This window comes from Ottowia sp., from assembly GCF_047975795.1.
Lineage (GTDB): Bacteria > Pseudomonadota > Gammaproteobacteria > Burkholderiales > Burkholderiaceae_C > Ottowia.
The window spans coordinates 1-56614 of record NZ_JBKEEE010000071.1; the positions used below are offsets into that span (position 1 = coordinate 1).

The 56614-nt window shown below is 61.6% G+C and carries 54 protein-coding genes, 2 rRNA genes and 1 riboswitch; of the genes, 41 read left to right on the forward strand and 15 right to left on the reverse strand.

What is annotated here, in order from left to right:
* From ACK5NW_RS10695 to ACK5NW_RS10710, 4 genes are all read left to right on the forward strand, one after another.
* Positions 1 to 758: ribosomal RNA gene (locus tag ACK5NW_RS10695) — 23S ribosomal RNA — on the forward strand; the annotation flags it as partial.
* 121 nt (positions 759 to 879) lie between these two features.
* A 5S ribosomal RNA gene (gene rrf, locus ACK5NW_RS10700) occupies positions 880 to 992 on the forward strand.
* Between the two features lie 150 nt (positions 993 to 1142).
* Positions 1143 to 1274: a hypothetical protein gene (locus ACK5NW_RS10705; protein ID WP_416927850.1), complete on the forward strand. Its 132-nt coding sequence runs from the start codon at positions 1143 to 1145 to the stop codon at positions 1272 to 1274.
* A 259-nt stretch (positions 1275 to 1533) separates the two neighbouring features.
* Complete coding sequence (locus ACK5NW_RS10710) at positions 1534 to 1791, forward strand: VOC family protein (protein ID WP_416927852.1); 258 nt, start codon at positions 1534 to 1536, stop codon at positions 1789 to 1791.
* On the opposite strand, the gene ACK5NW_RS10715 is transcribed toward ACK5NW_RS10710, so the two are convergent.
* Both ACK5NW_RS10715 and ACK5NW_RS10720 read right to left on the reverse strand, forming a co-directional pair.
* The gene (locus ACK5NW_RS10715; RefSeq protein WP_416927854.1) at positions 1743 to 2405 is read right to left on the reverse strand and encodes a helix-turn-helix domain-containing protein; all 663 of its coding nucleotides are present in this window, start codon (positions 2403 to 2405) and stop codon (positions 1743 to 1745) included. The genes ACK5NW_RS10710 and ACK5NW_RS10715 overlap by 49 nt on opposite strands.
* A gap of 40 nt (positions 2406 to 2445) precedes the next feature.
* Entirely contained in the window at positions 2446 to 3888 is a 1443-nt protein-coding gene (locus ACK5NW_RS10720) for a DUF294 nucleotidyltransferase-like domain-containing protein (RefSeq protein WP_416927856.1), read from the reverse strand.
* A 117-nt stretch (positions 3889 to 4005) separates the two neighbouring features.
* Here ACK5NW_RS10720 and ACK5NW_RS10725 point away from each other — a divergent pair, with 117 nt between their 5' ends.
* The 3 genes from ACK5NW_RS10725 to ACK5NW_RS10735 all read left to right on the forward strand — a co-directional run bounded on the left by ACK5NW_RS10725 (position 4006) and on the right by ACK5NW_RS10735 (position 12645).
* Positions 4006 to 10002 carry an excinuclease ABC subunit UvrA gene (locus ACK5NW_RS10725; RefSeq protein WP_416927858.1) on the forward strand — a complete coding sequence of 1999 codons (5997 nt, stop codon included), beginning with the start codon at positions 4006 to 4008 and terminating at the stop codon, positions 10000 to 10002.
* A complete protein-coding gene (locus tag ACK5NW_RS10730; protein WP_416927860.1) occupies positions 9999 to 11531 on the forward strand; it encodes a YdgA family protein in 1533 nt (510 codons plus the stop codon). The genes ACK5NW_RS10725 and ACK5NW_RS10730 overlap by 4 nt, the downstream gene beginning before the upstream one ends.
* Positions 11532 to 11673: 142 nt before the next feature.
* Positions 11674 to 12645: a tripartite tricarboxylate transporter substrate binding protein gene (locus ACK5NW_RS10735; RefSeq protein ID WP_416927862.1), complete on the forward strand. Its 972-nt coding sequence runs from the start codon at positions 11674 to 11676 to the stop codon at positions 12643 to 12645.
* 31 nt (positions 12646 to 12676) lie between these two features.
* Here the strand turns inward: ACK5NW_RS10735 and ACK5NW_RS10740 are convergent, their stop codons facing one another.
* From ACK5NW_RS10740 to ACK5NW_RS10770, 7 genes are read right to left on the reverse strand one after another with little or no spacing between them, the layout of a single operon-like run.
* A complete protein-coding gene (locus ACK5NW_RS10740; RefSeq protein ID WP_416927864.1) occupies positions 12677 to 13540 on the reverse strand; it encodes an HAD family hydrolase in 864 nt (287 codons plus the stop codon).
* Positions 13524 to 14975: a hypothetical protein gene (locus ACK5NW_RS10745; protein WP_416927866.1), complete on the reverse strand. Its 1452-nt coding sequence runs from the start codon at positions 14973 to 14975 to the stop codon at positions 13524 to 13526. The genes ACK5NW_RS10740 and ACK5NW_RS10745 overlap by 17 nt, the downstream gene beginning before the upstream one ends.
* A complete protein-coding gene (locus tag ACK5NW_RS10750) occupies positions 14972 to 15373 on the reverse strand; it encodes a GtrA family protein (RefSeq protein WP_416927869.1) in 402 nt (133 codons plus the stop codon). The genes ACK5NW_RS10745 and ACK5NW_RS10750 overlap by 4 nt, the downstream gene beginning before the upstream one ends.
* Before the next feature lie 4 nt (positions 15374 to 15377).
* Complete coding sequence (locus tag ACK5NW_RS10755) at positions 15378 to 16127, reverse strand: SDR family NAD(P)-dependent oxidoreductase (protein WP_416927871.1); 750 nt, start codon at positions 16125 to 16127, stop codon at positions 15378 to 15380.
* A 19-nt stretch (positions 16128 to 16146) separates the two neighbouring features.
* Positions 16147 to 17472: an FAD-binding oxidoreductase gene (locus tag ACK5NW_RS10760; protein WP_416927873.1), complete on the reverse strand. Its 1326-nt coding sequence runs from the start codon at positions 17470 to 17472 to the stop codon at positions 16147 to 16149.
* Complete coding sequence (locus ACK5NW_RS10765; RefSeq protein WP_416927875.1) at positions 17466 to 18908, reverse strand: UbiA family prenyltransferase; 1443 nt, start codon at positions 18906 to 18908, stop codon at positions 17466 to 17468. The genes ACK5NW_RS10760 and ACK5NW_RS10765 overlap by 7 nt, the downstream gene beginning before the upstream one ends.
* 8 nt (positions 18909 to 18916) lie before the next feature.
* Entirely contained in the window at positions 18917 to 20548 is a 1632-nt protein-coding gene (locus ACK5NW_RS10770; protein ID WP_416927877.1) for a peptide chain release factor 3, read from the reverse strand.
* A gap of 212 nt (positions 20549 to 20760) precedes the next feature.
* Between ACK5NW_RS10770 and ACK5NW_RS10775 the strand changes: the two genes are divergently transcribed.
* From ACK5NW_RS10775 to ACK5NW_RS10805, 7 genes are all read left to right on the forward strand, one after another.
* Entirely contained in the window at positions 20761 to 22044 is a 1284-nt protein-coding gene (locus ACK5NW_RS10775; RefSeq protein WP_416927878.1) for a serine hydrolase domain-containing protein, read from the forward strand.
* A 101-nt stretch (positions 22045 to 22145) separates the two neighbouring features.
* Positions 22146 to 22233, forward strand: a riboswitch (S-adenosyl-L-homocysteine riboswitch).
* A gap of 105 nt (positions 22234 to 22338) precedes the next feature.
* On the forward strand, positions 22339 to 23754 hold the full coding sequence (gene ahcY / locus ACK5NW_RS10780; protein WP_416927952.1) for an adenosylhomocysteinase: 1416 nt from the start codon (positions 22339 to 22341) through the stop codon (positions 23752 to 23754).
* Entirely contained in the window at positions 23754 to 24437 is a 684-nt protein-coding gene (locus ACK5NW_RS10785) for a GNAT family N-acetyltransferase (protein ID WP_416927880.1), read from the forward strand. The genes ahcY and ACK5NW_RS10785 overlap by 1 nt, the downstream gene beginning before the upstream one ends.
* Entirely contained in the window at positions 24434 to 25309 is an 876-nt protein-coding gene (locus ACK5NW_RS10790) for a carbon-nitrogen hydrolase family protein (protein ID WP_416927882.1), read from the forward strand. Before ACK5NW_RS10785 ends, ACK5NW_RS10790 begins: the two co-directional genes overlap by 4 nt.
* Before the next feature lie 32 nt (positions 25310 to 25341).
* Entirely contained in the window at positions 25342 to 26169 is an 828-nt protein-coding gene (locus tag ACK5NW_RS10795) for a TlyA family RNA methyltransferase (protein ID WP_416927884.1), read from the forward strand.
* 4 nt (positions 26170 to 26173) lie between these two features.
* Positions 26174 to 27028 carry a methylenetetrahydrofolate reductase [NAD(P)H] gene (gene metF, locus ACK5NW_RS10800; RefSeq protein WP_416927886.1) on the forward strand — a complete coding sequence of 285 codons (855 nt, stop codon included), beginning with the start codon at positions 26174 to 26176 and terminating at the stop codon, positions 27026 to 27028.
* Between the two features lie 144 nt (positions 27029 to 27172).
* Positions 27173 to 27874 carry a septal ring lytic transglycosylase RlpA family protein gene (locus ACK5NW_RS10805; protein WP_416927888.1) on the forward strand — a complete coding sequence of 234 codons (702 nt, stop codon included), beginning with the start codon at positions 27173 to 27175 and terminating at the stop codon, positions 27872 to 27874.
* A 13-nt stretch (positions 27875 to 27887) separates the two neighbouring features.
* Here ACK5NW_RS10805 and ACK5NW_RS10810 read toward each other — a convergent pair whose 3' ends face one another.
* Positions 27888 to 28856 carry a 23S rRNA (adenine(2030)-N(6))-methyltransferase RlmJ gene (locus ACK5NW_RS10810; RefSeq protein WP_416927890.1) on the reverse strand — a complete coding sequence of 323 codons (969 nt, stop codon included), beginning with the start codon at positions 28854 to 28856 and terminating at the stop codon, positions 27888 to 27890.
* Positions 28857 to 29073: 217 nt separating this feature from the next.
* Here ACK5NW_RS10810 and rplM point away from each other — a divergent pair, with 217 nt between their 5' ends.
* The 4 genes from rplM (at position 29074) to erpA (ending at position 31079) form a co-directional block, all read left to right on the forward strand.
* Entirely contained in the window at positions 29074 to 29502 is a 429-nt protein-coding gene (gene rplM, locus ACK5NW_RS10815; RefSeq protein WP_416927892.1) for a 50S ribosomal protein L13, read from the forward strand.
* A gap of 12 nt (positions 29503 to 29514) precedes the next feature.
* The gene (gene rpsI, locus ACK5NW_RS10820; protein ID WP_416927894.1) at positions 29515 to 29907 is read left to right on the forward strand and encodes a 30S ribosomal protein S9; all 393 of its coding nucleotides are present in this window, start codon (positions 29515 to 29517) and stop codon (positions 29905 to 29907) included.
* A 156-nt stretch (positions 29908 to 30063) separates the two neighbouring features.
* Positions 30064 to 30522 (forward strand): bactofilin family protein, encoded by a 459-nt coding sequence (locus ACK5NW_RS10825; RefSeq protein ID WP_416927896.1) that lies wholly within the window; start codon positions 30064 to 30066, stop codon positions 30520 to 30522.
* Between the two features lie 167 nt (positions 30523 to 30689).
* The gene (gene erpA / locus ACK5NW_RS10830; RefSeq protein WP_416927898.1) at positions 30690 to 31079 is read left to right on the forward strand and encodes an iron-sulfur cluster insertion protein ErpA; all 390 of its coding nucleotides are present in this window, start codon (positions 30690 to 30692) and stop codon (positions 31077 to 31079) included.
* A gap of 50 nt (positions 31080 to 31129) precedes the next feature.
* On the opposite strand, the gene trmL is transcribed toward erpA, so the two are convergent.
* The gene (gene trmL, locus ACK5NW_RS10835; protein WP_416927900.1) at positions 31130 to 31645 is read right to left on the reverse strand and encodes a tRNA (uridine(34)/cytosine(34)/5-carboxymethylaminomethyluridine(34)-2'-O)-methyltransferase TrmL; all 516 of its coding nucleotides are present in this window, start codon (positions 31643 to 31645) and stop codon (positions 31130 to 31132) included.
* Positions 31646 to 31685: 40 nt separating this feature from the next.
* On the reverse strand, positions 31686 to 32381 hold the full coding sequence (locus ACK5NW_RS10840; protein ID WP_416927901.1) for a ComF family protein: 696 nt from the start codon (positions 32379 to 32381) through the stop codon (positions 31686 to 31688).
* A gap of 64 nt (positions 32382 to 32445) precedes the next feature.
* Between ACK5NW_RS10840 and ACK5NW_RS10845 the strand changes: the two genes are divergently transcribed.
* From ACK5NW_RS10845 to ACK5NW_RS10875, 7 genes are all read left to right on the forward strand, one after another.
* A complete protein-coding gene (locus ACK5NW_RS10845) occupies positions 32446 to 33354 on the forward strand; it encodes a biotin synthase (protein WP_416927903.1) in 909 nt (302 codons plus the stop codon).
* A 184-nt stretch (positions 33355 to 33538) separates the two neighbouring features.
* On the forward strand, positions 33539 to 34801 hold the full coding sequence (gene coxB, locus ACK5NW_RS10850) for a cytochrome c oxidase subunit II (RefSeq protein ID WP_416927905.1): 1263 nt from the start codon (positions 33539 to 33541) through the stop codon (positions 34799 to 34801).
* A 64-nt stretch (positions 34802 to 34865) separates the two neighbouring features.
* The gene (ctaD, locus tag ACK5NW_RS10855) at positions 34866 to 36485 is read left to right on the forward strand and encodes a cytochrome c oxidase subunit I (RefSeq protein ID WP_416927907.1); all 1620 of its coding nucleotides are present in this window, start codon (positions 34866 to 34868) and stop codon (positions 36483 to 36485) included.
* 25 nt (positions 36486 to 36510) lie between these two features.
* Positions 36511 to 36630, forward strand: coding sequence for a cytochrome oxidase small assembly protein (locus tag ACK5NW_RS10860; RefSeq protein ID WP_416927909.1), 120 nt, complete (start codon positions 36511 to 36513; stop codon positions 36628 to 36630).
* Between the two features lie 11 nt (positions 36631 to 36641).
* Positions 36642 to 37268 (forward strand): cytochrome c oxidase assembly protein, encoded by a 627-nt coding sequence (locus ACK5NW_RS10865; protein WP_416927911.1) that lies wholly within the window; start codon positions 36642 to 36644, stop codon positions 37266 to 37268.
* The gene (locus ACK5NW_RS10870) at positions 37265 to 37480 is read left to right on the forward strand and encodes a DUF2970 domain-containing protein (protein WP_416927913.1); all 216 of its coding nucleotides are present in this window, start codon (positions 37265 to 37267) and stop codon (positions 37478 to 37480) included. Before ACK5NW_RS10865 ends, ACK5NW_RS10870 begins: the two co-directional genes overlap by 4 nt.
* 48 nt (positions 37481 to 37528) lie before the next feature.
* A complete protein-coding gene (locus ACK5NW_RS10875; protein WP_416927915.1) occupies positions 37529 to 38410 on the forward strand; it encodes a cytochrome c oxidase subunit 3 in 882 nt (293 codons plus the stop codon).
* A 99-nt stretch (positions 38411 to 38509) separates the two neighbouring features.
* Here the strand turns inward: ACK5NW_RS10875 and ACK5NW_RS10880 are convergent, their stop codons facing one another.
* Positions 38510 to 38758: a DUF2909 domain-containing protein gene (locus tag ACK5NW_RS10880; RefSeq protein ID WP_416927917.1), complete on the reverse strand. Its 249-nt coding sequence runs from the start codon at positions 38756 to 38758 to the stop codon at positions 38510 to 38512.
* Positions 38759 to 38833: 75 nt separating this feature from the next.
* Between ACK5NW_RS10880 and ACK5NW_RS10885 the strand changes: the two genes are divergently transcribed.
* From ACK5NW_RS10885 to ACK5NW_RS10925, 9 genes are all read left to right on the forward strand, one after another.
* Complete coding sequence (locus tag ACK5NW_RS10885) at positions 38834 to 39511, forward strand: SURF1 family protein (protein ID WP_416927919.1); 678 nt, start codon at positions 38834 to 38836, stop codon at positions 39509 to 39511.
* The gene (locus ACK5NW_RS10890) at positions 39508 to 40209 is read left to right on the forward strand and encodes an SCO family protein (protein ID WP_416927921.1); all 702 of its coding nucleotides are present in this window, start codon (positions 39508 to 39510) and stop codon (positions 40207 to 40209) included. The genes ACK5NW_RS10885 and ACK5NW_RS10890 overlap by 4 nt, the downstream gene beginning before the upstream one ends.
* Entirely contained in the window at positions 40206 to 41420 is a 1215-nt protein-coding gene (locus ACK5NW_RS10895; protein ID WP_416927923.1) for a COX15/CtaA family protein, read from the forward strand. Before ACK5NW_RS10890 ends, ACK5NW_RS10895 begins: the two co-directional genes overlap by 4 nt.
* Positions 41421 to 41428: 8 nt before the next feature.
* Positions 41429 to 42352, forward strand: a complete 924-nt coding sequence (gene cyoE, locus ACK5NW_RS10900) for a heme o synthase (RefSeq protein WP_416927954.1) — start codon at positions 41429 to 41431, stop codon at positions 42350 to 42352.
* A complete protein-coding gene (locus ACK5NW_RS10905; protein ID WP_416927925.1) occupies positions 42349 to 42972 on the forward strand; it encodes an SCO family protein in 624 nt (207 codons plus the stop codon). Before cyoE ends, ACK5NW_RS10905 begins: the two co-directional genes overlap by 4 nt.
* A 149-nt stretch (positions 42973 to 43121) precedes the next feature.
* On the forward strand, positions 43122 to 43592 hold the full coding sequence (locus tag ACK5NW_RS10910) for a Spy/CpxP family protein refolding chaperone (protein WP_416927927.1): 471 nt from the start codon (positions 43122 to 43124) through the stop codon (positions 43590 to 43592).
* A 51-nt stretch (positions 43593 to 43643) separates the two neighbouring features.
* A complete protein-coding gene (locus ACK5NW_RS10915; protein ID WP_416927929.1) occupies positions 43644 to 44330 on the forward strand; it encodes a response regulator transcription factor in 687 nt (228 codons plus the stop codon).
* A complete protein-coding gene (locus tag ACK5NW_RS10920) occupies positions 44327 to 45703 on the forward strand; it encodes a HAMP domain-containing sensor histidine kinase (RefSeq protein WP_416927931.1) in 1377 nt (458 codons plus the stop codon). Before ACK5NW_RS10915 ends, ACK5NW_RS10920 begins: the two co-directional genes overlap by 4 nt.
* 95 nt (positions 45704 to 45798) lie before the next feature.
* On the forward strand, positions 45799 to 46560 hold the full coding sequence (locus ACK5NW_RS10925) for a tyrosine-protein phosphatase (RefSeq protein ID WP_416927933.1): 762 nt from the start codon (positions 45799 to 45801) through the stop codon (positions 46558 to 46560).
* A gap of 63 nt (positions 46561 to 46623) precedes the next feature.
* Here ACK5NW_RS10925 and mpl read toward each other — a convergent pair whose 3' ends face one another.
* On the reverse strand, positions 46624 to 48120 hold the full coding sequence (gene mpl / locus ACK5NW_RS10930) for a UDP-N-acetylmuramate:L-alanyl-gamma-D-glutamyl-meso-diaminopimelate ligase (protein WP_416927935.1): 1497 nt from the start codon (positions 48118 to 48120) through the stop codon (positions 46624 to 46626).
* Positions 48121 to 48266: 146 nt separating this feature from the next.
* Positions 48267 to 49220 carry a DUF4198 domain-containing protein gene (locus ACK5NW_RS10935; RefSeq protein WP_416927937.1) on the reverse strand — a complete coding sequence of 318 codons (954 nt, stop codon included), beginning with the start codon at positions 49218 to 49220 and terminating at the stop codon, positions 48267 to 48269.
* A gap of 225 nt (positions 49221 to 49445) precedes the next feature.
* Between ACK5NW_RS10935 and ACK5NW_RS10940 the strand changes: the two genes are divergently transcribed.
* The 7 genes from ACK5NW_RS10940 to ACK5NW_RS10970 form a co-directional block, all read left to right on the forward strand.
* Positions 49446 to 50042: a hypothetical protein gene (locus ACK5NW_RS10940; protein ID WP_416927939.1), complete on the forward strand. Its 597-nt coding sequence runs from the start codon at positions 49446 to 49448 to the stop codon at positions 50040 to 50042.
* A complete protein-coding gene (locus ACK5NW_RS10945) occupies positions 50039 to 50611 on the forward strand; it encodes a TlpA family protein disulfide reductase (RefSeq protein ID WP_416927941.1) in 573 nt (190 codons plus the stop codon). Before ACK5NW_RS10940 ends, ACK5NW_RS10945 begins: the two co-directional genes overlap by 4 nt.
* 123 nt (positions 50612 to 50734) lie before the next feature.
* Positions 50735 to 51211: an acetyl-CoA carboxylase biotin carboxyl carrier protein gene (gene accB / locus ACK5NW_RS10950; protein WP_416927943.1), complete on the forward strand. Its 477-nt coding sequence runs from the start codon at positions 50735 to 50737 to the stop codon at positions 51209 to 51211.
* A 141-nt stretch (positions 51212 to 51352) separates the two neighbouring features.
* Positions 51353 to 52702, forward strand: coding sequence for an acetyl-CoA carboxylase biotin carboxylase subunit (gene accC / locus ACK5NW_RS10955; RefSeq protein WP_416927945.1), 1350 nt, complete (start codon positions 51353 to 51355; stop codon positions 52700 to 52702).
* 75 nt (positions 52703 to 52777) lie between these two features.
* A complete protein-coding gene (gene prmA / locus ACK5NW_RS10960; protein ID WP_416927947.1) occupies positions 52778 to 53665 on the forward strand; it encodes a 50S ribosomal protein L11 methyltransferase in 888 nt (295 codons plus the stop codon).
* Between the two features lie 113 nt (positions 53666 to 53778).
* Positions 53779 to 55677 (forward strand): DUF3426 domain-containing protein, encoded by a 1899-nt coding sequence (locus ACK5NW_RS10965; RefSeq protein WP_416927949.1) that lies wholly within the window; start codon positions 53779 to 53781, stop codon positions 55675 to 55677.
* 53 nt (positions 55678 to 55730) lie between these two features.
* A partial coding sequence (locus ACK5NW_RS10970; RefSeq protein ID WP_416927950.1) for a carbohydrate kinase family protein occupies positions 55731 to 56614 on the forward strand: 884 nt, incomplete at its 3' end.

Sequence of the window (56614 nt, forward strand, 5' to 3'; positions counted from 1 at the left end):
AGCGTTAGGTGAGTCATCCTTGGGATACCACCCTTGTTATTTTAGATTCCTCACCTCGGACCATTATCTGGTTCAGGGACAGTGTCTGGTGGGTAGTTTGACTGGGGCGGTCGCCTCCTAAAGAGTAACGGAGGCGCGCGAAGGTAGGCTCAGGTCGGTTGGAAATCGACCCTTTGAGTGTAATGGCAAAAGCCTGCTTGACTGCAAGAGTGACACCTCAAGCAGAGACGAAAGTCGGTCATAGTGATCCGGTGGTTCCATGTGGAAGGGCCATCGCTTAACGAATAAAAGGTACGCCGGGGATAACAGGCTGATACCGCCCAAGAGTTCATATCGACGGCGGTGTTTGGCACCTCGATGTCGGCTCATCTCATCCTGGGGCTGTAGCCGGTCCCAAGGGTATGGCTGTTCGCCATTTAAAGAGGTACGTGAGCTGGGTTCAAAACGTCGTGAGACAGTTTGGTCCCTATCTTCCGTGGGCGCTGCAGATTTGAGAAAGCCTGCTCCTAGTACGAGAGGACCGGAGTGGACGCACCTCTGGTGTACCTGTTGTCACGCCCGTGGCATTGCAGGGTAGCTAAGTGCGGAAGAGATAACCGCTGAAAGCATCTAAGCGGGAAACTCGTTTCAAGATTAGATCTGCCGGGGCCTTGAGCCCCCTAAAGAGTCGTTCAAGACCAGGACGTTGATAGGCTGGGTGTGGAAGTGCAGTAATGCATTAAGCTAACCAGTACTAATTGCTCGTGCGGCTTGACCCTATAACTTTGATTGAAAATTGATCAAAGTTGTTATGCCAAGTGACGCAAACAAATAAAAGCTGATTTGCTCTATGAATTGGTCGTTTTGACTGTATACCAGTCAGGGCGGCAACAAGTTATGCCTGATGACCATAGCGAGGTGGTACCACTCCTTCCCATCCCGAACAGGACAGTGAAACGCCTTAGCGCCGATGATAGTGCGGATTCCCGTGTGAAAGTAGGACATTGTCAGGCTATTACAGCAAGAAACGCCCAGTCAGAAGTGACTGGGCGTTTTCTTTTTTGTTGAAGCTGCTTTGAAATCTCGGACTCCCGAGTTCGATACCCATTGGCTGCTTTGGGCCATTTCGGAGCGCTGGTCCCAATGGAGTCAACAGCTTAGAGATGGAACAGGCGGATGTGAGGTTCGACGGCCAAACCGATGTCGTTGAGGGCATGGTCAAGACGGCAACTTTCTACGACATGGATGGCAACGCGTTGATGTTGGCGCAGGATCTGACGGGCGGGGCTCCATAATTCGGGGATGGGCTGCCTGGGGTATGCTTATCGATGCCTCCGATGCTGTCGTGATGGTTCAAGACACTGTGCGTGTGCATGTGCACAGTGCGGGGTGAACTCAACTTCAAAAGGTTTGCGCCATGATCTTGCGCTACACCATTCTTTATGTGGATGACGTTGCGGCCACGCTTGATATTTACGAGCGTGCCTTTGGCTGACACGCGGGTTTTTACACGAGGCAGGCGATTACGGCGAGTTTTCTACCGGCGAAACCAAGTTGGCGTTTTCGTCGGTCTCGCTGATGACACAACTTGGCAAAACACCCGGCAAACCCAGTCCCAAGACGCCGGTCTTTGAGATTGCGTTTGAAACCGGCGATGTCCCTGCCGCCTTTGACCGCGCTGTGGCCGCTGGTGCAAAGCCGGTGCAGGCGGTGCGCGACGAACCCTGGGGGCAAACCACGTCGTATGTCAGCGATCTGAACGGCTACCTGGTTGAGATTTGCTCACCCGTCCAGTTGCCGAGCGCGGGTTGACGCAGCAGATCAAGCACAGAAGCATTGCGGCGCAACTGGGCTGGACTGCAGCCAAACCAGCGCAACAAATCCCGGCTCATATGGGCTTGGTCGCTGAAACCGCAGGCGCTGGCGATTTCGGCCAGCGGCTCGGACCGGACAAGCATTCCGGCCGCTCGGCGCGCACGTGCCAATAGTCGCCAGAAGTCAGGCGCGGGCAGATGCTGCGCCAGAAACTGCCGTTGCAGGGTGCGGATTGAAACGCCTGCATGGCGGGCTACGGTTTGAACGCTGGCATCTGGCGCGGTCAGTGCCATGATCGTGTCGTCCAAATCGTTCCACGCACCGAATGTGCTGGTGAGAATCGCTTCAGCTTGACAAGGGTTTCTTGTGATGGCTTCAAGCGTCTTCGGGAAAACGACCGCACCTGGCCGAAGGCGGTAGCCCGTCATTTGGACGCCAGAATGCGTCATGACCATGCGTGGGGTGAAGTCGAAGTTTGTCAAAGTAACCTCGATTGGCCCATCTGTCTTTTGTGCGATCAGCACATCCCGGCACCCATCGGGAAACACCATGTGCCGTTCTGTCTTGTGGCTTTGATGGCTCCATCGATGAAAGGGGCGGTGCATGTTCATGCGGGATGGTTTTGGGATTGAGGGCGACGGAACTGGTAGGTCAATACCGACTCTTGAGCACGCTTTGCATTTGTTGCACCAGCGTGAAGGCGTCTTTCATGTGTCCGCGGTCAAAGTCGGAGAGTTCTTCCAGCTTCAGAAAGTTGTCGGGGGCCTGCTCGCTGCCGACTTGCCGTGCCTGGTGCGATACGCGCAGGCGACTTAAAAATTCCAGCGCATCGCGCAAGTCGCGCGCCATGCCGGGGCTGAGTGTTCCCGCTGCGCCCGAGGCGCTCAGGCGGTCACTGGTGTTGACCACATCCAGCCCGCCCGCCAGCGCGCAAATGCGCGCCAGATCGACGATGGGTACCACGCCGCTGTGTTTCAAATCCAGCGTGTTGGCGTTGGCACCGTCTTTGATCAGCGTCAGACGGCCAAACAGGCCCAGCGGGGGGCGGTTTTTCAGCGCGTTGGCCACCATGTGGCCCAGAAACAGGGTATTGCCTTTGGTGCGTGCCAGCACGTCGCGCCGCAGCGTGTGCAGCAGTCCGGCGTTGCCGTGCACGCAGCGCAAATCGAAGAACACGCTGGACAGCATCAACGCCATTGGTTCGGGCACGTCGACCCACTGGCGAAAGTAGTCGCGCCACTGGCGCATGGGTTGGCGCCACTGGTCGGTCTGGGCCATCATGTCGCCGGGGCAGTAGATGTAGCCGCAGGCGTCCAGCCCGGCGTTGACCGAGCGGGCCAGCGCCTTGAAGTAGTCGTCGTGCGTGGCCGCGTCAAAGTCGTCGCTCAGCAGCAGACAGTTGTCCTGGTCGGACTTGGCGGTTTGTTCCATGCGCGCCTGTGATCCGGCGGCCACCCAGGCGTAATCCACGGGCGGCGCGCCTAAATCGGCCTCGGCCAACTGGATCAGGCGCACGGTCAGGGCGTCGGTGATGGCGGTCACCACGTGGCCGATGGCGTAGGCGCTGACACCGGCGGTGGCCAGCGCCTGCTGCATGGGCTTGATGCGCAGTGACAAAGTGGCCAGCGTGTCTGCATCGGGGGCGTGGAAGATGCTTTTGCTCAAGAACACGGCGGAGGTACCCTGCTGCTCGCTGACGTCGGTGGCCGTCACCATGCCCAGCACCTGGCCCTGATCGACCACCGGCACGTGGTGGATGTTGCGCCGCGCCATCAGCATCAGTGCATCCAGCGCGCTGGCGCTGCCCGGCAGACTGACCGGATCGGCAGTGGCAATGCTTTGAATGGAATCAGTGAGTGCGCGGTTTTCTGCCACCACGCGGTTGCGCAGGTCGCGGTCGGTGGCCAGCCCGACCAGATGGTTGCCTTGCATCAGCATCACCGACGATGCGCCCGCATCGCGCATGGCTTGTGCGGCGGCCTGGATGCTGACATCGGGGGCAAGCACCAGCGGTGGACGGCGGATCAGATCGGCCAGGTGGGTGCCCAGCAGGCTCATGGTGTCGGGCGAGGGGGCAGAAGCAAAATCAGTCATGCGCGGCATTTTTCAAGGGCAGTGCGGGTATTGTGGCAAACCCGCAGGTGGCCGCCTTGATTTGCGAGAATGTTCGGCCTTCTGGCGGTTTCCTTCCTCTTTTGCACAGCTTCATCCATGTCCCGTGACCCTATCCGCATTCGCGGCGCGCGCCAGCACAACCTGAAAAATCTTGACCTGGACATCCGCACGGGCGAGATGACAGTGGTCACCGGCCCCAGCGGTTCGGGCAAATCCAGCCTGGTGTTTGACACGTTGTACGCCGAAGGTCAACGGCGCTATGTGGAAACCTTCAGTGCCTATGCGCGCCAGTTTCTCGACCGCATGGACAAGCCCCAGGTGGACAAGGTCGAAGGTGTGCCGCCCGCTATCGCCATCGACCAGACCAACCCGGTGCGCAGCTCGCGTTCCACCGTCGGCACCATGACGGAGCTGAACGACCACCTCAAGCTGCTGTTCGCCCGCGCAGGCCAGTTGTTCGACCGCCAGACCGCGCTGCCGGTGCGGCACGATTCGCCCGACAGCATTTACGCCGAGCTGGTGGCGCGTGCCAAGACACTTGGCGACCCACGTTTGGTGTTGACGTTTGCCGTGGAACTGCCGGCGACGGCCAGCGCCGAAGATGTCGAGCAATGGTTGTCGGCCGCCGGTTTTACCCGCGTGCAGGCCGAGCGGGTTGAAAACGGGAAGAAGATTCTGGACGTGGTGGCCGACCGCTTCCGCCTTGGCAGTGCCGAACGCGCTCGCGTCATTGAAGCCATTGAGCTGGCGCTCAAGCGCGGCGGCGGGCGGATGACCGTTTATGCGCTGCCGACCGAGGAGGGCGCAGAGCCTGTCCTTTGGCGCTTTTCCACTGGCCTGCACTGTCCTGAAAGCAATCTGCGCTACAGCGAGCCGATTTCGTCGATGTTCTCGTTCAACTCCGCCGTGGGTGCGTGCGACACCTGCCGCGGCTTTGGCCGCGTGATCGGGGTTGACTGGGGCCTGGTGGTGCCTAACGAGCGCCTGACGCTGCGCGCCGGTGCCATCAAGCCGATTCAAACCCCGGCCTGGCGCGAATGCCAGGACGATTTGATGCGCCACGCCGAAAGCGCAGGTATTGCGCGCGACACGCCTTGGCACAAGCTGACCGATGCGCAAAAAGGCTGGGTGATCGACGGCGCGCCCCATTACAAAGAAGGCAACTGGAGCAAACAGTGGTACGGCATTCGGCGCTTCTTCGCCTACCTGGAGAGCAAGGCGTACAAGATGCACATCCGGGTGCTGCTGTCCAAGTACCGCAGCTACACCACCTGCCCCGATTGCGGCGGTGCCAGGCTCAAGACCGACAGCCTGTTGTGGCGCGTGGGCAGCAAGGCCGATGCCGATGCCGTGCTGCCGCCCGCGCAGCGCTTTTTGCCGCAGGGCGTGGCCTGGTCACGCGCGCAGCTCGAAGCCCTGCCAGGCTTGAGCCTGCACGACCTGATGCTGCTGCCGATTGACCGGCTGGGCCTCTTCTTTGACCGCTTGATGGCTCAAAATGCTCCTGAAAAAATAGCAGATAACGCAGATAAAGCAAGCGCCAGCGACGTTTTTGATGCCGAATCTGCCGATGCCAAGGCGCGCGCCTTGATTCTGGAAGAAATCACCACCCGCATCCGCTACTTGCGTGATGTGGGCATTGGCTACCTCACGCTCGACCGGCAAAGCCGCACCTTGAGCGGCGGCGAGGTGCAGCGCATCAACCTGACCACAGCGCTGGGCACATCACTGGTCAACACGCTGTTCGTGCTGGACGAACCCAGCATTGGCCTGCACCCGCGCGACATGGATCGCATCACCCAGGCCATGCAGCGGCTTAAAAACGCGGGCAATACGCTGGTGGTGGTGGAGCACGACCCGGCCGTGATGCTGGCCGCCGACCGCGTGCTCGACTTCGGCCCCGGCCCCGGCGTGGCCGGTGGGAAGATCGTGTTCGACGGCACGCCCGATGAACTGCGCGCCGCCGACACGCTGACCGGCACTTACCTGGGCGGGCGCAAACACATTGGCACCGGCTTCAGCCGCCCGGTCAGCGAAAGCACGCCGCGTTTGATTCTGGAAGGCGCGACCGAGCACAACCTGCAAGCGCTGACGGTGGACTTTCCGCTGCAACGGCTGGTGGTGGTCACCGGCGTGTCTGGCTCAGGCAAATCCACATTGATTCAAGACGTGCTGGCCCCCGCGCTGCGCCGCCACTTCGGCCAGGCGACCGAATCGCCCGGCGCGCACCAGCGCCTGCTGGGTGCCGACCATTTGAGTGGCGTGGTGTTCGTCGACCAGTCGCCCATTGGCAAAACCGCGCGCTCCAACCCCGTCAGCTATGTGGGGGCCTGGGATTCGATCCGGGCGCTGTTTGCAGCCACGCCGCTGGCCAGGCAGCGCAGCTACACGGCAGCCAAGTTCAGCTTCAACTCGGGCGATGGGCGCTGCCCGACCTGCGGCGGATCGGGCTTTGAGCATGTGGAAATGCAGTTTCTCAGCGATGTGTACCTGCGCTGCCCCGACTGCGACGGCCAACGCTACCGACCCGAGGTGCTGGAGGTGAAGATCGAGCGCCAGGCGCTTGAATCGGAGTCGGATTCCCATTTTCAGCAGACGGTTGACCGATTGGCCGATATGGCTGCCGGAAAGTTCGACGCTGACCCCCATTCAAGAACACGGCACTTGAACGTGGCCGACGTGCTGAACTTGACCGTGGCCGAGGCGGCGCAGCTGTTCGCGCGCGACCGCGAGGTGATTCGTGCGCTGCAACCGATTGTGGATGTGGGGCTGGATTACGTGAAACTCGGCCAGCCGGTGCCCACGCTCAGCGGTGGCGAGGCGCAACGCCTGAAGCTGGCCGGTTTTTTGGCTGAGGCAGCGAAATCCCAGACCGCCAGCCGCCAGCCCACCGCCAAAAAGGGCCAGCTCTTTTTGTTCGACGAGCCGACCACCGGCCTGCACTTTGACGACATCGCCAAGCTGATGCGGGCTTTTCGCAAGCTGCTGGATGCGGGGCATTCGCTGGTGGTGATCGAGCACAACCTGGATGTGATGCGCGCGGCCGACTGGCTGATCGACCTGGGGCCGGAAGGCGGCGAGGGCGGTGGCCAGCTGGTGGCCGAAGGCCCGCCGGATGATGTGGCGCGACACCCCGGCTCGCACACTGGCGCTGCGCTGCGTGCCTACGCGCAAACCCTGGGCGTGGGGGCGGGTGCCGTGCATGAATCGGTTCCGCTATACAAAACAGAGCTGCCAGCGCTTTCTGAACATGCTTCAGAGGCCAAAAACACCATTGAAATCGTGCATGCGCGCGAACACAACCTGAAGAACCTGAGCGTCGACATACCGCGCGGCAAATTCAACGTCATCACCGGCGTCAGTGGCTCAGGCAAGAGCACGCTGGCGTTTGACATTCTGTTCAACGAAGGACAACGCCGTTATCTGGAAAGTCTGAACGCCTACGCGCGCTCCATCGTGCAACCTGCCGGCCGGCCCGAGGTGGACGCGGTGTGGGGCATTCCGCCCACGGTGGCGATCGAGCAGCGCCTCTCGCGCGGCGGCCGCAAGAGTACGGTGGGCACTACCACCGAGGTGTGGCATTTTCTGCGCCTGTTGTTCGTCAAGCTGGGTGTGCAGCATTGCGTGCACGACGGTGCGGCGGTGCTGCCGCAGTCGGCCGACCGCATCGTGGCGCAGATCATGGCGCGCTACGCTGGCCAGACCATCGGCCTGCTGGCACCGCTGGTGGTGGGCCGCAAGGGCGTCTACACCGAGCTGGCCGACTGGGCGCGCCCGCGCGGCTTTACCCACCTGCGGGTGGACGGCGAGTTTTTGTCCACCACGGGTTTCCCGCGCATCGACCGGTTTAAAGAACACACCATTGAGCTGCCGGTGATGAGCCTGCCCGTCACCCCCGGCAACGAGGTGCAGCTGCGCGAATCGCTGGCCCGCGCGCTGGAGCATGGCAAGGGCGTGGTGCACGTGCTGAGTGACTTGACGGGACTGCGCAACGCCATGGAAACCGGCGCGTCCACGGCGGGCATCGGCCAGGTGGCGGTGTTTTCGACCCAGCGCGCCTGCCCGGTTTGTGCCACCAGCTACACCGAGCTGGATCCGCGCCTGTTCTCCTACAACAGCAAGCACGGCTGGTGCCCCGACTGCGTGGGCACCGGCGTCCGGCTGACGCGCGAGCAGCGCAAGGTGCTGGACGATTCGGTGCTCTCTGCTGACAACAAAGGGCGCGAACAATCGTTTGCCGAGCCTGACGTGGAGGACGTGGGCGATGCGGCTTGCCCGACCTGCCAGGGTACCCGGCTGAACCCGGTGGCGCGGGCGGTGCGACTGCATGCTGGCCTTCATGCTGGCCCTCACCCCAGCCCTTTCCCGCCAGCGGGTGAGGGTGAGGGTGAGGGGGCCGCTGGTGCGGAAGATGGAACCGCCATCACCGACCTCGCCCGCCTGAGCGTGGCCGATCTGCGCGCCTGGTTTGGCGGCCTGCAACTGCAAGGGCGCGACGCCGACATCGCGCGCGACCTGCTGCCCGAGATCAAGAGCCGACTGGATTTTCTGATGCAAGTCGGCCTGGGTTATCTGACGCTGGAGCGTGGCGCGCCGACGCTCAGTGGCGGCGAGGCGCAGCGCATTCGCCTGGCCGCGCAACTGGGCAGCAACCTGCAGGGCGTGTGCTACGTGCTGGACGAACCCACCATTGGCCTGCACGCGCGCGACAACCAGATTTTGCTGAACGCGCTGCACACCCTCTCGGCCAAGGGCAACACGCTGGTGGTGGTGGAGCACGACGAGGACACCATCCGCCGTGCCGAGCACTTGATCGACATCGGCCCCGGCGCGGGCGTGCGCGGTGGTCAGTTGGTGGCCGAAGGCACGGCGGCTGATCTGCAAGCCGCGCCCGATTCGGCCACCGGCCGCTATTTGCGCCAGGCCATGCAGCATCCGCTGCATGTGCGGCGTCCGGTGGAGGCATCGACTGCGCTGCTGACCCTCAAGGGTGCTTATCTCCACAACCTGAAAGACGTGGATGTGACCGTGCCGCTCAAACGCCTGGTGGCAGTAACGGGCGTTTCCGGCTCCGGCAAATCCACGCTGGCGCGCGACGTGCTGCTGGCCAGCGTGCAGCGCTTTGTGAGGCAAAAGTTCAAAGGGAAAAAGGCCGATGACGCTTTGCCAACAAGCGATAGAAGCTATCAAATAAATAGTCATGGCCTGATTGGATGCACCGCGCTGGAAGGCTTTGGCCAGATCGACCGGGTGCTGGAAGTGGACCAGACCCCCATTGGCAAGACGCCGCGCAGCTGCCCGGCCACCTACATCGGCTTTTGGGACACGGTGCGCAAGCTGTTTGCCGACACACTGGAGGCCAAGGCGCGCGGCTACGCGCCGGGCCGTTTCAGCTTCAATACGGGTGAAGGGCGCTGCCCCAGTTGCGAAGGCCAGGGCGTGCGCACCATTGAGATGAGTTTTCTGCCCGATGTGAAAGTGCCGTGCGAAGTCTGCCACGGCGCGCGCTTCAACCCCGAGACGCTGGCCGTGACCTGGCGCGGTAAAAGCATTGGCGAGGTGCTGCACATGGAAGTGGACGAGGCGGTAGAGTTTTTTGCCAGCATGCCCGCCATCAGTCACCCGCTGCAACTGCTCAAAGACGTGGGGCTGGGCTACCTGACGCTGGGCCAGCCCAGCCCGACGCTGAGTGGCGGCGAGGCGCAGCGTATCAAGCTGGTGACCGAACTCAGCAAAGTCAGAGACGACGTGACGCGCCGCGGCCAGAAAGCGCCGCACACCCTGTACGTGCTGGACGAACCCACTGTGGGCCTGCACATGCAGGACGTGGAAAAACTGATCCACGTGCTGCACCGGCTGGTGGGAGGTGGCCACAGCGTGCTGGTGATTGAGCACGACCTGGATGTGATCGCCGAGGCTGACTGGATCATCGACCTGGGGCCGGAAGGCGGCGCAGGCGGCGGGCAACTGGCGGCCGCAGGCACGCCAGAAGACGTGGTGCACGCCCATACCCACACAGGTCAGGCGCTGGCCCCCGTGCTGGCGTGCAGTGGAAAAGCAGATTTTTTTAAACGAAAGGAACCGACAGAGTGAGCAGAAAGACAAGCAAGATCGCGGCGGCCATCGCCGTGTTGGGTGTGGCCTACACGGGGGCCAACTGGTGGTTGGGCCAGCAGGTAGAGGCCCGCTATGCCGCGTTGAAGGACAAGGCCGTGGCGCAGTTTGGTGAAGACGTGTTTGTCGAACGCCAGTACGAACGCGGGCTGTTCAGCTCCAAAAGCACGGTGGTGGTGCAACTGGATTGGCCATCTGCCAGCAGCCAGCGCGCCGCATTGAATCAAGGTGCTGCTGAAAATGATGCTGAACAAGAAGAGCTGGATGCCGACCAGGGCACCCAGTCCAACGAAAGTGCGCTGCCGCTGCCTGGCTCGCCTGCTGGCACATCGGCTGATGCACCGCAAAAAATACGCCTGACCTTTCAGGACGACATTCGCCACGGCCCGCTGCCCGGTCTGGCCCTGGGGGCGGCGCGTATCCACACCCGCCTGACCAAAGTGGAAGGCGCAGACGAGGCCACGCGCCAGGCGTTCGCCAAGGTCAAGCCGCCTGAGTTCGACACGCTGGCCGGTTTTGACGGCACCTACAGCGGGCAGGCGCGCCTGCCTGCGGGCGAAGTGGCCGATCCGCAAACCCCCGACAACGCAATGCAGTGGCAGGCGCTGGTTTATGACTACCAGTACAACGCCGATGCCAGCCACGTCGAAGGCAGCATGCACTGGCCGCAAGTTTCCTTGCGCATCGGTGATGCACTGTCGGACGATGACGAAGGGGCCATGACGCTTCGCATAGACGGTCTGAAAGCGGACTTTGACGTCACCCAGGCGGGCGAGCGCTGGTTTTTGTCGCCCGGCCACGGCAGCGGCACGGTTGACGCGCTGGTGCTGAGCTACCGCAGCGCAGGGCAGCCCGATCTGAAGCCGGTGCTGGATCTGAAAAAACTGGCCTTCGACAGCAAAGCGACCAGCCAGGATGGCCTGATGAGCCAGACGGACACCCTGACCGGCGAGGGCAGCCTGGGTGGGTTGGCGCTGAAAGAAGTGCGCGTTGAAAGCCAACTTCAGCGCGTGAGCGAAGCGGGCCTGATGGCGGCGCAAAAGCTGCTGACCAAGGTGCAGTCTGCCCAGCAGGGGCAAACCGCCGAACAAGCCATGCCACCAGAAGAAGAGGTGGCCGACATGATGGGCCACCTGCTCAAAGGCCAGCCCGAATACCGCTTCAGCCTGAAAGCATCCGCCGCAGACGGCCAGGCTGCACAACTGGGCTACCACGTGGCCGTGGGCGAAGGCCCTGAGGGTGCGGACGAGCAGCCGTGGATGGGCCGCCTGCAACAAAGCTTGCGTGCCGATGCCGATGTGCGCCTGCCCAAGGCGTGGCTGCCCGCGCTGGCCGATTTGGCCCACAACCCCGAGGTCACGCCCGAGGCCATGACCGAGCTGGCGCAAACCCTGGCGCGCCAGGGCCTGGTCATCGAAGACGGCGATGCTTACATGGCCAAGGCCGAATATGGCAGCGGCAGGTTGAGCCTGAATGGCCAGCCCTTGTTTGGCGGCATGGGGCGCTAAGCCTGCACGCTGACAGCGTTGACAGCGCTGACACGCAGGCGACACGGCTCAGGGCTTTCCCCGAGGCTCGGGCATGGTGTACTTGGGTGTACCCGGTATCGATCAACCGGTTTAAACACATCACTATCAAGGAGATTCCCACATGCCTCGTCGCCGTACCCTGATGGCTGCACTGGTTGCTGCAAGTGCCGCTTTGGCCGCCCCTGTGGCCTGGGCGCAATCGTTTCCGTCCAAGCCCATCAAGCTGGTGATTGCATTCCCGGCGGGTGGGCCGACCGACATCACCATGCGGGCGCTGGCTGATGGGGCGTCGAAAGTGCTGGGCCAGCCGGTCATCATCGACAACAAGCCCGGCGCGGGTGGCACCTTGCCTGCGCAGGCTTTGCAACTGGCGCAGCCTGATGGCTACACGCTGGCGCAAATTCCGCTGGGCGTGTTTCGTCTGCCGTACACCACCAAACTGACGTGGGATCCGATCAAGGACATTACTTACGTCATCAACGTCACCGGCTACGCCTTTGGCCTGGTGGTGCCTGCCAATTCGCAATTCAAAACCTGGGCCGACTTTGCGGCCTATGCCAAGGCGCACCCGGGCGAGCTGAACTACGGCTCCACCGGCACCCTGACCAGCCCGCACCTGACGATGGAGCAAGTGGCACAAAAAGCAGGCATCGAGTTGCAGCACGTGCCCTACAAAGGCTCGGCCGATCTGATGCAGGCGGTGGTGGGCGGCCATGTGATGGCCGCGGCTGACTCCACCGGCTTTGCGCCGCAGGTCGAAGCGGGCAAGCTGCGCGTGCTCAACACCTGGGGCGACAAGCGACTGGACAAATTTCCCGACGCACCCACGCTGAAAGAGCTGGGGCTGGATCTGGTGCAGAACTCGCCTTTTGGCGTTGGCGCGCCACGCGGCACCCCGCCCGAAGTGGTCAAACGCCTGCACGACGCTTTCAAGCAGTCGATGGAGCAACCGGCGTATCTGGAAGCGCTCAAGCGCTACGACATGGTGCCGATCTACATGAGTTCAGAGCAGTACCGCCAGTTTGCCGAAGACACCTTTGCGCGCGAAAAGGCTTTGATCGACAAGATGGGACTGGCCAAAAAGGCTAAGTAAGTCGGTCTTGGGGCGTGGTGCCGCTGGCTTTTCAGGGACAGCGGCGATCAGCCAGCAGACGCTGGGCCATTTCGGCAAAGCCCGCACCGCGCGCGTGTTGCGTCACCCAGCGCGGGCGGTGCTGTAACTGATCTTCAAAGCGCCGGATGTTCGCCACGCCCACGCTGTGCGTGAAGTATTGGAACATCACCTGGTCGTTGGTCGAGTCGCCCATGTAAATCCAGCGGGCTTGCTCAGTGGCCAGATCGATGCCCAGCAATTCGCGCGCCGCCCAGCACGCGCCTTGCCATTTATCGTGCTGACCGATCCAGCCGTTGATGTGGATGCTGCTGACGGTGGCGTTCAGCCCTTCAGCGTGCATGATGGCCACCACCTGCGCAATGCCCGCCGCATCCAGGTGATGGAATTCGCTGTGGTCGATGGCGATGTCGGTCTCGCGCCCGGCCGAGTCTTGCGCCAGCGTGGCACCGGGCACCTCGCGCAGCACGCGCGCGGCCACGGCTTGCAGGCGGGCGTGGTTCTGAAGACGTGTGGCGTGGTTTGTTTGATATTTTTTTGATAGCTGTTTGAGCTTGTTTGACAAGCGTTGAAGGCTGTTTTGATGATTGTTTTTTGGAGGGTTGCGAGCATCGGTATCGGCTCCCCCTGTCAGCGCCACCGCCCCGTTTTCGGCCACGATGGCGTCCAGCGGCCAGTCCAGCGCGAACGGCGCGCTCCAGCCCACGGGTCGTCCGGTGACGGCGATCACATGCAGGCCGGCAGTTTTCAAGTTCTCCAGCGCTTGCAGTGCGTCTGGCGTCATGGCTCCTGCGGTGGTCAGCGTGTCGTCGATGTCGGTGAACACGCCAGCCATGTCGGCCCAGGCATGGGCGGGCAACTCAGACAGCGGTTTCATGCAGGTTCTGGGCGGGTGCGCGCTGAAATGCCGATGCGGCGAAGCAGGCCAGCAGCACGAAGAACAGCGCCCCAAAGCTGAAGCACAAAATGGCGTGGCGGTCCAGATCGGCGTAGCCATCTCCAAACAAGGATGAAAACAGCGCGTAGTTGAACAGCAGACCGCACAGCAAGAACATGAAGCTCCAGCGGCGCTGCCGGACAGACCAAGCAATCAGCGCTGCCAGTACAGGGCCTAGTGAGGCGACCAGGATAAGTGCCGTGATGGCATCAGGCGCAAGGCGTTTGAACAATGGATTGATGGAACGGTGCAGGCGTGAGCTACTGTCTTGGAGTTGCGCATTCGCGCGTCCTTCGATCTGGCCGAGCAAAGGCAGCAAAAAGCCCCGATAGGTTTTGCCAACGTGCTCGATGATGGTGAAGACCACGAGAGGTTCAGAGATGACGCCCTTGACGACCTTAGACAGCGGCAGGCGCATGACCTGCGGGCAATGCGTTTCAAAAGCGGTGGTCGGGGTGTCGTACCAGTTGCGCCCTGAAAATTGCAGGCAACTGGGTGGCAGCCGCATCTTCTGCGCCATGCGGGCAGGGTTTTGGGATGCAGGCAGCAGCGTGAAGAATACGGTGTTGATTCGGTTGGCAGCGCCAATGGGGTACATTTTTTGCGCGGCTGAGGTATAGACCAGTGCGGGAAGCAGGCACAGGACAGCTACCAGGACGACCTTGATGGGTGAGCCTGTCAGCTGCCTGCGATACGGGCGGGTCACTGCCATGGCCGCTGCAATCAGCAAGGCCACCGTAGGCAGTAAGAACATGTATTGGTTGCGGTTAAGCGACAAAAAAAGCAGACACATGGCCCCCCACAACAGTGTCGGTCGCAGACCAATCAAATCCAGCATCCACAGCCAAACCAGTCCTATCAATAACGTAGTGACGGCGAAAGCTGAAAATTCGGCATACCAGGTGTTCAGAAACAGCAAATTGATCGGATCAACCACCACCAATAGCCAAGCTGCGAACCCCAAGGCGTTGGCGGGGCTAATGAGCAGCCGTTTGAAGATCAGCCAGATACCCAGCATCCAGCCCAGCAGAAGTGGCGCGGAGGCAATTTTGATGTCCATGGAGCCATCGTCGGCGGCAAACAAGACCATCGTGGCGTACTGAATGGCTTTGAGTATCTGGTCAGACGAGGGGTAGCTCGGCCAGCGCATCTCGGCTGATTTGATGAAGTAGCGCCAGGGCTGCTCTGGTGTCGCAACGAAAGGCTCTTTTTGTGAATCGCGCGGCCGAAAACCAAAGGTTTCCATGGTGCGGATCTGGTCGTAGTTGTTGCCATAGGCCAGCATCGGATCGGCCGCCCAGAACCCCAGCACGCGCAGGGTGGCCAGCGCCAGAATCAGACAGGCCAGTAGCTTGATGGTTTTATGACTGGTCATGGAGCAGATGGCGTTACGCGAAAGACGAACATTTTGTCCAGATGGTATTTGGCCAGGTAGCCAATCACCAGGCCAGCCACTCCGCCCAGATATCTTGCGCTGGCGGTTTCAAAAATCAGCCAGGCACCGTATTCAAACCCCCAGAAGATGGCGGTGGTGGCCACGCCCATCAAGGTATAGAGCACAAACGTGGTGCCGTCGTGCTTCACATTCTGGGGGGAGAAGCGGAAGATGAAACGCTTGTCGAGCACGTATTTGACGACCAGCCCGGTCGCCGTGCCCACGATGATGGACCACCAGATGCCCGAGGGCCACAGTTGCAGCGTCAGCGCTTGTGAGCCGATGTTGACCCCAATGGCTACGGCGCAGAACAAGACATAAAGCAATGCAATACGCACGGCGTCAGATGTCCATGCGGTTGAAAACCAGGCGCGGCAGATGCCGAATGACGAACATGATGATGGCCCACTTGCCCGGTGCATAGACCACGGGCTGGCCTTTGCTGATGGCGTTGACGATGCGTTGTGCCACCTCTTGTGCACTGGCCAGTTTGGCACCGTTTTGCTTGAGGTGTGCGGTCATGGGGGTGTCGGTGGGGCCGGGTTTGGCCAGCGTCACGCGCACTGGGCTGCCAGCAAGGGCCAAACGGTGCTGCAAGCCTTGCGCATAAATGTCGACCATTCCTTTGGCCGCGCCATAGAGGTAGTTGCTCTTGCGGCCCCGGTCGCCTGCAACAGAGCCGATGATGCCTACGCGGCCATGGCCCGCGCGCTGCATGGGGCCGACGAATGCTTCGGCCATCAGCACGGGTGACAGGCCGTTGGTCATCAACGCGCTGCTGCTGGCGTGCAGGTCGTCCTGGCAGGCGGCCTGGTCGGGCAGCGCGCCGTGCGCGATCAGCACAGTGTCTACAGCGCCTGTTTCTTGGGCCAAGGCTGCGATGGCGTCCGTGTCGTTGAATTGAAGTTCAACGATGCGCGTGGTGGTGCCAGCGCCGCGCGCGCGCAAATCAGCGGCCAGCGGTTCGATGCGGGCGGCGTGGCGGCCCACCAGCAGAAAATCACACGGCCCTTGCGCTGCCCACAGACGGCTGCATTGGTGGGCAATGGCCGAGGTGGCCCCGATGACGACGATGCGGTGTGGTGTGGTCATGTGTGGTGTATGAAAGGGTTCATTGGCCCATGAGGCGGCGCGACATGGCCGAGCTGATGCCCGGATCGCGGTAAGGCTGCATCTGCGCCCATTGCGGGTAGCCGGACTGAAACAAACCGGCGGGCATGCGGGCGTCTTTAGCCGGGTACAAGCGTCCGCCCGCCTGGCCCACGATGGCGTCCATCTGCTCGAACAGGCGCAGGGTCTTGTCGCCTTGGTTGGGGAAATCCAGCGCCAGCGTGATGCCGGGCTGCGCAAAGCTCAACAGCCCCGGCGAAGCCTGGTGGCCAAAGGTTTTGAGCACGGCCAGAAATGAGCCTTGCCCGCTTTGGGCGATGCGCTCCAGCAGGGCCGCAATGGCCTGCTCGCCGCCATCGAAAGGCACCACACATTGGTACTGGTAAAAGCCGCGCGGGCCATACATGCGGTTCCAGTGCGCGATGCCGTCGAGCGGGTAAAAGAAAGGCAGGTAATGGCTGATGCGGCGGCCCTGGCGCAGGCGGTGCGCGTGGTAATACAACGTGTTGAAGGCGCGCAGACTGATCTTGTTGACCAAAGACAGCGGGGGCGTAAAGGGCATGTTTAACCCGGAACTGCGAGGTCTTTGCGTTGGTACTGAGGCGCCCGCAGCGCCATGGTTGGCGCGAATGAATACACCGCGCCCGCGCGGGTCAAGGCAGTCGATCCAGGAGACGGTGTATTCCCAATCGGCTTCCGATTCAGCGGCCAGTGCGTAAAAGCGCTCCAGCGCATCGAAGGCGATGGTTTCCGTGTCCAGCCACGGACTGGCGACACGCCGCAATGGCAGCGTGGCCTGCGTGATCAGACCCGTCAGCCCCAGCCCGCCCACCGTGGCGGCGAACCATTCGGCGTGTTGATCAGGGCCGCAAGTGATGGTGCGGCCATCGGTGCGCTGCAAGGTGAGTGCTTGGACATGATGGCCGAATGAGCCAGCCCGGTGGTGGTTCTTGCCGTGCACGTCGTTGGCGATGGCACCGCCGACGGTAACGAACTGGGTGCCGGGAGTGACGGGCAACATCCAGCCGCGTGGTGCCATGAGCCGCTGAATGTCGGCCAGCAGCGTGCCCGCCTGGCAGGTCAGCAGGCCCGAGTCGGCGTCGAAGGCCAGCCAGTGATCGGCTCCTGCCGTCAGCCACAGCGCGCCATCGGGGTTAAGGCAAACGTCGCCATAACTGCGGCCCATGCCGTAAGGCAGGACGGTCTGGCCGGGTTCAGGCAAAGGCAAGGTAAAAGACAAAGGCCGTTGGCTGCCCAGCGCGTCGATGGGCAGCACGGCATGCGGCGCAGCGTTCAACCGCCCCCAGGAGCTGACCGGTATCACCACGGCAGCCCCAAGGTGGCCAGCATCAGCGATGCCGCAAAAGCGGCTCCGCAGGCCAGGCTGACCTTGTCCTTGATGGCGAAAACGATGGGGTCGTCGTGCATTTCGCCGCGGTGGGATTTGAGCCACATCCAGCTGATCCAGTACGCCAGAACGCCCACGGTGAGCAAGATGGCGTGCGAATTGGGATACAGCGCGCGTCCGGTTTCGCCATGCAGGTACAAGGCCAGCACCACCGCTGCGGCGTACCCGGCCCCAATGCCCAGCATCTGCACCAGCGGGGCGTCTTGCGCTTCATAACCGCGCCCATGGGCGACGGCGTTGTCTTCACGGGCCATCAGTGGACGCAGCTCGGCATGGCGCTTCAGGAAAGACAATGACAGGAAGACGAAGCCTGACACGGCCAGCAACCAGTGTGACACCGCCAGCCCGGCGGCGGCACCACCGGCGACGATACGCAATGAATACAGGCTGGCCAGCGTCAGGCAATCCAGCAGCACCAGTTGCTTGAGCTTGAACGAGTAAGCACAGGTGAGTGCAAAGTACACCGCCAGCCAGGCCAGAAAAGTCCCGCCCACCGCCAACCCCGTGAGGGCGCTGCCGATCAACAGCAACGGCACGGCATGCACGCCTATCACGATGGGCATGTTCCCGCTGGCAAACGGGCGCAGGCGCTTGCTGGAATGTCTCCGGTCACTGGGCAGATCGAGCAAATCATTGCCGATATACACCGCCGAGGCACACAGGCTGAATGACAGAAATGCCAACACCACGTCAGCCCAGGCCGATGCATTGGAGAACTGATGTGCAGCCAGCAAAGGCACGAACAGCAGCAGATTCTTCAGCCACTGATGCACGCGCAGCATCTTGCGCCAATCTCGGGCCTGCACAGCGCGGGCAGGAATGACCTTGTCCACATTGCCATGCTGTTGTGCGGCTTGTGCGACGCTTTGTACGGCGTTGACGACGATGGCATGGCGTGCGGCCTGCCAAACAGGCAGGTCATCGCGCGAGTTGCCTGCGTAGTCGAATCCATGCAGGCCAAAGCGTTGTGTCAGGGCGTGGGCTTTGTTCGAGGCCGACAGATTGGTGTGGCCGTCGCTGGCCAACACTTCGTCGAAAAAACCCAAGTGATCGCCAATGGCTTGAGCCACCTGCGTGTCGGCGGCGGTGCACAGAATCAGTGAACGCCCCTGCGCCTTTTCAGCCTTCAGCCAGTCGAGCAATTCGCCGTTGTAAGGCAGTGACTCGACATCCAGCGCTACGCGATCGGCCAATTGCTGTTTGAGATGCGCCTTGCCACGCCGCAGCCAGAGCGGCAGGTGCACGACCTGCACGGGCTGTTGCCTGGCCAGTGCCAAGGACTGCTCGTGCAGGGTGTCGGTCAGCAGCAAGGTGCCGTCCAGGTCAACGACAAGCGGCAGCAGGCGATCAGTCATGACTGAAATCACTGGCCTTGCAGCGCCAGCCCGGCATGCTCGCGCAGCGGGTGGAAGTGGATTTTGGGAAAGCGCTCTTGCGCCAGCCGCACGTCGTAGGGGCTGGTGCACAGGTAGGCCAGGGCGTCGGCGGCGTCGTGGGCCATGCGCAACGGGTAGGCGTTCTCGAACTCGCGCAGCTCGGGCGCGGTGTCGGCGGTGATCCAGCGGGCACCGGTGTACTGGCTGCCTTCCAGCCGCACATCGCAGTCGTATTCGGTTTTCAGTCGGTGCTGCACCACCTCGAACTGCAACTGGCCGACGGCACCCAGCAGCATGTTGCCGCCCGCGTCGGGTTTGAAGACCTGGATCGCGCCTTCTTCGCCCAGCTGCGCCAGGCCCTGCTGGAGTTGCTTGGTGCGCAGCGGGTTCTTCAGCACCACGGTCATGAACATTTCGGGCGCGAAGAAGGGCAGGCCGGTGAATTGCAGGTGGGCACCGTCGGTGATGGTGTCGCCCAGCTGTACGCCGCCGTGGGTGGTGAAGCCGATGATGTCGCCGGCATAGGCTTCATCGACGGCCTCGCGCCGCTGGCTCAAGAAGGTGACAACGCTGGTCGGGCGCAGCTCCTTGGCGGTTCGCTGCACCTTCAGCTTCATGCCGGGCGCGTACTTGCCCGAGGCCACGCGCACGAAGGCGATGCGGTCGCGGTGGTTGGCGTCCATGTTGGCCTGCACTTTGAACACTACGCCGGCGAAGGTGTCATCTTCAGGCTGGATGACTTGCTCTTGCTCTTGCGGTTGACGGTTGACCACCACGCTGCTGGTACGCGGTCGCGGCGCGGGTGCCATGTCCACCAGAGCGTCCAGCACTTCCATCACACCAAAGTTATTGACGCCGGAGCCAAAGAACACGGGTGTTTGCTTGGCCGAGAGAAAAGCTTCCCGATCCCAAGCGGGCGATGCGCCTGCGGCCAGCTCCATGCTTTCTTCAGCGGTTTCAAAGGTGCTGCCAAAGCGCGCCACCAGTTGGTCACGCTGGGCCAAAGGCAGGGATTCGAACTCTTCAGGGCGGCGTTCGCTGCCAGATTCAAACACCGTCATCGCCTGCGTGCGCAAGTTGATGATGCCGCCAAAGCGTTTGCCTTGCCCCACCGGCCAGGTCATGGGCACGCAGGGCATGCCCAGCTCGCGCTCCACCTCGTCCAGGATGTCCAGTGGATCGCGCACCTCGCGGTCCATCTTGTTGACGAAGGTGATGATGGGCGTGTCGCGCTGGCGGCAAACCTCGATCAGACGGCGTGTTTGGGCTTCGACACCGTTGGCGGCGTCAATCACCATCAGCGCCGAATCCACGGCGGTGAGCACGCGGTAGGTGTCTTCAGAGAAATCCTTGTGCCCCGGCGTGTCCAGCAGGTTGATGACGTGGTCGCGATAGACCATCTGCATCACGCTGGAGGCGACCGAGATGCCGCGCTGCTTTTCGATCTCCATCCAGTCGCTGGTGGCGTGGCGGCTGGCTTTGCGGGCCTTGACGCTGCCAGCGATCTGGATCGCGCCGGAGAACAGCAGCAGCTTCTCGGTCAGGGTGGTCTTGCCCGCGTCGGGGTGGGAGATGATGGCAAAGGTGCGGCGGCGCCGGGTTTCGGGGGCGTACGTCAAAATGCGGAAGATGGTCGAAAGAAACCTGAAATTTTACGCGGCGCGGTATCAGGTATGTCGCCCGGGTGACCAAAGAGGCGTTGCGCAAGGGTTTGTCGCAATGGTGTCGCAACAGGGCCAATTTGTAGCATTCGCTGCTGATGCGTGAATTGGAGGTTCGATACGTGATACGCCTTGTCTTGAAGCCCTATCGTTTTGCAGCCTTGACTGCCATGGGTTTACTCTGTCTTCCTGCGCTGGGGCAAAGCGCGCCGCCGCCGCTCAATGCCGAGCAAAGCGACCCGGTGCGCATGGGCTGGATGGTGGGATCGCCCCCGCCTGCCGACCGGGTGGTTCGCGCTGCCGATGGCAGCTTTTACCGCTTTCCGCAGATCCGCTGGTCGTTCGCGCACTTCAGACAAATGGTGCCGACCACCAACGTCAGCCGTCGCCTGACCCCGGCAGCGCCTTTGCCCCAGGCGCTGCGCGACGACTTGGATGCGGTGGCCTTCACGCCCTTGGGCAAAACCGAACCGATGACCTGGGCACAAGCCTATGACGCCAACTACACCGATGGCGTGTTGGTGCTGCACAAAGGCAAGGTGGTTTACGAGCGTTACAGCGGCGTGCTCAAACCCGATGGGCAGCACATCGCCATGTCGGTCACCAAGTCTTTCTTTGGCACCCTGGGGCAATTGCTGGTGGCCGAAGGCAAGCTGGATGCCAACGCACCGGTGGCGCAGTATGTGCCTGAACTCAAAAACACCGCCTTTGCCGATGCCACGGTGCGGCAGTTGCTGGACATGCGCACGGGGCTGAAATATTCAGAAAACTATGCCGATCCCAAGGCCGAGATATGGTCACACGCGCGGGCAGGCAGCGTGCTGCCCAGACCGCCCGGCTATCAAGGGCCGCAGAGCTTCTATGAGTTTTTGCAAACCGTGCAAAAAGAAGGTGAACACGGCGCAGCGTTTGCCTACAAAACCGTGAACACCGATGCGCTGGGTTGGGTGATTCGCCGCGTGACCGGTCAGCCGATTGGTGACTATTTGTCCGAGCGCATCTGGTCACGCCTGGGGGTGGAGCAAGATGCCTATTTCACCGTGGATACCGTGGGCAATGAGTTTGCTGGCGGTGGCCTGAACGCGGGCTTGCGCGACATGGCGCGCTTTGGCGAAATGATGCGTAACGAGGGGCGCTTTAATGGCCAGCAAATTTTGCCCAAGGCGGTGATTGACGACATTCGCCAAGGCGGTGACCGCGAGGCGTTCAAGGCCGCAGGCTATGCCACCTTGCCCGGCTGGAGCTACCGCAACATGTGGTGGGTGTCGCACAACGAGCATGGTGCTTTTGCCGCGCGCGGTATCCACGGACAGACAATCTACGTCGACCCGAAGGCCGAAATGGTGATTGCGCGCTTTGGCTCCAACCCGGTGGCCGCCAATGCCGCCAATGACCCGACGTCGCTGCCCGCGTACCACGCCATCGCCAAACATCTGATGGCGAATCCGCGTTGATTGGTCTGGACCTGTAGCGCGGAAAAGGCGCGGTGGCTGGCGCTTAGCCGCCGTGTCCAAGGCTGTGTCTGGGCTGCGCCCGCCGGTATAATCGGCGGCAGTTTTCCGAGGAGCGTTGCAGCATCCGCGATTCGCGCCGGATGTGAGGCTCGGAACCCCCTTCTTTATTCGCAACCACGCTCATCCACTGAAGCAGTGCGGTGAGTCTTTAATCAGGCATACCCACGCAGTGGTTTCTTTCAACGGCCTTTAGTTGGGCCACAGGAGAAATCCGTGAACGCACGTCAAAAAAAACTGGCACTGGCTGACAGCGCCATTGCCGACATTGGTCTGACCGCCTGGGGGCGCAAAGAAATCGCCATTGCCGAAACCGAAATGCCTGGCTTGATGGCCATTCGCGATGAATTTGCGCGCAAAAAGCCGTTGAAAGGCGCGCGCATTGCGGGCAGCCTGCACATGACCATTCAAACGGCGGTGCTGATTGAGACACTGCAATCGCTGGGCGCTGAGGTGCGTTGGGCCTCATGCAATATTTTTTCCACCCAAGACCACGCGGCAGCGGCCATTGCCGCGTCGGGCACGCCGGTTTTTGCCATCAAGGGCGAATCGCTGAAAGACTATTGGGACTACACCCACCGCATTTTTGAATTCGGTAAAAAGGGCAGCAAGGACGAAGGCCCGAACATGATTTTGGACGACGGCGGTGATGCCACGTTGCTGATGCACCTGGGCATGCAAGCCGAGACCAACCCCAAAGTGCTGGCCAACCCCAAGGGCGAAGAAGAGCGCGTGCTGTTCGCCGCCATCAAGGCCAAGCTGAAAGAAGACAGCACCTGGTACAGCCGCAAGAGCGCGCAAATCCTCGGCGTGACCGAAGAAACCACCACCGGCGTGCATCGCCTGAAAGAAATGTCGGCCAAGGGCACGCTGAAGTTTCGTGCCATCAACGTCAACGACAGCGTCACCAAGAGCAAATTTGACAACCTGTACGGTTGCCGCGAATCGCTGGTTGATGGCATCAAGCGTGCCACCGATGTGATGGTGGCGGGCAAGATCGCCGTGGTGTGCGGTTATGGCGACGTGGGCAAGGGCAGCGCGCAGGCGCTGCGTGCGCTGAGCGCTCAAGTGTGGGTGACTGAAGTGGACCCGATTTGCGCGCTGCAAGCGGCCATGGAGGGCTACCGCGTGGTCACCATGGAAGACGCTGCGCCGCTGGCCGACATTTTTGTGACCTGCACGGGCAATAAGGACGTCATCACCTACAAGCACATGAAGGCCATGAAAGACCAGGCCATCGTGTGCAACATTGGCCACTTTGATAACGAGATCGACGTGGCCAACCTGGAAGCCAAGTGCAAGTGGGAAGAAATCAAGCCGCAGGTGGACCACGTCATCTTCCCCGGTGGCAAGCGCATCATTTTGCTGGCCAAAGGCCGCTTGGTGAATCTGGGTTGCGCCACAGGCCACCCAAGTTATGTGATGAGTTCCAGCTTTGCCAATCAGACCATCGCGCAAATCGAGCTGTTCACCCGCCCGAAGGCGTATGACGTGGGCCAGGTCTATGTGTTGCCCAAGCATCTGGATGAGAAGGTGGCGCGTCTGCAACTGGCCAAGCTCAACGCCAGACTCACCACGCTGACGGCGGCGCAGGCGGCATACATCGGCGTGTCCGCCGCCGGGCCGTACAAGCCCGACAGTTACCGTTATTGATGGCTGTGCCTGCCATGTCCAGCAATGGCTTGCTTGCCAGCGTTCGGCACACTCAGCTTGAGGACGTGCCGGGCCTGGTCGCCTTGCAGCGCAAGGTCTACCCGGACATTCCCGCTTGGGATCCGGCCCGGCTGCGCCGCCAGATCGAGGTGTTTCCGCAAGGGCAGTTGATGGCCGAGCTGGATGGCGAGATGGTGGGCTGCGCCAGTTCGCTGGTGGTGTTGTGGGACGAATGGGCCGAGCAGCATTCGTGGGACGAAATCACCAGCGCAGGCAACTTTGACAATCACGACCGGCAAGGGCTGACGCTGTATGGGGCCGAGGTGTTTGTCTCGCCCGATTCGCGCGGCGCGGGCGTTGGCCACATGCTGTACGAGGGACGCCGCCAGATTTGCCGCCGCCTGAACCTCAAGCGCATCATTGCCTGCGGGCGTTTGCCGGGGTACCACCAGCACGCGGCCCGGCTGACGGCCGAGCAATATGCGCAAAAAGTCGTGTGGGGCGATTTGTTTGACCCGGTGCTGAGTTTTCAGTTGCGCGAGGGTTTTAGCTACTGCGGCGTCATGAACGATTACATCCCTGACGACGTGGAATCGCTCGGGCACGCATCCATCATCGTGTGGCTCAATCCGGATTTCGATCCGGCGCAACCGCATTTGCTTCAACAGGAGGAAAAACCATGATCGTTCGCATTGCTGCCGTGCAGTACTGGCTGCGCGACATCCACGACTGGGCCGGATTTGAAAACCAGGTGCGCTTTGTCATGAAGGCTGCGGGTGACTACAAGCCGCAGTTCGTGCTGCTGCCCGAAATCTTCACCACGCAATTGCTGTCTTTCATGGACACCGGCGACGTGGCGGTGGCCGTGCGCAACATGAACGACTACACCAAGCGCTACAAGGATTTGCTGTCCGAGCTGGCCGCGCAGTGGAACGTGCACCTGATCGGCGGCAGCCACCCCACGCTGCGCGATGATGGCAAGCTGCTGAACACCGCTTACTACTTCACCCCGTCGGGCGAAATTCATGAGCAGGACAAAATCCATCGCACCCGCTGGGAGCGCGAGAAGTGGAACACCGACGCGGGCGACGTGCTCAAGCTGTTCGACACCCCGTTCGGCAAAATCGCCATCCTGATCTGCTACGACATCGAGTTTCCTGAACAGGCGCGCCTGGTCTGCGAAGCGGGTGCTGACATCCTCTTCGTGCCTTCTTGTACCGACGACCGACAAGGCTTTTTGCGCGTGCGCTACTGCTGCCACGCCCGCGCCATCGAAAACCAGGTGTTCGTGGTCATGACCAGCACCGTCGGCAACCTGGCCGTGGAAGGGTTGGGCATGCACTACGGACAGGCGGCCATCATCACGCCGTCGGACTTCCCGTTCGCGCGCGACGGTATTGCCGCCGAAGGCACGCCGAATATGGAGCAGATCGTGGTGGCCGAGGTCGATCTGAAAGACCTGGAGTCCAACCGCATCAAAGGCACCACCATTCCGCTGTACGACAAGCGCAAAGAGATTTACGACGACCCGGTGGAGCTGGTCAAAGTCGGTTGAGGCAACCTACAGCCGCCTTTGATGTCACTGCCATGCGCGCCGACCAGATGCTCGTCGAGCGGGGCCTTGCCGCTTCGCGCAGCCAGGCCCAGCGGCTGATTGCCGCAGGCGCGCGCTGGCGTGCGCCGCAAGGCTGGCGGCGGCTGGCCAAATCCGATGATGTGCCACCCGAGGCCGAGGTGGAGCTGCTGGACACTGCCGAGGCTCGCTACGTCTCGCGCGGCGGCCTGAAGCTCGAAGGTGCGCTGCGGGCCATTGGCCTTCAGGTTATCGGCTGGCGCTGCCTGGACGTGGGGCAGTCCACCGGCGGCTTTACCGACTGCCTGTTGCAGCAGGGTGCAGCGCAGGTGGTGGGGGTGGATGTGGGCCACGGCCAGTTGCATCCACGGCTGGCCAGCGATGAGCGGGTGCAGGCGCTGGAAGGCATCAATGCCCGTGAATTGAATGCTTCACAATTGATAGCTTTCAGCGCGGGTGGTTGTAGTGCCGGAGGTCAATTTGGCTCGCAGGATGGCTCGCAAGATTTGAACCCATTCGATTTGATTGTCGGCGACTTGTCGTTCATCTCGTTGACACTGGTGCTGCCCGCGCTGGTGCCGCTGCTGGCCGCAGGTGGACATGTGCTGTTGCTGGTTAAACCGCAATTTGAGCTGCAGCCCGGCCAGCTCGGCAAAGGCGGCATTGTGCGTGATGCGGCGCTGTACCCGATGGTCGAGCAGCGTGTGCGCGCGGCTTGCGTGCAGCAAGGTCTGGCCGTGCGCCATTGGCTGCCCAGTGCCATTGTGGGCGGCGATGGCAACCGCGAATTTTTTATTCATGCCGCGCAGGCGGCATCGTCTTTACCTTTTTCTTCGCCATAAAACTATGAACTTGCCTTTAAGTCTGGAGTTTTTTCCGCCCAAAACCACCGAAGGCGTGGCCAAGCTGGCGGCGGTGCGCGCGCAGTTGTACGCGCTGTCACCTGAATACTGCTCGGTCACTTTTGGTGCGGGCGGCTCCACGCAAGATGGCACGCTGGACGCTGTGCGCGCCATCCTGGCCGAAGGCGTGGCGGGCGTGCCGCACCTGTCGTGCATTGGACAGACCCGCGCCAGCATTGCCGAGCGCCTGCGCGTGTACCGCGATGCCGGGGTGCGCCGCATCGTTGCGTTGCGCGGAGACTTGCCCAGCGGCTATGGCATGGGTGGCGAATTTCGCTACGCCAGCGATCTGGTGGCGTTTATTCGCGCGGAAACTGGCACGCACTTCACGCTGGCGGTGGCCGCTTACCCCGAGATGCACCCCCAGGCGCGCTCGCCGCAGGACGACATGAACGCTTTTGTCGCCAAGGTGCAGGCCGGGGCCGATGTGGCCATTACGCAGTATTTTTTCAATGCCGACGCTTACTTTCGCTTTGTGGATGAACTGCGCCAGCGTGGGATAGACGTACCTGTGGTGCCCGGCATCATGCCGATCACCAATGCCACGCAAATGCTGCGCTTTTCAGACAACTGCGGGGCCGAGGTGCCGCGCTGGGTGCGCACGCGCCTGCAAGGGTTTGGCGACGACACGGCGTCGATCAAGGATTTTGGTGCTGACGTGGTGGCCGGGTTGTGCCAACGCCTGCGCGATGGTGGTGCGCCGGGCTTTCACTTTTACACGCTGAATCAAGCCATGGCGACGTTGCAAGTGTGCCGCCGCATGGGGTGGGCAGGCAGCGCTGCTGATGAAAGGCGCTAGAGCCGAAATAGACTGTAATCGACTGTAAAAGTAGCTAAAAACAATTCAATTAGAGCCAAAACTCCAGCAAATTCAGCGCCAAAACCACAATTCGGGGCGCAAAAGTGCTGGTGTGGACAGGCTGAATTCGTAAAAATCGCGCCCATGCTACGGAACACCTCTCCTGGCGCGCCTTCACGGGCCGCGTCGAATCAGGGAAGTGGCCGCCGTGGGCTGGCCATTCGGGCGCTGTTGCTGCCCACCATGTGGCTGGCTGCTGTGCCTTTGACGGCACAAACGGTGCGCACAGATGCTTCCAACACCTTTTCGCAGCCATGTACCTCTGCCAAGGCGGTGCACGATATGCGCTGCCCCAACTACACTGTTTTTTCCGCACGCCTGGGCGGCATGCAGGAGCAGCCTGAGGCGGCGCGCAAGCCCTTCAAAGGCGATACGGGCGACAACGCGGCACAAGGTGAATCAACCCCCAGCCTGTCCGCCACCCCGCGTTTGAGCTTGCGAATGGGCCGCGACATTGCAGACGGTGTGGCCTCGTGGTACGGCCCTGGCTTTCATGGCCGCAAAACCGCCAATGGCGAACGCTTTGATATGAACGAGATGACGGCGGCACACAAAACCTTGCCGTTTGGCACCCGTGTGTTGGTCAAAAACCCGCGTACTGGCAAGCAAGTGGTGGTGCGCATCAACGACCGTGGGCCTTATGCGCGTGGCCGCGTGATTGACCTGAGCAAGGCCGCTGCCATCAAGCTGGGCCTGAAGCACCGTGGCCACGACAAAGTGGTGCTGCGCGAAGTGCTGGGTGATGATGTGGCGGTTAATGAAGGCGCTGCGCGCAACGCGCTCTGATCAAACGCAACCTTCAGTCGCCTTGCTCGACCGTCCAGGCGGCACCTGAGCCACGGTGGGCACTCAGCACATCCAAAATTTGCGGCAGTGCCTCATCCAGCGCTGCCTTTAGCGTATGCGGCGGGTTGATGACCCACATGCCGCTGGCTGTCAGCCCGCTGCCCTGTGAAGATTGGCCAATGTGCAGCGTGGCGTTCAGCCACGTGCGGCCCGCTTGTTGGGTGAGGGTTTTCAGACGGCGCGGCAGGCTGTGCGCTTCAGGCCGTGGAATGATCGGATACCAAACCAGATAGACGCCGGTGGCAAAGCGCTTGAGGCTGTCTTGCACGGCTGCCGCCACCTTCGCGTAGTCGCTTTTGATTTCGTAGCTGGGGTCGATCAACACCAGGGCGCGGCGTGAGCCGCCGCTGCTGACAGGCGGTGGCAACAGGGCCTTCAGTGCTTCAAAACCATCTTGCCGTGCTGCGCTGATTTGACGCCCGGCGTGCAATTGCGCCACATGGGCGCTCAACGCCTGAATGTCGGTGGGGTGCAGCTCAAACAGGCGCAGGCGGTCATGCACCGCAGCGCGTTCCGGCTCGCTCATCAGCGCGTGCATGATGAAGGGCGAGCCGGGATAAACGCGCGGCGCACTGCTGGTTGCTGTTGGGTTGAAGTGGGCGATCAGATCCAGGTAATCTTGCAGTACGGTCGCTATAGAACCAGTAGCTTTTTCAGCTTGATACACATGCGTTTGAGACGAATTTTGCTTGGAATTCTCTGAGGCCGACAAGTTTGACAATCGCGCAATGCCCGCCTCAGCCTCGCCCGAGGTTTGGGCGGCGTCGGTATCCAGCCGGTAAATGCCTGCGCCAGCGTGGGTGTCGATCAGCGTCAACGGGCTGTCCTTGCGCATCAGATGACGCAGCGTGGCCACCAACGTCAGGTGTTTCAGCACGTCGGCATGGTTGCCAGCGTGAAAGGCGTGACGGTAACTGAACATGCGCGCATCGTACCCGGGTGTATGAAGGTGCGCCGCGTGGCAGCACAAAAAACGGTTAGAATGTCCGGCTTTGTAGCGATTTTGTGGCCCCGCGGCAAAGGCCGAGCCTGGCTCATTCAGGTCAAGCACGGCAATCCCACCTAAGAGGCTCCCTTTCAAGAGGAGCGCCGACCGTGGAAAAGGGCTCAACCAAGCCAACTTTCCTCAAGGAAAACTCATGAAAACGTTCAGCGCAAAACCCGCTGACGTGACGCACGAGTGGTTTGTGATTGACGCCACCGATAAGGTGCTCGGACGGGTAGCCAGCGAAGTTGCCCTCCGTCTGCGCGGCAAGCACAAGGCCATTTACACGCCTCACGTCGATACTGGCGACTACATCGTGGTCGTCAACGCCTCCAAGCTCCGCGTCACCGGCGCCAAAGAGCTGGATAAAAAATACTATCGCCACACCGGTTATCCGGGCGGCATCCGCGAAACCAATTTCCGCGACCTGCAGGCCAAGCACCCTGGCCGCGCGCTGGAAAAGGCCGTCAAGGGCATGCTGCCCAAAGGCCCACTGGGTTACGCGATGATCAAAAAGCTCAAGGTCTATGGCGGCGGCGAGCACCCGCACAGCGCCCAGCAGCCCAAGGCGCTGGAAATCTAAGGAGCCGTGCAAATGATTGGTGAATGGAACAATGGCACCGGCCGTCGCAAGTCCAGCGTCGCCCGCGTGTTTCTGAAAAAAGGCTCCGGCAAGATCACAGTCAATGGCAAGCCGATCGAAGAGTTTTTCGGTCGTCAGACCTCGATCATGATCTCCAAGCAGCCGCTGGTGCTGACCGAGAACGTCGAAACGTTTGACATCCAGGTCAACGTGCACGGCGGTGGTGAATCGGGCCAGGCCGGCGCGGTACGCCACGGCATTACCCGTGCGTTGATCGACTACGACGCCAACCTCAAACCCGCGCTGTCGGCGGCGGGCTATGTCACCCGTGACGCCCGCGAGGTCGAGCGTAAAAAGGTTGGTCTGCACTCAGCCCGTCGTCGCAAGCAGTTCAGCAAGCGCTGATGGTGGTGGCGCAGGTTGGGCGCAAGCAGGCCCGACCAGCCACAAAGCCGCGTTGGCCCTTTTTGGGGCTGCGCGGTTTTTTTTCGCCACCGATGTGCTTGACGGGCACTGGGCGTGGTACAAAAAGCCCAGCCCATTAAGGAGTTCAAACGTATCATGCTCGGCCTTAGAAAACAGCCCCCCGTGCGCAGCGCCATTGGTGTAGGCATGCGCGTTCAAGGCCCCTGCACTTTTCAGGATGGTTTGCAGATCGACGGCACGGTGCTGGGCGATGTGACGGCCGAAGGTGAGCAGCCCAGCGTGCTGGTGATTGGCGAAACCGGTCATGTGGACGGGGCCATCAGCGCCGATCATGTGGTGATTGGCGGGACGGTGATGGGGCCAGTCGTGGCGCGCGAGCTGCTGGAGTTGCATGCCAAGGCGCGGGTGACCGGCGATGTGCGTTACAAGGCACTGGAGATGGCGCAGGGCGCGGTGATTGCCGGGCAGTTGCAACCCGAATTGATGCCCCCATCTACGGCGGCGGTGCAAGAGCAGGCTGTGGTGTCACAAGCCACGTCGGTTGAACGCGCTGCCGAACCGCGCGAGCCGACATTGGATCCAGACCGGCTCTAAATCTGTACAAAGCAGTGGCCTGTTGGATCGGGGTCCAACGAAGCGCCTCGTTGAGCGCGCCGCTTTTGAGGCAGGCTTGAACAAAGCCCTTGCGCTTAGGTTCAGCACAATCCCGACTATTTCTATATACTATTTCGCTATTCGTCTCTCAGACATGAGGAGCCGCCATGAGCGCCGTTCAAACCGACATCCAGCCCGTTACCACTGCGATGCCTGATCCCATTGTGTTTACCGACAGTGCCGCCGCCAAGGTGGCCGATTTGATTGCCGAAGAAGGCAATCCCGACCTGAAATTGCGCGTGTTCGTTCAAGGCGGTGGTTGTTCGGGTTTCCAGTATGGCTTCACGTTCGATGAAATCGCCAATGAAGACGACACGACGATGACCAAGAATGGCGTGTCCTTGCTGATCGACGCCATGAGCTACCAGTATCTGGTGGGTGCCGAGATCGACTACAAGGAAGATTTGCAAGGCGCACAATTCGTCATCAAAAATCCGAATGCCATGACCACTTGTGGGTGCGGTTCGTCGTTTGCCGTTGCTGATGAAGCGGCTTGAGGTTTTTGGATAACCCCACACTGAAGTGATTGACCCAGGGGCGGGGTCGATCACACATGCTGGCTGCTGGGATTGGTATTTGGCAGGGCTGGTTTCTTTTCTGCCCCTTGAAAATTTTGCTGCCGCCAAGCTTCAAACACGGTCACGGCCACCGCGTTGGATAAATTCAGGCTGCGCTGCCCCGCGCACATGGGCAGGCGCAGCTGCTGGGCGGGAGCGATCGACTGTCGCAGCCCGGGTGCCAGCCCACGCGTTTCAGAGCCAAACATCAGCCAGTCACCGCGGGCAAAACGTACGTCGTGCACCGCACGTGTTCCCTGAGTGGTGAGCGCAAACAGGCGTGCTGGATCAGGTGTGCACACAGCTTGAAATGCGGCCCAACTGGTGTGACGGCGCACATCGGCGTATTCGTGGTAATCCAGCCCAGCGCGGCGCATGTGTTTGTCGTCCATGGAAAAGCCCAGCGGCTCGATCAGGTGCAGGGTGCAGCCGGTGTTGGCCGCCAGCCGAATCACGTTACCGGTGTTGGGCGGGATTTCGGGTTCAACCAAAACGATGTGGAACATGTGGACTGAAGGGTTTACCAAGATGAAAGTGCGCCTGACTCTACGGCGCGTCGGTGCGGGCCAACACCAGTGCCGTGATGTAGCGGGCACCTGCCTGCCGCAGCGCGCGGGCCGCATCGTACAGGCTGGCCCCGGTGGTCATGACGTCGTCCACCAGTACGACATGGCGTTCGCACACCGCATGGTGCCGCGCTGGAGGTACGGCAAATGCCCCACGCACATTTTTGAGCCGCTCGGCTCTGGGCAAATGGTGTTGCGGCGGGGCGTGGCGAATGCGTTGCAGCACGTCAATCTGAAGGCGCTGGGAGCTCAAGTGATGGGCCAGTAACTGCGCCGGGTTGTAGCCGCGCTCAGCCAAGCGTTCAGGAGATAAAGGCAGAGGAACCACGACATCGGCCTTGGCTATTGTGTCAGCGACACCGGGTGCGACAGCCATCAGCTTGGCCAGTGGGGCGGCCAAGCCGGGGTGGTTATAGAACTTGAATTGGGCGATGCAGCGCGTCCATGGCCAGCCGTAGCTGGTTGCAGCCAGGCAGCGGTCAATGGGTGGCGGCTGGCGCAGGCAAGCGCCGCACTGTGCAACCCCCGCAGGCACTGGCAATGCACAGGAGACGCAACGTGGCGCAGGGGCGGTAAATCGGGTCACGCAATGTGCGCACAGGCTGGACGATGGCCAACTGCGGCAAATCAGGCACTGGCTGGGCCAGCCGATGTGTTGCAACAATCGAGACAGCATGGCACAGGCGGATGTGGATGAGGCGTTCCAAGGATCGAGAGTCTCAATATACTGCGGTGCATCTATGGTCCAAGACCCGTCACATCCTGTCGACCCGATAGCTGCCCGACGCTGGGCCGAGCGCCCACACACCCAGGCACCTTGGCTGCATGAAGAAGTGGCGCGCCGCATGGCCGAGCGGCTGGATGTTATTCGTCTACCCGTACAACGCTGGGCGCACTGGGAGCCGGTACGCGGCGGGTTGACTGGGCACGATCGGGTGGCGGCGCATTACCCTGATGCGGCGTGTTTTCGCGTTTCTGCGCAGGTGGGAAAAACGCAAACGGCTATAAAAAATAAAGCAAATCCATGGTGGCTGAAATGGTTCCAGCCCAGTGCATCAGGGGTAAAAGCGGTGGCTGCACCGCCGCCTGAAAGCATGCAACTGGTATGGGCCAACATGCTGGCCCACCAAACAGCCGAGCCTGATGCTTTACTGGCCGACTGGCAACGCGCGCTGGCTGTGGACGGGTTTGTGATGTTTTCCTGTTTGGGGCCGGATTCCCTGCATGAGCTGCGCGCGCTGTACGCTGCGCAAGACTGGCCGCCGCCCGCACAAGACTTTACTGACATGCACGACTGGGGCGATCAATTGGTGGCCGCTGGTTTTGCCGATCCGGTGATGGATATGGAGCGCATCACCCTCACGTTTGAAACGCCAGCGCGTTTGTTGACCGAGCTGCGCGAGCTGGGGCGCAACCTGCACCCTGGCCGACATGTGGCGTTGCGCACCCCAGACTGGCGTCAGCGCCTGGAAGGCGCGCTGGACGAGCGCTTGAGGCCCGCAGGGGGCGGGCCATTGGCGTTGACGTTTGAGGTGATCTACGGCCACGCGCTTAAAGCCGCACCGCGCCATAAAGTTGAGGCACAAACCGCCATATCTTTGGGCGATATGAGAGGTCAATTGCGGCAGCGCAATAAGAAATTGCCCTGATATTGATATTTATCAATCCAATGCGCGGACTGCGCTAAACTCGTCTGGTATAGCGCACGACATTTTCGTTCAGCATTTTGATGGATGCCAATGGCAAGGACGCCGTTGGTGCGGTGCCTGAACTGCGTACAGAGGGCGCGCTTTCTCAAGCGTGTGTGGTGGGGCAGACGAGAGACATGACACGATGAACAGCATGGCAAGCAAACTGGCTGCTTTTGGGGCGGCAACAGGGGCGAGCGCCGCAGCATGGGCCGCGCGGGTGAACGATCTGCCTGGCGGCCCTGCGGTCAATCAACTGAGCTTTCATCCGGCGGCGACCCGCATCGCCGAAGAGCAGCACTGGCTGCTGTGGATGCTGCTGATCATTTGCACGCTGATTTTCGTGGCCGTGTTCGCGGTCATGTTCTATTCGATCTGGAAGCACCGCAAAAGCCAGGGGGCGCAGGCGGCCAGTTTTCATGAATCGGTGTCGGTCGAAGTGGCCTGGACTTTGGTGCCATTTCTCATTGTGATCTTGATGGCCTTGCCAGCCACCAAAGTGCTGGTGGCCCAGAAAGACACCACCAACGCTGATCTGACCATCAAGGCGACCGGTTATCAGTGGAAGTGGGGTTATGACTATTTGAAAGGTGAGGGCGAAGGCATCGCCTTTTTGTCCACACTGGATTCTTCGCAGCGCGCGCTATCGAGCGCAGGCACGCCAGAAGGTGACAACTACCTGCTTAAAGTGGATCATCCGCTGGTGGTGCCGGTGGGCAAAAAAGTGCGCATCATCACCACCGCCAACGACGTGATCCATGCCTGGATGGTGCCCGCCTTTGGCGTCAAGCAAGATGCCATTCCTGGCTTTGTGCGTGACACATGGTTTCGGGCTGAAAAGATTGGCGACTTTTACGGCCAGTGCGCCGAGCTGTGCGGCAAAGAGCACGCTTACATGCCGATTCACGTCAAGGTGCTGTCGCTGCCCGATTACAGCGCCTGGGTGGAACAAGAGCACAAGCGCATGGCGGCGCTGGCCGACGACCCCAATAAAGTCTGGACGCTTCAGGAGTTGATTGCCCGTGGCGAGAAGGTGTATGCCGCCAACTGCGCCGCCTGCCACCAGGCCAATGGACAAGGTGGTGGGGCCATCAAGGCACTGGACGGCAGTGCGGTGGTGAAAGGGCCGCTGGCCGAGCAAATGCACGTGGTGCTGGAAGGGCGCAACAACGGCACGATGCCTGCGTGGAAACAGTTGTCCGATGTGGAGCTGGCGGCGGTGGTCACTTACACCAAAAACAGCTGGACCAATCAGACCGGCCAGTTGGTGCAGCCTGCTGACTTCAATGCGGCCAGGCAAGGCAAGTTTCCAGCAGAAGGCGCTGGTGCAGCGGTGTCGGCCGAGGCACCGCCTGTGGCTGCTTTGGATGGTGTTACACACCAAACGGTGGCGCTCGCCGCTCGTTGATGGATGATCTTTTGCCCCAGCTTTGCCCGCATTTTGAGCGCAGCACCCCTTTCGGAGTTATGACATGAGCGCCGTTCTTCCCCAACACCACGCTGATTCGCACGATCACCATCACCATGCACCGACGGGCTGGCGACGCTGGGTGTTCGCCACCAACCACAAGGACATCGGCACGCTGTACATGCTGTTTTCGTTCACCATGCTGATGGTGGGCGGTGTGCTGGCGCTGCTGATCCGTGCCGAGCTGTTCCAGCCCGGCCTGCAAGTGGTCAACCCGGAGCTGTTCAATCAGCTCACCACCATGCACGGGCTGATCATGGTGTTTGGGGCCATCATGCCGGCCTTCGTGGGCTTTGCGAACTGGATGATTCCGCTGCAAATTGGCGCATCGGACATGGCGTTTGCGCGCATGAACAACTTCAGCTTCTGGTTGCTGATTCCGGCTGGTTTGATGCTGGTGGGATCATTCTTCATGCCAGGCGGAGCACCGGCTGCGGGGTGGACGCTTTACGCGCCGTTGACGCTGCAAATGGGACCGTCCATGGACGCAGGCATCTTTGCCATGCACATCATGGGGGCCAGCTCCATCATGGGGGCGATCAACATCATCGTCACCATTCTCAACATGCGTGCGCCCGGCATGACGCTGATGAAAATGCCCATGTTCTGCTGGACCTGGCTGATCACCGCTTATCTGCTGATCGCCGTGATGCCGGTTTTGGCAGGTGCCATCACCATGACGCTGACCGATCGCCACTTTGGCACCAGCTTTTTCAACCCGGCAGGTGGTGGTGATCCGGTGATGTACCAGCACATCTTCTGGTTCTTCGGCCACCCCGAGGTCTACATCATGATCTTGCCCGCCTTCGGCATCGTCAGTCAGGTGGTGCCTGCCTTTGCGCGCAAAAAACTGTTTGGTTATGCCTCGATGGTGTATGCCACGTCAGCCATTGCCATCCTGAGTTTTATCGTGTGGGCGCACCACATGTTCACCACCGGCATGCCGGTGGCCGGGCAACTGTTTTTCATGTACGCCACGATGCTGATTTCGGTGCCCACGGCGGTGAAAATTTTCAACTGGATTGCGACCATGTGGCGCGGTTCCATGACGTTTGAAACCCCTATGCTGTTTGCCGTGGGATTCATCTTCGTGTTCACGATCGGCGGCTTTACCGGGCTGATGCCTGCTGTGGCACCGGTGGATACGCAACTGCAAGACACCTATTTCATCGTTGCCCACTTCCACTACGTGCTGGTGGCCGGTTCGTTGTTTGCGTTGTTCTCAGGGTTTTATTACTGGGCACCCAAATGGACGGGCATGATGTACAACGAAACCCGTGGCCGCATTCACTTCTGGTGGTCGATCATCAGCTTCAACGTCACATTTTTCCCCATGCACTTTCTGGGTTTGGCGGGCATGCCGCGCCGTTACGCAGACTATCCGATGCAGTTTGCCGATTTCAACATGCTGGCGTCGGTAGGTGCCTTCTTCTTTGGTTTTGCGCAGGTTTACTTCTTCCTGTTTGTAGCGCTGCCCATGATGCGTGGGCAAGGCCAGAAAGCGCCGCAGCGCCCGTGGGAGGGTGCGGAAGGGCTGGAGTGGGAAGTGCCATCGCCCGCACCGTTCCATACGTTTGAAAACCCGCCCAAGCTGGATGCCAGCGCCACCCGCGTGATTGGGTAAGCGCCAAAACCTCGAGCCGCCTGCCATGACGCCGTCTGAAGAAAACCAGCGCAAGCGCAATGTCCGCCTGGGCTTGATTTTGGCGTCGGTGGCGCTGGTGTTTTTTGTGGGCTTTATGGTCCGCATGGTGCTGCTGGGTGGGTAGAAGGTAGCGCTGTGGGCACGCACCGCGAAAACGTCAAGATGGTCAGCAAGCTGGCGGTGGTGGCTGCGGGCATGTTTGCCTTTGGCTATGTGCTGGTGCCGGTTTACCGCGCCATTTGCGAAGTCACGGGGATCAACATCCTGTCGCTGTCCGAGCTGCAAGTGCCTGGCAATGCCCGCGCGGGTGACCAGGCGAGGGTAACGGCGGCCAATACACAGGTGGATACCAGCCGGGTCATCACAGTCGAGTTTGATGCCAATGCGCGCGGCCCCTGGCGGTTTGCGCCTGCGCAGCGCTCGATTCAGGTGCATCCAGGCGAGTTGGCCACGGTGATGTACGAATTTCAGAACATGCAGGATCGGCGCATGTCGGCGCAGGCCATCCCGAGCTATGCGCCCAGGCAGGCAGCCCCGCATTTCAACAAGCTCGAATGTTTTTGCTTTAACCAGTACACACTGAATCCGGGCGAAAAGAAAGAATGGCCGGTGGCGTTTGTGATTGATCCGCGCATCAGCAAGGACGTCAGCACCATCACGCTGTCGTACACGTTCTTTGAGGTGGGCAGCCAAGTGCCTGGTACGCCAGTTTCGGCTGATGTGAATCAAACGCTTCTGGCTGCGCGGTGGGGCAGCGTATGAACACACCGCCAGTCAAATCTTCATTTTGGCGGTCGATGCGTGCGGTGGGCTGGAGCTTGCTTGGTGTGCGCAAAAACGCCGAGTACGAGAAAGATCTGGCGCAGGTCAATCCGCTGCATGTGGTGGTGGTGGGTGTGCTGGCGCTGCTGCTGTTTGTACTGGGTCTGGTGGCTGTAGTGCACTGGGTGGTTGGCAGCGCGGGTGGACAATGAAATGAGCATGGCAGCGATCAATATACGGAGCACAGGAGCGAACAAGACATGAGCAACGCAACGCACGGCAGTACGCCGTATTACTTTGTCCCCGCAGAGTCGCGCCACCCGGTGATGGCGGCGATTGGGTTGTTTGGCGTGGCCCTGGGTGCGGCCGAATGGATCAATGGGGCGGCCTGGGGCCAATGGCTGCTGTTGGCGGGCTTGCTGTGGTGGCTGTTTGTGCTTTACCAGTGGTTTGGCGATGCCGTGCGCGAAAGCGAAGGCGGGCTTTACAGCCGCAAGATTGACCTGTCGTTCCGCTGGAGCATGAGCTGGTTCATCTTCTCCGAGGTGATGTTTTTCGGTGCGTTCTTTACCGCGCTGTGGTGGGCGCGGGCGCATTCCGTGCCTGCTTTGGGTAGTCTGGAAAACGCCTTGCTGTGGCCCGACTTCAAGGCCGCCTGGCCGAGCGTGGTAGCGGGGGCCACGGCTTCGCCCGCAGGCACCGTGGCACCTTTTCAGACTATGGGGCCGTTTTGGCTGCCCACCATCAATACGGCTTTGTTGCTGACGTCGGGCGTGACCTTGACCATTGCCCATCACGCGCTGGTGGCCAACCAGCGCAGCCGCTGCATTGCGTTCATGTGGGCCACGGTGCTGCTGGGAGCCACTTTTCTGTGCGTGCAGGGCTATGAATATTTTCACGCCTACAGCGAGTTGAATCTCAAACTCAGCTCCGGCGTGTTTGGCTCTACCTTTTACATGCTGACCGGATTTCATGGCCTGCACGTGTTCATTGGCATGCTGATGTTGCTGGTGATCACGCTGCGCCTGATGCGTGGGCACTTCACACCCCAACACCACTTTGGCTTTGAAGGTGCGGCCTGGTATTGGCACTTTGTGGATGTGGTGTGGCTGGGCCTGTATTTGCTGATTTACTGGATGTGATCGATTGGTTTGCGCGCTCAACGCCAAAAGCACCTTGCTCTACAAGGTGCTTTTTTCCATTTTGAGATGAGCGGTGTGGCGGATCGTGCGCCGATGTTTTCAATGATCGGCAGGCAACCCTGAGGGGTGCAGATAACCCAGTTTCCAGGCGATGAGCACACCCACCAGCAGCAACACCGACAGCCCGACACGAATGGCCAAGGCCATTACCATGCGCTTGGCGCGTTTTGTGTCATCTTTTGTGTCGCCCTGGCCGGGATCGTCCGGGCCACGCCGCATCATCAACACCAGGGCTGAGGCCAAGCTGCCTATGACACCTATGAATGCCAAGCCAATCAACAGTTTCATGGGGGACATTATTCCGTGACTGGGCGCAGGATGGGGTGGCGACGTGCAGGGGTCTGGGTTTTGGCGCTGGCAGCGATGGCGACGACTTTCCGGCTGGGGCTTTGGCAGCTGTCGCGCGCTGAAGAAAAAACCCGTTTGCAAAGCCTCATGAGCGAGCGCCAGCAAATGCCCGTGCTGAACGGCAACCAACTGGCGCTGATTGAGCCGCCTGCCCGATTGCAGGCGCTGGAAAGCCGTGCGGTGCAGCTGAGCGGACAGTGGCTGCCAGGCCAAACCATTTTTTTGGACAACCGCGTGATGAACCGGCAGGCAGGCTTTTATGTGCTGACTCCGCTGCGACTGAGCGGTCGTGATGCGGTGGTGTGGGTGCAGCGCGGCTGGGCACCCCGCCATGTGCAAGACCGGCAGACGCTGCCGCCCGTGACCACGCCGATGGCAGAGGTGACCGTGTCAGGGCACATAGCCATACAGCTTTCACGCGCTTATGCGCTGGGGCAGGATGGCACCGGCGCGATCCGGCAGAATTTGGATCTGGATACCTCTCGTGCTGCAACGGGGTGGCCACTGGCCCACTGGGTGGTCTGGCAAACCGGTGCGCCGTCAGACGGTTTGCTCAGAGACTGGCCCGTCCCGGCCAGTGGCGTGGACAAGCACAAGGGCTACGCCTTTCAGTGGTTTGGGCTGTGCGCTCTGATCACGCTGTTGTTATTCTGGTTTCAAGTGATTCGACCTTTGCGTGACCGTAGCCGATGACCGAGCGTATTGCCCCTGCCGATGATCCCGTGGCTTTGACCGTGCATGCCATGCCCTCACCCGCCCGCGTTCTGGACGAGGACGCGCAGCGCACCCGCAGCGGTCGCTGGAAGATGCTGTTGCTGGCCTTGGTGTGCGCCGCGCCAGTCATCGCGTCTTATTTCAGTTATTACGTGGTGCGCCCCGATGGGCGGCGCAATTTCGGCACGCTGATCGATCCGCAGCAAGCCATTCCTGTAGGGGCAGCAGCCACCGACCTGAATGGGCAGCCCTTTGATCTGATGGGCCTCAAGGGCCAGTGGTTGCTGGTCACGGTGGGGGGCGGTGCGTGCGATGCGCGCTGCGAAAGCAATCTGTATTTGCAGCGGCAGTTGCGTGAAGCGCTGGGCAAAGACAAAGACCGCATCGACAGGGTGTGGCTGGTGCCCGACCAGGCGCGTGTGCCCGATGTGCTGGAGCCTGCGCTGCATCAGGCCACGGTGGTGCGGGTGCCTTCTGAGGTGGTGGCGCGCTGGATGGCGCCTGAGGCAGGACACGCGCTGAATGAACACCTTTACGTGGTCGATCCGATGGGGCATTGGATGATGCGCTTTCCCGCCAGCCTGGACCGTGCAGGCGCTGCGCGCGCCAAGCGCGATCTGGTGCGTTTGATGCGCGCCTCGGCCAGTTGGGATCGGGCCGGGCGCGCAGCACCATGAGCCAGGGTGATGATGCAATGGGTGCGGTGGCGTTGTACGACTTTTCGCCGGTGTTGCAGGTCATGGGCATTGGTCTGGCGGTGGCGCTTGGCCCGCTGGTTTGGGTCGTATTGCGCAGCCGCGGGGCATCAGCGGCGCAGCGCTTGCAGGCGTTAACTGTGCTGACGCTGTTTTTAACGTTTGATCTGATCCTGTTCGGAGCTTTCACGCGGCTGACCGATTCGGGACTGGGTTGCCCCGACTGGCCCGGTTGCTACGGCCAGGCCAGCCCGGTGGGTGCACGCGAAGCGATTGCGGCGGCCCAGGACGCCATGCCCACTGGCCCGGTCACGCACGGCAAGGCATGGATCGAGATGGTTCACCGCTACCTGGCCACTGGCGTGGGCGTGCTGATCATCGCGCTGGTTGCGGGTTCATGGTGGCAGTGGCGTCAAAGACACTCCGACTCGCCGATGGCGCAGTTGACCCAGGCGGTGCATCCAGGGTGGTCTGGGGCGACTTTGCTGTGGGTGTGCGTGCAAGGCTTGTTCGGTGCCAAGACGGTGACGATGAAGCTGTTTCCAGCCATTGTCACACTGCATTTGCTGGGCGGCATAGGGCTGCTGGCGCTGTTGGCTGTGCAAGCCGAGTTGTATCGACAGGCGGCGGGCAGGGCGGTGGAGCAGGTCTCGCGCGGATTGCGCGTGCTGACCTGGCTGGCGGCGGTTTTGGTGCTGGTGCAAGTGTCGCTGGGGGGATGGGTCAGCGCCAATTACGCGGTGCTGGCGTGCGACACCTTCCCTTTGTGTCAGGGCAGTTGGTGGCCGCCGATGGATTTTGCGCAAGGGTTTGAGCTGTGGCGGCCTTTGGGGCAGTCGGCCGATGGCACGTTGTTGGCGTTTGCGGCACTGACAGCGATCCATTACGCGCACCGCTTGATGGCTTTTGTGGTGCTGGCGGCGCTGGGTGTGCTGGTATGGGGCTGCTATCACGCAGGATGTTTGACTCCGCAGCGGCGGGCGCTGGTGGTGCTGTTGGTTGTGCAGTTGGTCACGGGCTTGTCCAATGTGGTGCTGGGTTGGCCTTTGTTGGCGGCGGTGCTGCACACTGGTGGTGCGGCACTGCTGGTTGCGGTGCTGGCGTCGATGTTGAGCGCCAGCCACGCTGGCAAGACCCAGCCCATGGATGCACCGCAGCGCACGCCACTCACCAGGCCAGAGAGGGCGGCATGAAGAGCGACATGACTTCGGCGGCACCCCAGGCACCGCAACCCGTGCTGGCCGCTATGCCGGTTTGGCGCCAGTATTACGTGCTGACCAAGCCGCGTGTGGTGCAGTTGATTGTGTTTTGCGCCCTGATCGGCATGGTGCTGGCCGTGCCGGGGGTGCCCAGCGGCGCAGAGGCGTGGCGCATGGTGGTGGCCTGCGCAGGCATCTGGTTGGTGGCAGCCGCAGCCGCAGCCTTCAATTGCCTGGTTGAAAAAGCCATTGATGCGCGCATGAAACGCACGTCCTGGCGGCCAACTGCGCGTGGCGAGCTGCGCGATGGTCATGCGCTGGCGTTTTCAGCTTTGCTGTGCGCGGCAGGTTCCGCCGTTCTGTACTTTGGAATCAACCCGCTCACCATGTGGCTGACGTTTGCCACCTTTGTCGGCTATGCCGTGATCTATACCGTGGTGCTGAAGCCGCTGACGCCGCAAAACATTGTGATCGGCGGCGCATCCGGGGCCATGCCGCCGGTGCTGGGTTGGGCTGCCATGACGGGCGACGTGGGGCCGGAGGCGATGATCCTGTTTCTCATCATCTTCATCTGGACGCCGCCGCACTTCTGGTCGCTGGCGCTGTACCGGGTGGAGGACTATCGCAAAAGCGGTCTGCCGATGCTGCCGGTCACACACGGCAACCAATTCACACGGCTTCAAGTCTGGCTGTACAGCATCATTTTGCTGGCCACGTGTCTGCTGCCGTTCATCTACCGCATGAGTGGCTGGTTGTACCTGGCCGCTGCTTTGGTGTTGAATGCGGGCTTTATGGGGCACGCTTTTAAACTCTGGCGCAACTACTCGGACACGCAGGCGCGTAAAACGTTTCGGTTTTCACTCATTCACTTGTCGCTGCTGTTTGCGGCGTTGCTGGTGGATCACTATCTAATTTGGACATTATGAATCGACGAATGGTTTTGGCCGGTGCGGGGTCTGCGGCAATGGCTTTGGTGCTGGGTTTTGGCGCGGCGGTATGGCTCAATGGTGATGGCGGCAGCCGCTTGCAGTTTCACGGCCTGGACATCACCGGCGCAGATTACGCCAACGCTTTCAATCTGACCGACTTTGATGGCAAGCAGCGGGCGCTGGGTGACTTTCAGGGCAAAGTGGTGGTCATGTTTTTTGGCTACACCCAATGCCCCGACGTGTGCCCCACCACCATGAGCGAGATGGTCGACGTCAAACGCAGGCTGGGTGCCGATGGCGACCGGCTGCAAGTGTTGTTTGTCAGCGTCGACCCTGAACGCGACACGCCCGATGTGCTCAAAGCCTACATGCGCAACTTTGACTCCAGTTTTTTGGCCCTGTACGCCTCGTCGCCAGAACAACTGGCTGCGCTGGCGCGCAACTTCAAGGTGTATTTCAAAAAAGTGGAGGGGGCCACCCCCACCAGCTACACCATGGACCACACGGCGGCCAGCTTCATCTACGACCCGCAAGGGCGCATCAGGCTGTACAGCCGCTACGGTACGCCGGTGGACGACGTGGCGGCCGACATCACGGCACTGTTGCAAGGCGCTTGATGGCGCAGCCGGTGGCGGCCGTACTGGTTCGCACCGGCCCCAGCGTCGACATAAAACGAAACACAGCGATACCGCGCCGAGATGCGCCGCAGCAGGTGGCGGGGCATCATCACCCCCGTGTTCAATACCTTGTGTGAAAGATAAGCCCTATGAAAACCTGGATCAAACGCACTTTCTTCGGCCTGGCTGGCGCGGCCCTTTTGGTGGGCGGCCTGGCGGCCTGTGGCCACCGCATGCACCACGGCTGGAGCAGCAACGCCACGCCCGAGCAAGCCGCCGAATGGCGCGGCAAAATGGTCGAGCGCATTGCGGGCAAGCTGGACTTGAATGCCGAGCAAAAAACCAAGCTGACCACGCTGGGCGAAAAGCTGCACGCGCAGCGCCAGGCGTTGCGCGGCCAGACCGACCCGCGCGCAGAAGTCAAAGCGCTGTTTGCCAGCGACAAGTTCGATCGCGCCAAAGCGCAGGCCCTGGTGCAGCAAAAAACCGATATCGTGCGCACCGGCAGCCCGGAAGTGATTGCGGCGCTGGGCGATTTTTATGACAGCCTGACGCCAGAGCAGCAGCAAAAGGTGCGCGAGTTCATGGAGCGCCGCCGCGGCTGGCGCAGGGGCGGTTGACATGACAGGTGGCGTGCACGGCAAGCCACGCCCAGTTGCCACAATGCAGGCATGAGCACGGTTTTACTGATCGACGATGACGTGCACTTGGGCCCGCCGCTGGCGCAGTACTTTCAACGTTTTGGCCTGACGCTGGAGCAGGCGCTGACACCCAGCGCGGGCCTGTCGCGCCTGCGCGCAGGCGGCTTTGACGCCGCCATTTTGGACGTGATGCTGCCCGAGATGGACGGTTTTGAGTTGTGCCGCACCATTCGCAGCGAAAGCGATGTGCCGATCCTGATGCTGACTGCCCGTGGCGATCTGACTGACCGAGTGGTGGGCCTGGAGCTGGGGGCCGACGACTATCTTCCCAAGCCGTTTGAGCCGCGCGAGCTGGTAGCGCGTGTGCAAACCATTTTGCGCAGGCGTGTGCCGATGCAGGTGGCGGAGGTCGGCGCTGCACTGCGTTTTGAGGGCTTGGACATCGACCCCATCACGTGTACCGTGCACCGCCAAAGCGCGCTGGTGGATTTAACCAGCACCGAGTTCGATTTGCTGCATCTGCTGGCGCAGCAACCGGCCAAGGTGTTCCACCGCGATGACATTCTGGCGGCGCTGCGCGGTCATGATGCTGATCTGTACACCCGTGCGGTAGATATCGTCATCAGTCGTTTGCGCAAAAAGCTGGAGCCGCTGGAGGCCATCAAAACCGTGCGCCATGCGGGCTACACGCTGGCCTTGCCACGGCGTGCGCCATGACCGATTCCGTGGCAATGACCTCGCCGCGCGTTGGCTGGTGGCAGCGCGCCCGCCATTCGCTGCGAGTGCGCCTGGTGCTGCTGTTTTTGCTGCTGGCGCTGGCCATGACGGCGGTTTTTTTGATGGGGATGGGCCGCGCTTTTTCAGGCGGTTGGCGCGATACGGTATCGCCGCTGATCGCCGACTATGCCGGCCGTCTGGTGACAGAAATTGGCTCTCCACCCAGTATTGAGCGTGCTCAGGCCATCGTGCAGCGCCTGCCCGTGGTGGTGCGCATTGACGGGCCGCAGGTGCAATGGACTTCCGGCCCGTGGCCGCAACGTGGCCCGCCTTGGGCGCGCACCGAACTTCGTGCCGGGCGCGGCGCGGTGGTGCGCCAGACGGCTGATGGGCACCGCATCGGCATCACACTTGACAGCCGCGCGGCCGCGCAGGCTGAGCCTGGCCCGATCATCTGGGCCACCCTGGCAGCCCTGTTGGGGCTGACTGCGCTGGCGTACGCGTTGATTCATCGCATGCTGCGTCCCATTCGCGCCATTGGTGCAGGTGTGCGGCGTTTTGGCGCAGGGCAATTTGAGCTGCCGATTGAAACACCGGGCACCGCATCGGGCAAGCCACGCCCCGACGAGCTGAACGATCTGGCCCGCGCTGTCAACCAGATGGCAGCCGACATCCGCCAGATGCTGGACGCCAAGCGTAGTCTGCTGCTGGCCATCAGCCACGAGCTGCGCAGCCCGCTGACGCGCGCGCGGCTCAACGCCGAGCTGCTGCACGGCGATACCAACGTGCAGCCCATGCGCGATGCCCTGTTGCGCGATCTGGGTGAAATGCGTGATCTGATTGCCGATTTGCTGGAAGGCGAACGCCTGAGCAGCGCGCACGCCGCCTTGCAACGAGAGCCGACCGACGTGCCCGCGCTGGCGCGCGAGGTGATCGGCAGCCTGATCGCCACGCGCGGCCCCGCCACGGCTGCGCCCACCTTGCAGATCGATCCCGCGCTGGCTGCCACGCTGGCACTGGACGCGACCCGTGTGCGCCTGGTGCTGCGCAATCTGCTGGACAACGCTTTGCGCCACACCCCTGTGGGCGCGCCACCGCCGGAATTGCGGTTGACGGCACTGCCTGCGGGGGGGGTGACGATCGAAGTGCGCGATCATGGCCCCGGCGTGCCGCCAGAGCAGATCGCGCACTTGTCGGAAGCGTTTTACCGGCCTGACAGTGCGCGTTTGCGCGCCAGCGGTGGTGTGGGTTTGGGGCTGTATCTGGTGCGGCTGGTGGCGCAGGCGCACGGTGGCAGATGGCAGGTGCGTTTGGCCCAACCGGGCCTGGCGGTGCAAGTTGAACTGCCTGAAAACTTGCAGACGCCCACGTAGATGTCCACGTGACCGGGCAGACGGCGCAAGACAGGTTGCAGAAGCAACCCTTGGGTGACAATGCGTGTTCTGTCCGTTTTATTCACGCCTTGCTTATGCCTCAGCGCCCCCACCGTTCCCTGCACCTTGAAGGTGCCAGCAATTTCCGCGATCTGGGCGGCTACAGGGGGGCAGATGGCAGGGTGGTGCGCTGGCGACGCTTGTTTCGCTCAGACCATCTGGCCGGGCTGACGGTGGCCGACACCCAGGCGGTGCAGGGCTTGGGCGTCACGCGCACGTTTGACTTTCGTGGCCAGGCTGAGCGCGCTGCCGTGGCTTACGATTTGCCCGGCGCGCAACAGGTGCCGCTGCCCATCGAACCCACGGTGATGTACCGCCTGAAAGACCTGCTGGAATCGGGCCAGACCGTGACCCCTGCCATGACGGTGGAGTTGATGCAGCACACCTACCGCGCCTTCGTCACCGACAATGCGGCGCGCTTTGCCACGCTGTTTGAGCACCTGCTGGACAAGGACGAACCATTGGTGTTTCATTGCACCGCAGGCAAAGACCGCACCGGTTTTGCCGCTGCCTTGATTTTGCTGGCGCTGGGGGTAGAGCGCAGCGTGGTCATGCAGGACTACCTGCTGACCAACGAGCTGTACCGAATGCCCACGCTGGAAGGTGGCCGCACCTCGCCCGAAGTGCTGCACGTGCTGTGGCGTGTGCAGGCCGATTTTTTAGACGCTGCGCTGGACGCCGTGGAACGCGGCCACGGCGGTGTGGATCAGTACCTGGCGCAGGCTTTGGGTGTCGGCGCTGCCGAACGCCGCCAGTTGCAGGCGGTGTATCTGGAGTCGCCTGACACGGATATATGACACAGAGGGCGCAAGTTCAGACTCAATATCAAGGACTGGCGCGCTCTCGAACGCCGTTGCTGACTATTGGTTTTGCAGCGTTTTAAGCAGCCGCTCGTGTACCCCGCCAAACCCGCCGTTGCTCATGCACAGCACGTGGTCGCCGGGCCGGGCGGCTTGGGCGACCTGCTGCACGATCTCGTCGATGCTGCCTGCCACTGTGGCGCGAGCGTCCAACGGAGTCAGGGCCTCGGCGGCGTTCCAGTCCAGTCCGCCAGTGTGGCAAAAGCTTAATGCGGCGTGCTCCAGCGCCCAGGGCAACTGGTTTTTCATGGTACCCAGCTTCATGGTGTTGCTGCGCGGCTCAAACACAGCCAGGATGCGCTCGGCCTGCTGGCCTGCCGCGTCGAGCTGCGCACGCAGGCCGTCGATGGTGGTGCGCATCGCCGTCGGGTGGTGGGCAAAGTCGTCGTAGACGGTGATGCTGCCGCCAGCACGCGCCACGCGCCCGCGCACCTCCATACGGCGGCGTACGTTTTCAAACGTGCCTAAATGCCGGGCTGCGTCGGCGGGGGCCACACCCGCGTGCTCGGCGGCGGCGATGGCGGCCAGGGCGTTGAGCTGGTTGTGGATGCCGGACAAGTTCCACACCACCCGCCCAACCGGCTGGCCGCGTTGCTGCACCTCAAAGTCAGACGCATGGCCGTGGGCGGTGAAGTCGCTCACCGCCGCGCCAAAACCGCAGCGCTGGCTCCAGCAACCCTGGGCCAGCACGCGGGCTAAGCTTTCTTCCAGATCGTTGACGACGATGCGCCCTGATGGCGGCACGGTACGCACCAAGTGGTGGAACTGGCGCTCGATGGCGGCCAGATCGTCAAAGATGTCGGCATGATCGAACTCCAGGTTGTTCAGCACCGCCGTGCGAGGGCGGTAATGCACGAACTTGCTGCGTTTGTCGAAGAAAGCGGTGTCGTATTCGTCTGCTTCTATGACAAACAAGGGGCGTGAGGCTGGCGTGGACGCGCCCGGCCGCAGCGCCGGGCCGTCCCAAGCAAGGCCAACCTCCTCGGGGGGCAGCGCACCCTGCGAAGCAGGGAGCGCGGGGGCACCGATTCTTGCAGAGATGCCGAAATTCAGCGGCACACCGCCAACCAGAAAGCCAGGTTGTAGACCCGCAGCTTCCAGAATCCACGCCAGCATCGATGTGGTCGTGGTTTTGCCATGTGTGCCCGCCACGGCCAGCACGTGGCGGCCTTGCAGCACGTGCTCAGCCAGCCACTGCGGGCCGCTGGTGTAGGGCGCGCCCGCATCCAAAATCGCTTCCATCAACGGGAATTTGGGTGTGCCATTGGCCAGTCGTGTGCGGCTGACCACGTTGCCGATGACGAATACGTCGGGCTTGAGCGCCATCTGCTCGGCACCGTAGCCCTCGATCAGATCAATACCCAGCGCGCGCAACTGGTCGCTCATGGGAGGGTACACCGCTGCGTCGCAGCCCGTCACTTTGTGCCCCGCCTCGCGCGCCAGCGCCGCCAGCCCGCCCATGAAGGTGCCCGCAATACCCAGAATGTGAATGTGCATGGGGCCTGATTTTACGATCAACTACAAAACATGGCGTGGCTTAATACGTTGGAAATACTGGATATAAAGCTATTGTTTTGGTAGTTTTCCAAAATGGCGCAAGGACCACAAGGGTGGGCCTGGAAAGGCAGGGCGGATATGGCCACTTACCGGTTGGGCAGTCCGACTTCAAGTGTCAGGGCACCGTTATGACTCTCCCATTCAGTCAGGCTGGTTTTCTGATGCAGCGTGACCAGCAGGTACATCAAGCCACCTTGCAAAGGCGTGATCGAAAACCGGCCCGCCTGGTCCGCAATGATGTTGCTGGTGCGTACGTTTTCTACGTCGTACAAATCCTCGATGCGATGCTGTTTGTAATGCTCGTCGGCATAAACGGTGATGACCCGCGCTTCGGCGAGTGGCTTACCACCATGCAAAACCTGTAACTGCATCCGCTTGCCTGCCACCAGATGGTTGGGCGATGACAGGGGAATGATTTCCACCCCGCTACCAAGGGGGCGCGGCACGTAGGTTGGAGCGCCTTTGACCAGATAAACGTCAGCACTGCTGTAGTACTTCATCGATACGGGTGTGCCTTTGGTGTGTTTTTTATCGTCTGCAAAGTAAAGCTTCCCATCGGCCGTTTCGACGGCCTTGTAGGTCGGCCCTGCGCGCACCCCGGTGCTGACCCGATAGGTGCCAGTAGCGTTTATGACGGGCTCCAGGTAAACCGCTGCCCGGGTTTTGGCGCTGGGTTGCAGCGGCTGGATGTTGCCGCTGGGGTGCGTCATCGAAAAGTTGGGCGAATCCATGGCGAAGTCGGGCTGGAATGGAAACTCTGTGAAGGTCGACTCGATCTGAAGCCGGTCATTTTCGATATTGAACTGACTGGGTTTCAGAAAGGGGACGTGAGCCTGTATGGCTGTGCTGGCAAAAAAGCCCAGCAGGCCGATAACGGTTTTCAGGTGGTGCATAAGCTGGGGCATGGTGTGATCATGGCAAAAAATGACGGCGACAGTCATCAGGAACGTTTCAACCTGGATCCGGCAGTTGGACGCGCCTTGATCTCCAAGGTGAGCATGGGGAAAGGGCAGAAAGCTGTGTATCCATGCGGCTTGCAAGAAGAACACCAGCGGTCAACGGCTGGATCGAGGCTCAGTGATCGTAACCATGAACGCGGTGAACATGGCGCGGTTTGGGTGGTTTGAGTTTTCAGCTCGTTGTCAACAAGGCTTTCAACACTGGCCGCAGGCATTGTGTGCTCATCAATGGCCCGCCGTCGCAGCGTGTAAAGCGTGCCGGGCTTGTGGTGACTGCCGCAGGCAGATTTGGGCACAATGCACCTCATGGAAACCCTGGTGCACGAAATCGCCGCCGTGGCTGCGCGCATGGTGGTAGACGATGGGCTGGATTACGGCGCGGCCAAGCGCCGTGCAGCCAAGCAGGTGGGCGCACCGCCGCGTGCCGCGCTGCCGGGCAATGATGTGCTGGAAACCGCTGTGCGCGAGTACATTGCGCTGTTCCATGCCGATACCCAGCCGGGCGAGTTGGCCGCGCTGCGCCAGTTGGCGCTGACTTGGATGGAGCGGCTGGCCGAGTTTCGCCCCCATGTGGCGGGCGCGGTGTGGAACGGCACGGCCACGCGGTTGTCTGACATTTACCTGCAATTGTTTTGTGATGACCCTAAGTCTGCTGAAATTGCGCTCATTGACCGTCAAGTGGCCTACAACGTGCAAACCGTGACTGGCTTCAACGGTGCCTCTGTGGATGCGCTGACCTTGTCCAGTGGGTGCCCCGAATTGGGCGAACAGGTGGGCGTGCACCTGCTGATCCATGATTACGACGAGCTGCGCGGCGCTTTGAAGCCTTCTGGCGATGGCGCTGCGCCGCGCGGCGACAGGCCCGCGCTGCTGCGCCGTATGGCCGAGGAGGCTGTGGCATGAATGAACTTGACCCCAACGGCGCACCGCCTGCGCAGGCGACTTTGCCCGCCAAATCCAGCCGCCGCTATGCCTTGCTCGCTACAGCCACTCTGGCCGGGCTGGCGGGGGCGGGCGTGGCCTGGTGGCGGTTTGCGCCAGGCACGGATGTAGATTTAGCCGGTTTTTGGGATCGAACCTTCCCCACGCCAGAAGGCCCCTCTTTGGCCTTGAGCAGCCTGCGTGGCCGCCCCTTGCTGATCAACTTCTGGGCCACGTGGTGCCCACCGTGTGTCGAAGAATTGCCGCTTTTGAGCGCCTTTTACGCCGAAAACAAGGCCAATGGCTGGCAACTGCTGGGATTGGCCGTGGATCAACCAGAGCCGGTGAAGCGTTTCATGGTGCGCACGCCGATTGCGTTTCCAGTCGGTATGGCGGGCATGGCGGGGGTGGATTTGACGCGCCAGTTGGGCAACGCCGCGGGCGGACTGCCGTTCACGGTGGTGTTTGGGGCCGACGGGCGGTTGGTGGATCGTAAAATTGGTCGTGTCCAACCGGCTGATCTGGCGCGCTGGAAAAAACAGCTGACTTGAACTGGGCGCTGGCGGGGCGCTTTCAGTGGGCGTTGGCCTGTTTCGGTGAAATTGAAACAATATCGGTAAATTTGTCGCAATTTCGGTTAAATTAGCCTCGTTTTATCGTTAACACGCATTTGCATGGACCTGCGCAAACTCAAGACCCTGATCGACCTGGTGTCGGAATCCAACGTCTCGGAACTCGAGATCACCGAAGCCGAAGGCAAGGTGCGCATCGTCAAGGGCGCGCCACCTGCGCCGGTACAGGTGGTGCAGCAGCCGGTGATGGCCACGCAAGCCGCGCCAGCCACAGCGGCTGCTGCACCCGCCGAAACCCCGGCTGCTGCCAGCAGTGCGGTGCCCCCGGCGGCTGCCGAGCCTGCGGGTTTTGTCGTCAAGTCGCCCATGGTGGGCACTTTCTACCGCGCGGCCAGCCCTGGTGCCAAGCCGTTCGTCGAGGTTGGCCAGAAGGTCAATGAGGGCGAGCCCATTTGCATCATCGAGGCGATGAAAATCCTCAACGAGATCGAGGCTGAAAAATCCGGCACCATCACGCAAGTGCTGGCTGAAAACGGGCACGCGGTCGAATACGGGCAGCCGCTGTTCGTGATCGAGTGATTTTTTTCGGGTGATTTTTTGAGCGGAGCCAGCGGGTGCGCCTTTCTACGCTGACAGCCGCTTCAGTCCCTGGGGCGTTCCAGGTTCTGCCGTCGATCCGGTGGCGCGTCAGCGCACGGGCCATGAGCCGCGAGAGCACACATGTTTAAAAAAATTCTGGTTGCCAACCGGGGCGAAATCGCCCTGCGGGTGCAGCGCGCCTGCCGCGAATTGGGCGTGAAGGCCGTGATGGTCTATTCCGAAGCCGACAAAGACGCCAAATACGTCAAGCTGGCCGACGAGGCGGTGTGCATCGGCCCCGCGCCGTCGGGGCAAAGCTACCTCAACATGCCCGCCATCATCTCGGCGGCCGAGGTCACGGATGCCGAGGCCATTCACCCCGGCTATGGTTTTTTGAGCGAAAACGCCGACTTTGCCGAACGGGTGGAAAAAAGCGGCTTTCAGTTCATCGGCCCCACGCCGGAGTCGATCCGCATCATGGGCGACAAGGTGTCGGCCAAGCAGGCCATGATCAAGGCCGGGGTGCCTTGCGTGCCTGGCTCTGACGGCGAGCTGCCTGATGACCCGGCAGCCGTGCGGCGCATTGCCAAGCAAATTGGCTACCCGGTCATCATCAAGGCCGCAGGCGGCGGCGGCGGGCGCGGCATGCGTGTGGTGCATACCGAGGCAGCGCTGGTCGGCGCGGTGCAGATGACCAAGGGCGAGGCGGCGGCGGCCTTCAACAACCCGGCCGTGTACATGGAGAAATACCTTCAGAACCCGCGTCATATCGAAATTCAGGTGCTGGCCGACAAGCACCGCAACGCGGTCTATCTGGGCGAGCGTGACTGCTCCATGCAGCGGCGCCACCAGAAGGTGATCGAAGAAGCGCCCGCACCCGGTATTCCGCGCCGCCTGATTGAGCGCATTGGCGAGCGCTGCGTCGCCGCCTGCAAAAAAATCGGCTACCGCGGCGCGGGCACGTTTGAATTTTTGTACGAAAACGGCGAGTTCTATTTCATCGAAATGAACACCCGCGTGCAGGTCGAGCACCCGGTGACCGAGTTGATCACGGGCGTGGACATCGTGCGCACGCAAATCATGGTGGCGGCGGGTGAGAAGCTGCCTTTCACCCAGCGACAGATTCACTTCAAGGGGCATTCGATCGAATGCCGCGTCAACGCCGAAGACCCGTTCAAGTTCACCCCCTCGCCGGGGCGCATCACGCTGTGGCATCAGCCGGGCGGGCCGGGCGTGCGGGTCGACTCGCACGTCTACAACAACTACTTCGTGCCGCCCAATTACGACTCGATGATCGGCAAGATCATCGTCTTTGGCGACACGCGCGAGCAGGCCATTGCCCGCATGCAGACCGCGCTGGCCGAGACGGTGGTGGAGGGCATCAACACCAACATCGCCTTGCACCGCGAGCTGATGGTGGACGCCAAGTTTGTCGAAGGTGGCACCAACATCCATTACCTGGAGAAGTGGCTGAGCGAGCATCGGCGCTGATGTTTTTGCGCCAGCCTTTTTGATTCTTGGCGCTGTAACCATCGGCGTATGCAGCTATTTTGTTGGTAGCAAAAAGTGTTTGAACTTCAACTGCTGGCCCCTGAAGACCGGGTGGAGCCGATCAGCGATGCGCTGCAAGCGCTGGACGCGCTCAGCGTGTCGGTCGAAGACGCTGATTCGGGAACCCAGGCCGAGCGTGCCCTGTTTGGCGAGCCTGGCCTGCCCCCACCTGCGCAAAGCTGGCAGCGTTCACGCATGGTGGCCCTGTTTACTGACCAAGCCGCCGCGCAAGAGGCCGCCCGACTGCTGGCGCTGCAAGACTTTTTTGCTGGCTGCGAGGTGCAGTCCATCGCCCCAGTGCCCGAGCAGGACTGGGTGCGGTTGACACAATCGCAGTTCGATCCGGTGCCTGTTACCCCCACGTTCTGGATCGTCCCCACCTGGCACCAGGTGCCGCCCGAGGCCACGCACGTCATCCGGCTCGACCCCGGCCTGGCCTTCGGTACCGGCACCCATCCGACCACGCGCATGTGCCTGCGCTGGATCGCCCGTCATGGTCTGGCAGGCCAGCGCGTGCTGGATTACGGTTGCGGCTCCGGCATCCTGGCCATCGGTGCGGCGCTGCACGGCGCAGCCCAGGTCGATGCGGTGGACATCGATGAAGCCGCCGTGCAGTCGACCCGCGACAACGCCACGGCCAACGGCGTGCCATTGGCCGCGGGTCTGCCCGATTTGGCGCAAGGGTTGTACGGCACGGTGCTGGCCAACATTTTGGCCACGCCACTGAAAGTGCTGGCCCCGCTGTTGTGCGGCCATGTGCAGCCCGGCGGCGCGCTGGTGCTGGCCGGAGTGCTGGAACGCCAGACCGAAGAGCTGCAACGAGCCTACGCGCCCTATGTGCCGCTTGCGGTGGCCGACGCCGAAGACGGCTGGGTGCTGCTGGCGGCGCGCAAGCCCGCGTGATGGGCTTGGGCCTACCCCTGCCCCTGCCAGGTTGTGCGTTTCGGCGCACAGCTTGCCTACAATCGGGGCACTTTTTTGGCTCCCGCCAGAGCTGCCAAACCGATCGCTGACCCATGAGCCTCGTCACCCGCTGCCCGACCTGCTCGACCATGTTCAAGGTCGTGCCGGACCAGCTGCGCATTGCGGCGGGCTGGGTGCGTTGCGGCCATTGTGGCGAGGTGTTCGACTCGGCCGCGCACATGCTGTCGTACGAAGAAAGCCAACAGGCCGAAGCGGCGTTGTCTGCACCTGCGCCGCCACCGCCAGAATTGCCCGCGCCGTCGCCAAAACTGTCTGCACCACTTGCTTCATCTGTTTCGCCTGCACGGCCCGCATCGGTTGTGCCGCAGGCAAGCTATGGTCCCGTCGTGTCGACGGCAGGTATGTTGACCAAACCCAGCGATGCAGCGTCGGTGCCTGCCAAGGAGCGGGGGGATGCGCCTGCTGCGCTGCCCGAGCCGGTCGAAGAGTCACCCGCGCCACCTGCTGCGACATCTGAGCTTGCCGCAGCAGCGCCCTCGCCCGCGGTGCTGCTGCTTGACCCGTCTGCCATTGCGCCACGTGCGGAGTCAGAGCTGTTCAAGCCGCCTTCGCCTGCGGCTGTCGAATCGTCCGCTGAGTCGCAGGCAGAAGAAGCGCTCGTGGATGCATCCATCGATGTTTCTACAAACGCGCTCGTGCAATGGCCGCCGCAGGCGCTGGGGCCTGAGCCGCTGCCCGAAGTCGAACGGCCCACCCAACCGGCAGCATGGACAAGTTTGCCCACCCACCCGGCTTTCATGGAGCCGGTGTGGGCGACCGAGCCTGCGGAGCTTGCAGCACCTGTTGCGACACTGGAAGCCGCTGAAGACGCTGCACCAGCGCATGCCGGATTTTTTGCACCTTCCGAAATTGCGGCCTCTTATGTGCTGGATTCCAACATTCTGGTGCCTGAGATGGCTGAGCCGGATGCCGTGACATTTACACCGCCCGCAGAGGTGTCCGTGAATGCGTCCGAAGAGCCACCGGCGAAGCCATCCGCAGAGGCCGGGGCGACGGATGTGCAGGCAAGGTTTAAAGAGGCACCACTGCTGCAAGACGATAGGGTGCACACGACGGCGCAGGCGACTGAGCGCGCGGTAGACGATTCGCCTGCGCCGGATGCCTTGTCACCGGTCGCACTACCGGACAAGCCTTCGCCGACGGTCGCTGCACCGATCGAAGAGCCAGCTCCTGCACTGGTTGCTGCGCCTGCTCTTGAGCCTGTGTTGGCGTCCGCGTCTGCGGCCAAACAGCCAGGAAATGCGTCTTCTGCCAGTGTGGCAGAGCTTAAGAATCCCAAGCCCAAGTTAAAGCCAGAAGCCTCCTCGGCGTCGGATCGCAGGCGCAAGCCCGAGGCAGCAAAGAAATCCGTGCCCGCATCGGCACCTGAGTCATCGCCAGAATCTACGGGCGGGTCTGAAGCGCAGGGCGGTGAACTGTCGTTCGTCAAACAGGCCCAGCGTCGCGCCTTCTGGTCGTCGCGTCCGGTGCGTGTCGGGCTGTGGACGGCGGCGGCGGTGCTGCTGCTGGCTTTGCTGTTGCAAGTGGCCGTGGCGCGTCGCGACTGGCTGGCCGCGCGCCATCCGGGTCTGTTGCCGCTGCTGCAAACCGTGTGTCAGCCCTTGGGTTGCGCGGTGCGGCCTTATCGTCAACTGAACGCCATGGTGATTGACGGCTCGGGCTTTACCCGTTTGAGCGACAACCAATTCAGCTTCAGCGTCACCTTGCGCAACACGGCCGATCTGCCAGTGGCCATGCCCGATCTGGAGCTGACGCTGACCGATGCCCAAGACCAGGCGCTGGTGCGTCGCGTGGTCACTGCCGCCGATTTGAGCGCGCCACCGTCCTTGGCCGCGCGCGGTGAATTCAGCGGTGCCAGCACGCTGACGGTGGATGGCGCTGCCCGCCCCGATGCGGTGATGGGCTACCGACTGACGGTGTTTTACCCTTGAGGCGCGGGCGTTGCCCATGCTCGCGCACTCTGACTGAATGGATCTCTGACTTTATGGCCACCCTGATCTGCGGCTCGCTGGCGTTTGACACCATCATGGACTTTGAGGGCCGTTTTGCCCAGCAAATCCTGCCGGAGCAACTGCACATCCTGAACGTGTCATTTTTAGTGCCCAGCCTGCGGCGCGACTTTGGCGGCTGCGCGGGCAACATCGCCTACGCCATGCAGCAATTGGGCGGCACACCACTGCCCATGGCGGCGGTGGGGGCTGACGGCGGCAGTTACATGGAACGCCTGCGCGCGCTGGGCATCAGCACTGATTACGTGCTGAATTGTCCTGAGACTTACACCGCCCAGGCCATGATCATGACCGACCAGGACAACAACCAAATCACCGCCTTTCACCCCGGTGCGATGATGCTGGCGCACCGCAGTCGCGTGCCCGCGCGCGATGACGTCCGTCTGGGTATTGTCTCGCCCGACGGGCGCGAGGCCATGCTGGAGCATGCCGAGCAGTTTCACGCTGCGGGCATTCCGTTCGTGTTCGACCCCGGTCAGGGCCTGCCCATGTTCGACGGCGTTGAGTTGAACCGCTTTGTCGAACTGGCCACCTGGGTGGCTGTCAACGATTACGAAGGCCGCATGCTGTGCGACCGCATGGGCACCGATCTGGCGGCGCTTTCAAAACGCGTGCGTGGGCTGATGGTCACTCTGGGCGGTGACGGTTGTGACGTGTGGCAGGACGGCGCTGCCCAGCGTGTGCCAGCGGCCACGCCCGCGCAAAAGGTCGATCCCACCGGCTGTGGCGACGCCTGGCGCGGCGCGCTGCTGGTGGGCCTGGAGCGCGGCTGGGACTTGCCGCGCTGCGCCGCGCTGGGCAACCGGCTGGGCGCGCTGAAGATTGCCGCGCGCGGGCCGCAGAATTATGTGGTGGATGC

Coding starts and splice junctions, on each gene's coding strand:
- ACK5NW_RS10705 (WP_416927850.1), top strand. CDS start 1,143: ATGGAACAGGCGGATGTGAGGTTCGACGGCCAAACCGATGTCGTTGAG.
- ACK5NW_RS10715 (WP_416927854.1), bottom strand. CDS start 2,405: ATGAACATGCACCGCCCCTTTCATCGATGGAGCCATCAAAGCCACAAG.
- ACK5NW_RS10720 (WP_416927856.1), bottom strand. CDS start 3,888: ATGACTGATTTTGCTTCTGCCCCCTCGCCCGACACCATGAGCCTGCTG.
- ACK5NW_RS10725 (WP_416927858.1), top strand. CDS start 4,006: ATGTCCCGTGACCCTATCCGCATTCGCGGCGCGCGCCAGCACAACCTG.
- ACK5NW_RS10735 (WP_416927862.1), top strand. CDS start 11,674: ATGCCTCGTCGCCGTACCCTGATGGCTGCACTGGTTGCTGCAAGTGCC.
- ACK5NW_RS10740 (WP_416927864.1), bottom strand. CDS start 13,540: ATGAAACCGCTGTCTGAGTTGCCCGCCCATGCCTGGGCCGACATGGCT.
- ACK5NW_RS10745 (WP_416927866.1), bottom strand. CDS start 14,975: ATGACCAGTCATAAAACCATCAAGCTACTGGCCTGTCTGATTCTGGCG.
- ACK5NW_RS10755 (WP_416927871.1), bottom strand. CDS start 16,127: ATGACCACACCACACCGCATCGTCGTCATCGGGGCCACCTCGGCCATT.
- ACK5NW_RS10765 (WP_416927875.1), bottom strand. CDS start 18,908: ATGACTGATCGCCTGCTGCCGCTTGTCGTTGACCTGGACGGCACCTTG.
- ACK5NW_RS10775 (WP_416927878.1), top strand. CDS start 20,761: ATGGGTTTACTCTGTCTTCCTGCGCTGGGGCAAAGCGCGCCGCCGCCG.
- ACK5NW_RS10785 (WP_416927880.1), top strand. CDS start 23,754: ATGGCTGTGCCTGCCATGTCCAGCAATGGCTTGCTTGCCAGCGTTCGG.
- ACK5NW_RS10790 (WP_416927882.1), top strand. CDS start 24,434: ATGATCGTTCGCATTGCTGCCGTGCAGTACTGGCTGCGCGACATCCAC.
- ACK5NW_RS10795 (WP_416927884.1), top strand. CDS start 25,342: ATGCGCGCCGACCAGATGCTCGTCGAGCGGGGCCTTGCCGCTTCGCGC.
- metF (WP_416927886.1), top strand. CDS start 26,174: ATGAACTTGCCTTTAAGTCTGGAGTTTTTTCCGCCCAAAACCACCGAA.
- ACK5NW_RS10805 (WP_416927888.1), top strand. CDS start 27,173: ATGCTACGGAACACCTCTCCTGGCGCGCCTTCACGGGCCGCGTCGAAT.
- ACK5NW_RS10810 (WP_416927890.1), bottom strand. CDS start 28,856: ATGTTCAGTTACCGTCACGCCTTTCACGCTGGCAACCATGCCGACGTG.
- rplM (WP_416927892.1), top strand. CDS start 29,074: ATGAAAACGTTCAGCGCAAAACCCGCTGACGTGACGCACGAGTGGTTT.
- rpsI (WP_416927894.1), top strand. CDS start 29,515: ATGATTGGTGAATGGAACAATGGCACCGGCCGTCGCAAGTCCAGCGTC.
- ACK5NW_RS10825 (WP_416927896.1), top strand. CDS start 30,064: ATGCTCGGCCTTAGAAAACAGCCCCCCGTGCGCAGCGCCATTGGTGTA.
- erpA (WP_416927898.1), top strand. CDS start 30,690: ATGAGCGCCGTTCAAACCGACATCCAGCCCGTTACCACTGCGATGCCT.
- trmL (WP_416927900.1), bottom strand. CDS start 31,645: ATGTTCCACATCGTTTTGGTTGAACCCGAAATCCCGCCCAACACCGGT.
- ACK5NW_RS10840 (WP_416927901.1), bottom strand. CDS start 32,381: ATGCTGTCTCGATTGTTGCAACACATCGGCTGGCCCAGCCAGTGCCTG.
- ACK5NW_RS10845 (WP_416927903.1), top strand. CDS start 32,446: ATGGTCCAAGACCCGTCACATCCTGTCGACCCGATAGCTGCCCGACGC.
- coxB (WP_416927905.1), top strand. CDS start 33,539: ATGAACAGCATGGCAAGCAAACTGGCTGCTTTTGGGGCGGCAACAGGG.
- ctaD (WP_416927907.1), top strand. CDS start 34,866: ATGAGCGCCGTTCTTCCCCAACACCACGCTGATTCGCACGATCACCAT.
- ACK5NW_RS10860 (WP_416927909.1), top strand. CDS start 36,511: ATGACGCCGTCTGAAGAAAACCAGCGCAAGCGCAATGTCCGCCTGGGC.
- ACK5NW_RS10870 (WP_416927913.1), top strand. CDS start 37,265: ATGAACACACCGCCAGTCAAATCTTCATTTTGGCGGTCGATGCGTGCG.
- ACK5NW_RS10875 (WP_416927915.1), top strand. CDS start 37,529: ATGAGCAACGCAACGCACGGCAGTACGCCGTATTACTTTGTCCCCGCA.
- ACK5NW_RS10880 (WP_416927917.1), bottom strand. CDS start 38,758: ATGAAACTGTTGATTGGCTTGGCATTCATAGGTGTCATAGGCAGCTTG.
- ACK5NW_RS10885 (WP_416927919.1), top strand. CDS start 38,834: ATGGCGACGACTTTCCGGCTGGGGCTTTGGCAGCTGTCGCGCGCTGAA.
- ACK5NW_RS10890 (WP_416927921.1), top strand. CDS start 39,508: ATGACCGAGCGTATTGCCCCTGCCGATGATCCCGTGGCTTTGACCGTG.
- ACK5NW_RS10895 (WP_416927923.1), top strand. CDS start 40,206: ATGAGCCAGGGTGATGATGCAATGGGTGCGGTGGCGTTGTACGACTTT.
- cyoE (WP_416927954.1), top strand. CDS start 41,429: ATGACTTCGGCGGCACCCCAGGCACCGCAACCCGTGCTGGCCGCTATG.
- ACK5NW_RS10905 (WP_416927925.1), top strand. CDS start 42,349: ATGAATCGACGAATGGTTTTGGCCGGTGCGGGGTCTGCGGCAATGGCT.
- ACK5NW_RS10910 (WP_416927927.1), top strand. CDS start 43,122: ATGAAAACCTGGATCAAACGCACTTTCTTCGGCCTGGCTGGCGCGGCC.
- ACK5NW_RS10915 (WP_416927929.1), top strand. CDS start 43,644: ATGAGCACGGTTTTACTGATCGACGATGACGTGCACTTGGGCCCGCCG.
- ACK5NW_RS10920 (WP_416927931.1), top strand. CDS start 44,327: ATGACCGATTCCGTGGCAATGACCTCGCCGCGCGTTGGCTGGTGGCAG.
- ACK5NW_RS10925 (WP_416927933.1), top strand. CDS start 45,799: ATGCCTCAGCGCCCCCACCGTTCCCTGCACCTTGAAGGTGCCAGCAAT.
- mpl (WP_416927935.1), bottom strand. CDS start 48,120: ATGCACATTCACATTCTGGGTATTGCGGGCACCTTCATGGGCGGGCTG.
- ACK5NW_RS10940 (WP_416927939.1), top strand. CDS start 49,446: ATGGAAACCCTGGTGCACGAAATCGCCGCCGTGGCTGCGCGCATGGTG.
- ACK5NW_RS10945 (WP_416927941.1), top strand. CDS start 50,039: ATGAATGAACTTGACCCCAACGGCGCACCGCCTGCGCAGGCGACTTTG.
- accB (WP_416927943.1), top strand. CDS start 50,735: ATGGACCTGCGCAAACTCAAGACCCTGATCGACCTGGTGTCGGAATCC.
- accC (WP_416927945.1), top strand. CDS start 51,353: ATGTTTAAAAAAATTCTGGTTGCCAACCGGGGCGAAATCGCCCTGCGG.
- ACK5NW_RS10965 (WP_416927949.1), top strand. CDS start 53,779: ATGAGCCTCGTCACCCGCTGCCCGACCTGCTCGACCATGTTCAAGGTC.